Source organism: Rhodospirillaceae bacterium, from assembly GCA_018662005.1.
Taxonomy (GTDB): domain Bacteria; phylum Pseudomonadota; class Alphaproteobacteria; order Rhodospirillales; family JABHCV01; genus JACNJU01.
In genome coordinates, this window is sequence record JABJHA010000012.1 from 1 (window position 1) to 57,671 (window position 57,671).

Here is a 57,671-nt window from a genome sequence, read left to right on the forward strand (position 1 = left end):
CAATGAATTTTGCACCACTATGCTTGGCTTTTTGAAGGAAGACGTTCCCAAAAACTGGGGCGGTTTATGCGACGATGTATCAGATAATTTCCGCATCATATCGCCCAAGGGGTTTCGGGTTCTGACGTGAACGGGGTATAACTAAAAATTCCCGTGGATAACCTGTGGATGGTAATGCGCTGCGAAAAAATGCAGCCTCAATAATGGAAGAAAACTAACTATATCTTGTGTTTATTTTGTAAAAAGCTGGCCAGTTTAGTATGATTTTCAGAATCAGGCGGATTCGCAGGAACACGATGTCAAATGCAGGTGTATTTGTTCGATATTCCCTACAGTAACCCATCCGCTGGAGCCAAATTTTCATGAAGACGGTGCTTGCAGCGGCAATCCTTCTTTCCATCGTGCCCTGGGATTTTACGGGCATGACAACGGTTTCTGCCGAAGCCGCAACGGATGTCGTTTGCGTTGACCGGGATAAATTTATTGAGCGCCTGAAACGGACCTACGGCGAACGCCAGGTCTCAAGGGGCATTAATTTCAATGGTGTCATGGTTGAAGTCTTCGCGTCCCGGGAAGGGCATTTCACCATCCTGGCGACCCGGCCCGATGGCGTCAGTTGCCTGATCGCCAGCGGTGATGACTGGCAGGACATACCTCTCTTGAAAGCCGAGATCGGCATTTAATCTTTAACTTTTCCGTAGCCGCCACCACCGGGCGTTTCAATTACGAATACATCACCTATCTCGGCCTCCACTTGGCCGGTTTCCTTCAAAGCAACCTCGCCGCCCTGTGCTCGCTCAAGCCGGTTCACACCGCAAGCGCCAGCTTCGCCGCCAGCCATGCCATAGGGCGGAATACGTCGATGACCCGACAGGATTGCGGCCGTCATCGGTTCAAGGAAACGCAGTCGCCGAATAGTTCCGTCGCCACCCCGGTGGGCACCCTTGCCACCACTGTCCTTGCGAATGGTGAAATCTTCCAACAGCACAGGGAAACGCCATTCCAGTATTTCCGGATCGGTCAGGCGCGAATTTGTCATGTGGGTATGAACCGCGTCGGTGCCATCAAAATCAGGCCCCGCCCCAGCGCCCCCGCAAATGGTTTCGTAATACTGATGGCGGTCGTTGCCGAAAGTCAGGTTATTCATGGTTCCTTGCGCTGCGGCCATAACACCCAACGCCCCGTACAAGGTGTCGACGACGGCCTGACTGGTTTCCACATTACCGGCGACGACGGCCGCAGGATAACTGGGTTTAAGCATACAACCGTCAGGGACGATCAACTCGATGGGTTTCAGACAGCCCTCGTTCATGGGAATGTCATCGTCAACCAGGGTCCGGAAAACATATAGAACGGCGGCCCGGGTGACAGCCAGCGGGGCGTTGAAATTGGTCATCTGCTGGGCTGACGTTCCGCTAAAATCAACGCACGCACTACGGCCTTTATTATCGATGGAAATAGCCACCTTGATTTCAGCGCCGCTATCCATTTCATAAGTAAAGGAGCCGTCTTTCATGACATCAAGAACCCGGCGCACGGATTCTTCGGCATTATCCTGAACATGGCCCATATAGGCCTGGACGACGTCCAAACCAAAGTGCCCGACCATGCGCCCAAGTTCACTGACGCCTTTTTCATTGGCCGCGACCTGGGCCATCAGGTCGGCGATATTCTGATCGGGGTTACGGGCCGGATAAGGACCTGAACCCAAAAGATCACGCATTTCCTGTTCCCGGAAACGGCCTTGATCGACCAAAAGAAAGTTGTCGATAAGGACGCCTTCTTCTTCGACGCTGGTGCTATCGGGTGGCATGGAGCCGGGCGTCACACCACCGATATCGGCATGATGGCCACGCGAGGCGACATAGAACAGGACTTCCTCGCCGTTATCGTCGAACATCGGCGTCACCAAGGTGACATCGGGCAGGTGAGTGCCGCCGTTGTAGGGTGCATTGAGCACACAAACATCCCCGGCCTTCATTTCAGCACCGCGCTCACGGATCACCGTTGCCACACTTTCTCCCATAGAGCCCAGATGAACCGGCATGTGCGGTGCGTTGGCGACGAGGCCGCCACCTTTATCAAAAAGTGCGCACGAAAAATCCAGTCGCTCTTTGATATTGACCGAATAGGCCGTATTGGCCAGAACCGCGCCCATCTGTTCGGCGATTGACATAAACAGGTTGTTGAAAATTTCCAACATCACCGGGTCGGCACCCTCGCCCTCGCCAAGACCGGTGCCGATGGCATGGGCTGATTTGCGCGGCGTAACGCGACGCAGGATCAACTGACCCCGGGCTGCCGTTTCGGCGCTCCAGTCGGGTTCGACAATGGTCGTCCCGGTCTTCTCGATGATGATCGCGGGGCCATTGACCTGACTGCCCACTGACATGCTTTCGCGATCATAAACCGGTGCGGGATGGCTTTCCTGATCACTGACGAAAGCCGTCATTTCCAGTTGTGGCGGTGTGCTGGCTCTGGTTTGCTTATCTTCTGCCGCCTCGCTTGCTGCCGTCTCGGTGCTGCCGATGGCCTCAACGGAGAGGGTTTCAATTACCAGTGCGCGTCCCGGCATGACAAAACCAAAACGCTGCTTGTGAAGGGCTTCAAAGGCGGCGGCCATTTCCGCAGCACCCTGATAATCAACCATCAGGGCGGTGTCGGTGCCATCGTAACGAATATGGGCCTTGCGCACGACGCTTAAGCCATCACGGGCGACGCCCTGGCCTTCAATTTCCCGGACCGCTTCGGCTTCCAGATCGGCGAGAATTTGACTTTGACTGGCAAGACCTTCCTCACTTAGCGGTGTTTCAGCCGAACGCTCGCGCATCGCCCGCATTTCGGCAAGCCCCATGCCATAGGCGGACAGCACCCCGGCCAGCGGATGAACGAACACCGTGCTCATACCAAGGGCGTCAGCAACCAGACAGGCATGCTGACCACCGGCCCCGCCAAAGCAATTCAGGGCGTATTCGGTGATGTCATAACCACGTTGCACCGAAATCTGCTTGATGGCGTTGGCCATATTCTCAATGGCGATCATCAGGAAACCTTCGGCGACCTGTTTGGGTGTTCGCTTGTCGCCAGTCTTTGTTTCAATTTCAGCAGCCAGTGCGGCGAAGGCTTCAATGACGGCGTCCAGGTCGAGCGCTTCGTTGGCCTCCGGGCCAAATACATGGGGGAAAAACTTCGGCTGAATTTTCCCTAACATGACATTGCAGTCGGTAACGGCCAGCGGTCCGCCGCGCCGGTAACTGGCAGGTCCGGGCACCGCACCCGCGCTGTCAGGGCCAACCCGGTAGCGGGCCCCGTCAAAATGCAAAATGGAGCCACCACCGGCGGCAACCGTATGGATGCTCATCATCGGGGCGCGCATCCGAATACCGGCAACCTGTGTTTCAAAAGCGCGCTCATAAGCGCCGTCAAAATGCGAGACATCCGTTGAGGTGCCGCCCATATCGAAACCGATGACCTTGCCAAACCCGGCCTCTGCCGCCGTTCGGACCATGCCGACGACACCGCCTGCGGGGCCTGACAGAATGCTGTCCTTGCCCTGAAACAGCCGGGCGTCGGTCAGGCCACCGTTGGATTGCATGAACATCAGTCGGGTATCGCCCAGATCGGCAGCGACTCTGTCAACATAGCGGCGCAGGATCGGCGACAGATAAGCATCGACGACGGTGGTATCGCCCCTGGAGACAAGCTTGATCAGCGGTGAAACCTGGTGAGAGACGGAAACCTGGCTAAAACCGATTGCGCGAGCCATGGCGGCGACCTTCTTTTCATGATCGGCAAACCGGTAGCCATGCATGAAAACGATGGCGACAGAGCGCAAGCCGTCATCGAAGGCGCGTTGCAGGTCAGCCTTCGCGGACTCCTCATCCAGTGGCATCAGCAGGTCACCGCTGGCACCCGTTCTTTCATCGACTTCGATAACCCGGGTGTAGAGCATTTCAGGAAGCTGAATATGGCGGTCGAACAGGCGCGGCCGGTTCTGATAACCAATCCGCAAGGCGTCCCTGAAGCCTTTTGTAATGACCAGAACCGTCGGCTCGCCCTTACGTTCAAGCAAGGCGTTGGTGGCCACCGTGGTTCCCATCTTGACCGCCTCGATAGCCGTGCCCGGAATCGGATCCCCGGTCTTCAGGCCCAGCAGATTGCGTATTCCCTCAAGCGCCGCGTCAGGATAGCGTTCGGGGTTTTCCGACAACAATTTATGGGAAAGGATCGCGCCCTCAGGCGTCCGCCCGACGACGTCCGTAAACGTGCCACCACGATCAATCCAGAACTGCCAGCGATCCTTCGACATTTAATTGATGCTGCTGACGGCGATGCGCTTGATGATGTAATCGCCGCCCCGGTTGGAGATGGCGATGCCCTGGAAGGGGTCGCTGAAACTGCGATCTGTGCTCGTCAGGACAACTTTACCGTCGATGGAAACGCTCATCATGGCGCTACTGTCGCGGCTCCACAGGATGGTATGGGATTTTTGATCTTCCAGCGGCACCAGGCTTGTCGCCTGTTTGACGACGCTGGAACCGCGCGCGGAAACCCTGTGCAAGGCCAGCGCCCCGCCCGGCGCATAGGACAACCGGTATCCGGAGTTGGTATCTGTGCCCTGAAACGGGCCAATATCAAAACGGCCCTGGGGCTGCCAGGAACTCAGCTCGAACTCGATGGCGAAGGCGTTGGCGATGGCGGCGATGCTGTGAATGGTCGCGACTTGTGGTTTAGCCGCGGCGCTTTGGGTCGGTTCGCTCTTGCTTTTCGTCGCCTGTTTCAGGACAGCCCCGAAGATGGCGATGGCCAAATCCTTGCTGCTGGCCTTCTTTTCCTGTTCCGGGGCTGCCGTTGCTCCGGGCGTGATGGCGCTGCGCAAACCCCAGTCTTTTTCAATCCAGAAACGCCCTTCGCTGACGTTCCACACAGGATTGCTGTTGAAGTCACCATCGCTGAAGTCATCGCTGAGGACCGAAACATTTTGAGGGGCGACATTCTGCGGAACCGCAAAACCACTGGTCAGGGCGCGCAGATCGCGCAGGAAAACCGGATCGGCGGCGCGTGATTTCTCGGCTTCGTCAATAAGGGCGTTGAGCTTATCGACAAGCTCTTTGGTTGTTCCGCCGCCGCCATCGGGATTGGACCACGTCGAATATTTCTGCTCGGCGGCGACCGGCAGACTTAAAAAGACAAAGGCGCTAAAGATAAGGATAAAACGCATGACGTAACCTAAAATGACCCCGGACAGTTGATGTTGGGAAGCCTAACACCTACCTTATTGGCTATGAAAGTCCTTATGTTAATGCTCTCGGTCGTGGTCGCCGCCCTCTCGCTGGTCTGGATAAAAACGTCCTTGGCCCATGGAAGCGGTGGCGACTGGCGCACGGCGAGCCGGGAATCAGCCGGTATTGCGCCTGATCCCGCCGAAACCCGAGAGGCTGTCGTTCAGGTCTACGCCGCCCGCGCCTGGAGCTGGCGCGGCTTTTTCGGCGTCCATACCTGGATTTCCGTCAAGCCCACGGATGCCTCAGCGTTCAATGTTTACGAAGTCATCGGCTGGCGCAGCTACCGGGGTTTGCCGGTGGTCTCAATTTCCAACCGCCCGGCTGATGGTCGCTGGTTCGGGGCGACTCCGCAACTGCTTGCCGATATCCGTGGGGCGGGTGTTGATGATGTCATTGAGCGCATCGACGCGGCGGCAAAAACTTACCCCTATCCCAATCAATACCGGGTTTGGCCAGGTCCCAATTCCAATACCTTTACCGCCTACGTCGCGCGCGCCATCCCTGAACTGAAACTGGACTTGCCGCCAACGGCCATTGGCAAGGATTATCTGACAGAAAGCGGCTTCCTTGCCCCTGCCCCCAGCGGCACCGGTTATCAGTTTTCCCTGTTTGGGCTACTGGGCGTTCTTGCCGGAACCGAGGAAGGGCTGGAAATAAATGTGCTGGGGCTGACCTTCGGCATTGACCCTGCCGACCTGGCCATCAAACTGCCAGCCATCGGCCGCGTTGCGCCTTAACTAAACCCCCAGATGCTGAACATGAATGTCGGGATTGGCCGCAAGTTCATCCGAACTGCCGCTGAAAACGGCCTTGCCCTTAACCAAAATCAGGCACTTGTCAGAGACCGATAAAAGCGCGTCGACGTCCTTATCGACAAGGATTGTGGCGATACCGGTTTCCTTGATACGACGAACCACCGCCCAGATTTCCTTGCGGATAAGCGGTGCCAGGCCCTCTGTCGCTTCGTCAAGCACCAGCAAGTCCGGGTTGGTCATCAGGGCCCGACCGATGGCAAGCATCTGCTGTTCGCCGCCCGAAAGATGATTACCCATATTGCTTAAGCGTTCGGCAAGGCGCGGGAATGTTTCAAGCACCCGCTCCAGAGTCCAGCCGGTGGAGCCGTCACGACCCGGTCTGGCAGTCATCAGCAGGTTTTCCTCGACACTCAGATTGGCGAAAATTTCCCTTCCCTCGGGCACCAGCCCCAATCCCTGACGAGCGATAACATGGGGGGCGCTGCTGGTGACCACGTTGCCAAACACCCGGACTTCACCTTTGCTGGCAGGGGTCAGGCCAAAGATCGAACGGATGGTCGTCGTCTTGCCCATGCCGTTGCGACCCATCAGGCTCAAACATTCGCCGCGGGCGACAGAAAAATCGACGCCGTGCAGAATATGACTGGCCCCGTAATGGGTGTGCAGGTCGCTGACTTCAAGAATCGGGGCGTCGGCTTTCATGGCGCTTCCTCCTCTCCGGTTCCCAGATAGGCATCCTGAACCTGGCTGTTGGCGCGAATTTCCGAAGGGGTACCGGTAGCCAGAACCTTGCCGTTAACCATCACCGTCAGCACATCGGCAACGGCGAACACCGCGTCCATATCGTGCTCAATCAGAATAACCGTATGCTCCTCGGCCAGTCGCTTGATCAACGCCACCACTTGTCGGGATTCATCGGTTCCCATCCCGGCCAGCGGCTCATCAAGTAACAGCAGTTCGGGTTCTGTCGCCAACATCATGCCGATTTCAAGCTGGCGTTGTTCGCCGTAACTCATGGCCGAAGCAACCGTGTCTATACGCTCCGTCAAACCACACAGGTCAAGGGCCCGTTCGGCCCGTGCCCTGACCTCATTGTAAGTCTTGGCGGCCTTAAAAAAGCGCATGGATGTGCTCATCCGCGACTGCGCCCCAAGCCAGCAATTTTGCAGGCAGGTGAAGTCAGGGAAAATATTTGTCTTCTGGTAACTGCGCCCGATGCCCAGTTGGGATATGGCAAAGGCCTTCTTTGGCGTCAGGTCGTGTTCCTTGAAGGTGATGGCGCCGCCCGTTGGCGGCAAATCACCGGACAGCAAGTTGATCAACGTCGTTTTTCCCGCCCCGTTGGGGCCGATGATGGCGTGCACCTTTGCCACCTCAAAATCGATGCTGACATCATCAACGGCGACCAGGCCACCAAAGCTTTTTGTTAAAGCGCGGGTTGAAAGGAGCGGCTGGCTCATGGCGCGTCCCCCTTGCTGCGTCGCAACTGGGCGACCAGGCCGGCGATGCCGTTAGGCAGGAACAGCACCACGGCAATGACGAAAGCGCCCATCAACAACAACCAGTGATCGCTCCACAGTTCCTGGAAGTAATCCTGCAGGAAGCCCATAGCGAAAGCCCCCAGCACCGGCCCGTACAGGGTTCCCATACCACCCAGGATGACGATCATCATGGCAATCCCTGATTCATGCCAACCCAGATGGGCCGGGCTCATGATGCCGCCGTGACTGGCCTCAAGAAACCCCGCGAAACCGGCAAGCGTTCCGGCAATGACAAAGCTGACCAATTTGTATTTGCGGGTGTTGAAGCCAAGCGCCAGGGTTCGCGCCTCGTTCGCCTGAATGCCCCTGATCACCTGGCCAAATGGCGCCTTGAGGATATTGGACAACAACAGATAGGAAATGACCAGACTGACCAGAACAAAATAATAAAACGTATTGTGATTGCTTAAGTCGAGAAGCTGGAAATCGCCAATGGCGACGCTCGGCTTGAAGAAGATAAAGATTCCGTCCGATCCGCCCAGGTCCTGATTTTCATTGAAGTAGTAGTAGAACATCTGGGCGAAAGCGAGGGTGATCATAATGAAATAAATGCCCGATGTCCTGACCGAAAACCAACCGATAACCAGCGCCGCAAGGGCCGTGCCCGCAAGGCAGAACGGCAAGGCGATCCAGATGCTGACCGGGCCGTATTCAGGGGTGAGGATAGCCAGCAGATAACCCGACAGTCCGAAAAAGGCGGCATGGCCGAAGCTGACAAGTCCGGTAAAGCCGATCAACAGATCCAGGCTCATGGCGAAGATACCCATGATCATCAGGCGGATGACCAGACCCTGATAGAATTCCTCGCCAATCAGCGGAAAAGCCGCAAGGGCGGCCAGTGCCATAAGCAGGAAAATCAGTAAGGGGCGCGAGTGGGTCATCTCAGGTGGCTCTGCCAAAAAGGCCCTGTGGCCGCCACAACAAAACCAGCGCCATCAGGGCGTAAATCACCATGGATGAAAATTCCGGCACCAGTACCTTACCAAAGGTATCGGCCAGGCCGACCAGCATGGCCCCGACGAAGGCACCCTTTACCGAACCAATGCCGCCAATGACGATAACAACGAATGAAATAATGAGAATGTAATTTCCCATGCCCGGATAAACCGAGCTGAGCGGCGCGTCGATCATGCCCGAAAATCCGGCCAGCGCCGCACCCAGACTGAACACAACGGCGAAAACACGACTGATGTTGATTCCCAGCGCCTGCGCCATTTCCCGATTGCTGGCCCCGGCCCTGATCATCATGCCCAGCTTGGTCTTGCCGATAACCACATACATACCGGCGGCGACAACCATACAAACCAACGAAACAAACAGCCTGTAGACCGGGTATTCCTGATTGCCCATGGGAATGGAACCGGACAGGACTTCCGGGATCGGCACGCTGTAGAAATCACTTCCCCACAGGATTTTCTGCATTTCATTGAGGATCAAAATCAGGCCGTAAGTCATCAACACCTGATAAAGGTGATCACGTTTGTAGAGGACGGAAATCGCCAGCCGTTCGATTGCGTATCCGAAAACAAACATGATCGGGATTCCGGCCATAATGGCGATCAACAACGAGTCCGTAATGCCGAACAGCCAGAAACAGATGTAGGCGCCGATCATATAAAACGCGCCGTGGGCAAGATTGATAATGCCCATGATGCCAAAAATCAGAGTCAGGCCACTGGCGACGAGAAAAAGGGTAAATCCGTACTGGACCCCGTTTAAAACCTGAATAAGAAAAGTGACAAAATCCATCGTATCAGCGTGTTCAGTTTATTAAGAAAAAAAGAACCCCGGGCCCAGTCATAACAGACCGCGCACCGGGGTTCGCCTGTTTTTTCAGGCAAGGTCCTTAGGTCATTTTGCAACCAGCTGCAGGATCTTCCAGAGCTTCAGCGGCAATGCCGAGAAGTTTCTGCTGACCATCAGCAACCTGACGCAGATAGATGTTCTGGATCGGGTTATGAGCCTTCGACATGGCCCACGGACCACGCGGACTGTCAGGCACCTTCGATGTTTCCATCACACTAATGACATCGGCTGTTGCTTCGACGTCGCCACCAACAGCGGCAGCAGCCTGCAACAGAAGCGATCCGGTGTCATAACCCTGAACCGAGAACACGTTCGGGCCGGAGCCGAAAGCGGCTTCGTAATCGGCACGGAACTTGTGATTTTCCCGGTTGTCCAGGTTTGAGGCATAGTGAAGGGTGGTCTTGATACCATCCGCTGCGGAACCGGCGGCTTTTTCCACGCCTTCGGTCAGGAAGCCCGGACCATAGAGCGGAATTTTGTCTTTAAGCCCTGCTGCTTCGTAGTCTTTCAGGAACTTGGTAGCGCCACCGCCAGAGAAGAAGGCAAACACGCAATCAGGCTTCAGGGCGGCGATTTCAGACAAATGGGCCTGGAATTCAACGTTCGGGAACGGCAGCAGAATATCCTTTACGGATTTGCCGCCCGTTGTCGCAAAACCGTCACGACCGGCAGCCATCATCTGGATACCGGCGCCGTATTTCCATGAAATGGTGACGCAGGTCTTATGACCTTCCTTGCCCATCAACACGCCGCCCGGATAGGCCGGCTGCCAGTTGGAGAACGAGGTGCGGAAGATGTTGGGCGCGCAAAGCGGGCCGGTCACGGCGTTGGAACCGGCATTGGGCACGATCATGATCGGTGTTTTGCGTTGACCCATAATTTTAGCCATGGCCGCGGCAATACCCGAATGAACGGGGCCGACCAGGAAATCCACTTTTTCCTTCAGGATCAGCTTGTTGGTGTTTTGTGGTGCTTTGGGAACCGACATTTCGCTATCGACGGCAACATAGTCAATGGGACGTCCGCCCATTCTGCCACCCGCCTGCTCGATACGCATTTTCATGGCGTTGGTGATCGAATTACCAAGCATCGCGTATGTACCCGAATAGGGAAGCAGAATACCAATCTTGATCGGGGCCGTCGCACCAATGGCAAAACGGCTTGGAATAAAGCTGCTCGCCGCTACCAGACCGGTTGTCGCCGCTGCGCCGGCAATAAAATTGCGCCTTGATTTGTTATTTTTACTCATCGTTTTAGTCTCCCTTTTTTATTCTCCCAGTGGGTTTACGGTAACTTTTATTGTCTTTTCAGAACCCCACGACATGAACCTGGGTAAAATCCTATGCGAAGCGGGGGTTGCTGTCACCTTTTCCGACGAATTATCGCCAAAAACCTTCCTTATCAATTTCGTGAAGCGCCGCCATTTCTTCAGCGCTGGGCGGCGGTGTTTCGATCATTTTCGGCGAAACTTTCAAATCCCAGCCGGTTTTTTCCTGAACTTCCTCGACGCTGTGGCCCTGGTGGAGCGAGGCCAAATGCATCTCGTTATCCGGTCCGTAGGGCCTGAGAATGGCTAAATCCGTAATGATTGCCGATGGACCGCCCTGAAGACCTGCGCGGTCTCTACTGTCGCCGCCATCCAAATAACCCGGCGAGGTCACGTAATCGACCTTTTCGACCAGGCGGCGTTCTTCATGGTTGATAATAACCAGTAATCGCTTCGACATGGCTGCAATATCCGCTGCACCGCCAGAGCCCGGTAATTTGATCTTTGGATTGTTATAATCACCGATGTAGGACGTGTTCACATTGCCGAAGCGATCAACTTCCGCCCCGCCAATAAACCCGGCGTCGACCCGGCCACGCGTAAGCTGGCTCATCACCGGGATCAAGCCGGTGGTCCAGGCGGCGTTCAACTGGTTGGGCGGATCACCCATGGTATAGAGCATATCGGTAGCAGGGGCGTAGCGGGCAACGCCGCACTCAAACAGGCCGACGGCGTCCGGCGCATGGGTCAACCGCGCGACTCCGTAAGCGGTGATCGGCAGGCGCATACCGACAAAAACCAGCTCACCATCCTGAATTTCGCGGGCTGAAGCGATAATCATCAGTTCCTGAATGGAATAATCAGTCATTCCTTACCCCGCCGCGTAGTTTGTTGGAGCGGCCAGGTTTGAACCGGTGATGCGCAGGTCTTCCAGTTGGGAGCCCAGTTTTTGACAGTACGCGGCGTGATCTTCAACCCCGAAAATCCATTCCTGCAGCCACTTATCGAAGCCTTCAACAGTTCGGCTTTCGGCGTGATAGTCGCCAAAAAACGTATTATCGCGCTTCCAGCAACCGGTTTGCGGTGACGGATGGGAAGCGGCAGGCACATGGCACACGGCGCTAACCAGATAACCCGGCACCAGAACCCTGCTGGGGTCAGAAGCAATGACGGCGGGTTCGACAATTTCATTGGCCAGCACGATGACGTTTTCGGCAGCCAGGGCGGCTTCCTGAACGACCCCCCGGCTTCCCCAATGATGGTTATTGCCAAACACATCGGCGCGCTGAACCACGATAATGGCAACATCGGGCACCAACGGCGGCACCAGAATGATCGGTTCCTTGTCCTCAGAAAACGGGTTCTCAGTGATCATCATATCTGGATTTGATTTGCTGATGTCGGATCCCAAAATCGAACGCATGGGTGCGTAGGGCATACCGTAAGCCCCGGCCATCAAGGCCATGGCGATGGAAAAGTTTGAATGATCGTGCAGTTTGACCGTCGCTGTGTCGCTGGCCTCGAAGGCCCGTCGATAGTTATGACCCAGGCCACCCGAAACATTGCCGACCCAGGCTCCGGTCACCTCGTTACAGCATCCCGCACCGATCAGCATGTCCGTAGAAGCGTCTGAAATCGGTGCGATGACGTTTAAGCCCTTGATCCCCTGACGGATAATCTCGTGGGTTGCGGCAAACGGCACATCAGGTTCCAAAACCGCGCCCAGAACCACCGAACTGTCCGCGACAACAAAGCGGGCGATGGCATCTTTCAGGGGAAGGATTTTTTCCTTCATGAACGCAACTTGAAGCGCTGAATTTTGCCGGTCGCCGTTTTCGGCAGGTCTTCAACAAAATTAAACCAGCGCGGATATTTATATTTGGCAAGCCCCTCTTTGCAGTGTGCCAGTAATTCGGCGGACAAGGCGTCACCGGCGTCACCGGCGTCGTTGAGCACAACAAAGGCTTCCGGCTTGATCAGATTATCCGCATCAGCGCGACCGACCACGGCACTTTCCAGAACCTTGGGATGTTCGATCAATTTGGCCTCGATCTCGAAGGGCGAACACCAGATGCCACCGACTTTCAGCATGTCATCATTGCGACCGCAGTAGTGATAGTAGCCGTCTTCATCAAGAATGTACGTGTCACCCGTATCAAGCCATCCATCGACCATGGTCTCAGCGGATTTTTCCGGGTTGTTCCAGTAGTACTTGGCTGTCGAGCCACCGCGAATGATCAAACGGCCACTGTCGCCAACCGGTACATCTTCCCGGTTCTCATCAATAATTCTGGCCTCATAGCCGGGCACGACCCGGCCACTGGTTCCCGGATTGTAATCATCAAGAATGTTTGAGATAAAAATATGCAAAATCTCGGTCGAACCGATACCATCAAGAATGACAGTGCCGGTTTTTTCCTGCCAGCGGCGGAAAATATCGGCGGGCAAAGCCTCCCCGGCCGAGACACAGGCCCTGAGCGAGGACAAGTCCCTATCCTCTGTTTCAAGCGCCCTTAATTGCGCCGCGTACAAAGTCGGGACGCCATAATAAACCGTCGGTTTGAATTTTTCGATGACGTCGAAGGTACTGTCAGGTGTTGGCGGACCAGGTAGCAGAACCGTCGACGCGCCAAGCCACAGCGGGAATGTCATGCCATTGCCGAGACCGTAAGCAAAGAACAGTTTGGCCGCCGAGAAGCAAACATCATCTTCTTTCAGGCCCAGCATATTGGCGGCGTAGTGCTCGCTGGTTTCAACCATGTCCCTGTGCGCATGGACAGCCCCCTTGGGGGTGCCGGTGGTGCCTGATGAATAGAGCCAGAAACAATCATCATCAGCGCTGGCCGGTGCCGCCTCCAAAGCGTCCGAAGCATCCGCCATCAGTTCGGTTAATGCGTCCGTCAAAAAAGCCTGACCCGGCTTGCGCGATGCATTTTCCAGCGCCGGTTCGACCTCAGCGGCAAATTCCGGCGAATAGAGGAGCCCAACGCAACCGGAATCCTCGATCATGAACTGATAGTCCTTGGCCTTAAGCAGGGTGTTAATGGGAACCGGAACAATCCCTGCCTTAATAGCGCCCCAAAACCCGTAGAAGAATTCCGGGCAGTCCTTGACCATCATCAGCATCCGCTCACCCTTGCCAAGGCCAAGTCCCAACAAGGCGTTGCCGGCCCGATTGACGTTTTCGGCCAGGGCCGCGTAGGTGACCGTGTCACCTGCGGCGCTGCGGATCATAATTTTATCGGCGCGGCCTTCTTCAAGATGCCGGTCGATAAAGGACGGCGCCACATTGAACGTCGGCGCATACGTTATCGTCGCCGGTGTCGTTGATTTATCTATGGAGACTGTATGATCACGCATGTTGATGCTCCTTAGTTAAAGCGGACGTATTCGAAATCTCCCGGTTGACCGTTGATGCCCTTGGCAGGCGGGGCGATCCAGGGAGCGTACTTGCCGGGCTCGGTGACGGCCTTCATCAAGGATGTAACGTATTCCCGATCAGCATCGGTTGGCAGCCACTGATCGTGCTGGTGGTCCCAATCGGCTTCGGTAATGATGCGCCCGTCCGGCGTCGCCTTGACCGTGGCAAACGACCCAATGCCGCGATGGAAAGCGCGGCTGGGCAGGGTAATTTTAAAATCGATACCGGCCCCGGCAATAATCTTGTTCCACTTGTCAACACCGCGCTGGCAGTCATGGATATAATCATCGCGCAAACGCTCGTTGACCGCCGTCAGGGCGTTTTGATCTGTGAAAATGATCCCCTCGCCCCTGACTTCGGCAACCTGATAAGGATTGTCACCCAGCAAATGGTCGTCGTCGATCTTGGTTTCCTGGTAACGACCCTTAAGGCCCATGGTGTAGTAGTTGGCGGCGTTGGTGGAAATTTCCTGCCCGAACAGATCGACCGATACGCTGAAATGGAAATTGACGTATTTCTGAATCGTCTCAAGGTCGATGCCGCCATGTTTCCTGACGTCGTCGGTCTTGTTTTCGGTCATTAACTGGCAGGCCCGGGCGATAACCCGGCCGACGCCGGTTTCGCCGACAAACATATGATGGGCTTCTTCGGTCAACATAAAACGACAGGTTCTTGATAGGGGGTCAAAACCGGATTCCGCCAATGAGGCGAGTTGATACTTGCCGTCCCGGTCGGTGAAGTAGGTGAACATGAAGAACGACAGCCAATCGGGCGTCTTCTCGTTAAAGGCTTCAAGAATGCGCGGTTTGTCGGGATCACCGGAATGACGCTCCAACATGGCTTCCGCTTCCTCGCGACCATCGCGGCCAAAGTGGGCGTGCAGCAGGTAAACCATGGCCCACAGGTGACGGCCTTCTTCGACGTTGACCTGAAACAGGTTGCGCAGGTCATAAAGAGACGGACAGGTCAGGCCCAGATAGCGTTGCTGTTCGACCGAGGCCGGTTCCGTATCACCTTGCGTGACAATCAGGCGGCGCAGTTCAGAACGGTATTCGCCGGGAATTTCCTGCCAGGCCGCCTCCCCCTTGTGAGCGCCAAAGTTGATCAGGCGGCCTTCCTCAGGCGGCGCAAGGAAGATACCCCAACGGTATTCAGGCATTTTGACATGCCCGTAATTGGCCCAGCCGCCGGGCTCCACACTGATCGCCGTGCGCAGGAAGACATCCATGTTCTGGCTTCCCTCAGGACCCAATTCGGCCCACCACTGCTGGTAACCCGGTTGCCATTTCTCCAACGCCCGTTGCAGGCGGCGGTCATCATTCAGGTTGACGTTGTTCGGGATCTTTTCCTGATAATCAATACTCATCAATTTACTCTTTCAGCCTTGCTATACGCGCTTGTTGTCGTAGGACGCCTTCAACCCGGTTCCAAAACGCTTCAACGCGCCTTCTTCTCCTACCGCGTTTGGACGTTGGAATATCCAGTTCTGCCAGGCGCTCAAACGCCCAAAAATTTTCGTCTCAAGGGTTTCAGGACCGGCAAAACGCAGGCTTGCCTCCATACCGGTCAGGCAGTCAGGCGAGAAACTGGCCCGCTCTTCAATGGCGATGCGGACCTCGTCCTGCCAGTCGATATCGTCGGGGATAAACGTCACCAGACCTATCTCGTCAGCCGCCTCGGCGTCCAGATCGTTACCGCTTTCTGCACGCGCTGCGGCTAGCGCTTCCGCCTCGCCAAGGAAGCGGGTTTCAAGGCGGGTCAGGCCGTTGCACATGGGAAGGGGACCAAAGTTCATCGATCCCGGACGCACCGTTGCGGGTGCCCGGTTGTCGCCTTCAAAAACACCATCGAGCATAAAACTGCGATCGGCGACCAACAACAATTCCAGCAGGGTTCCGCTAAAGCAGCTTCCCGGCTCAACCAGTGAAATAAGACTGCGCGAAGTCACGTCAATGCGTTTGAACACCCGCTTCATATACAGCGTGATTTCACGAACCAGCCAGTCGTCTGCATGATCCAGAAGCGCCTTGTCGGCGGCATCAACCAGATCGGCCTCGCCACTGGTGGTGAAAACCCAGGTGCCGATTTCGGCCTCGTTGGTGCGCAAGTGCAGGATCGCGTCATCGAGTTCACGGGCCAACGCCAGTGGCCAGAATTCAACACCTTGAGCGTGAATGCCTTGCAGGTCCGAAGGGGGCGCAACCGGTGGCGCCGACACATTGATCATGGCAACCTGATCGTCCCGAATAATTTGAATGCTGACATTGTCATAGGTGATGGCGTCTGCATCGATCTTGCGGTTCGGGGCTGTCAGTTCAATGCCCTTGGCGTCTTCGGGACGATCCGATTTTTCAGCAAATTCCAGGGCCCGCTTGCGGGTCGTTTCCTCAAGGCTTGAGCGCGGGACGATTTCATCGACCAGCTTCCACTGAACCGAGCGCTTGCCCTTGATGCCTTCGGTCAGGGTGCAGAAGAAATCCGCATGATCCCGGCGCACCATGCGTTTATCGACAACCCGGGTCAGGCCGCCGGTTCCCGGCAACACCGCCAGCAACGGGACCTCGGGCAGGGAAACCGCGCTTGAACCGTCATCAATGAGAATAATATGATCCGCCGCCAGCGCCAGCTCGTAGCCGCCACCCGCCGCCGTCCCATTAATGGAGCAGATATAGCTTTGAGCGGAATTTTCCGTCGCGTCTTCGATGCCGTTGCGGGTTTCATTGGTAAATTTGCAAAAGTTGACTTTTTCGGCGTGGCTGGAGCTGCCTAGCATGGTGATATTGGCACCGGAGCAAAAAACCCGGTCCTTTGCCGACGTGATCACAACACAGCGCACTTCCGGGTGCTCAAACCGCAAACGCTGAACAGCGTCATACAGTTCAATGTCGACGCCCAGATCGTAAGAATTGAGTTTCAGTTTATAATCGGGTTTAAGGCCACAGTCTTCATCCACATCCATGGTAAGGGTCGCCACGGGGCCGTCGAAAGACAATTTCCAGTGCTTGTACATATCGGGATGGGTGGTGAAATCGATCATTGTCGTTTATGGCTCTTTCTGCAGTGATATTTTTGGAATAAAGCCGTAAGGCTCAAATAGGTACCAAATTTCCTATTTACATTTTGATTTAGCCCCTCCATCCTGTCAAGGACGTTTAGAGCGTGGTCGGAGGAGAAAAATGTCCACAGAGGCAGACCAAAATAATACCGCAGCTCACTATAGTATTCGCGGTGCCCGGGCGGCAGATATTGATGCGGTTACCGGCATCGACGCCAGCATCACAAATTTGAGCAAACCCGACTACTGGGCCGACATGTTTGCCCGCTATGGAGACCGCGAAAACCGGTTTTTCCTGATCGCCGAAGATGAAAACGCGAACCTCATCGGCTTTATTATCGGCGAGGTTCGGACCTGGGAATTCGGCTCCCAACCCAGTGGCTGGGTCTTCGCCATTGGGGTTGATCCGGCGACCCGCCTTAATAAAGTCGGCACCACCCTTTTCGGGGCAATCTGTGACTGCCTAACCAAGGCCGGTGTTGATACGGTCCGCACCATGTTGGCCCGTGACGATGAACTGAACATGACATTTTTCAGGTCCCAAGGCATGATGGGCGGGCCGTTCATCCAGTTGGAAATGCCGCTCGGCGATGGCGGGGGGACTTAAAGCCAATGCGATTGCAAAAAGCAACCCAATGCGCCCTGTTCGCTGTGCTTGAGCTGGCAAAAGATCCCGGGCATCAGATTTCCGCAGCCGACATTGCCGACAAATTCGGCATATCGGCCAACCATCTGGCCAAGGTGATGCGGGATCTTGCCCGGGCGCGTCTGGTAGAGTCCATGCGCGGCGCCGGGGGCGGCTACCGCTTCAGCGGCAACGCCAAGCGGGTCACCCTTTATGACATCGTCAACCTGTTTGAAGATATCGATACCCATGATGCAGGGTTCCCGCAAACCGGCGAGGAAGCCGACATCGGCCTCGCCCTGAACAGGGTGATGACAGAAATCGAGGAAATCGCCGTTTCCACCCTGAAATCGATCACCCTGACGACCCTGTTGAAGCAAATGGAACGGCCGTCCCTATAAGATTGACATACCTGACAGTTCTATTCTGTCGGCTGCTTCCGGGTTAGTATCTTTTCTTCGCAGAAAAAGATCGGCTGACAACGGATGAAATTACTGCTCGCCGCCGCCAATGAAGGCAATGCCAACGCCCAGAACGCGCTGGGTGATATCTTCGTCGGCACTGAACTGCAGGAAAGAGACGTCACCGAAGCCATCAAATGGTACGGGCTTGCCGCTGAACAGGGTCACCTTGAAGCGCAATATTCTCTGGCCCGCATCTTAGCCCACGATCCACAGGTTCTGGACGAGCAGGTGGCGTTGAAGTGGTTCCGTCAGGCAGCCGAGCAAGGCCACGCAGGTGCTCAGTACAGACTGGCCCAAATGCATGAAACCGCAAAGGATTTGCCCAAAGATTTTGAAGAGGCGATCAACTGGTATCGACTTTCGGCCAATCAGGGAAACGTTCAGGCCCAATACAAAACAGCCCTGATGTTGCGTCAGGGCCTTGGTGTCCAGCAAGACCTTGCCGAGGCAGCCGATTACTTTTATTTATCCGCCGAGCAGGGAAATGCCGAGGCCCGCTACCATCTGGGCCTGATGTTTTATGAAGGATCAGGGGTTAGCCAGGATTTTGAACGAGCAGCCCATTATTACTTGCTGGCGGCGCGTCAGGATCATGCCGGCGCGCAGTACAATCTCGCCCAGATGCACAGGCAGGGCGAAGGTGGCTTGCGACCAAATAGGGAAATGCGCAAATGGTACGAACTGGCCGCCCGGAAAGGGCTGGTTCAGGCGCAATTCAATCTTGGTATGATTTGTTACATGGAAGACCCGCAAGACGCGGCATCAGCCTTCATGTGGTGGGTCATCGCGGCTTCAGGGGGCGATGCAGTGGCCGCCAAAAACCTGGGCCTGCTGAAAAACGACATAAGCCCGGAAGATCGCGCCCGAGGCATGGAACGGGCTTCCGGATGGGTGGAAAAGTTTGGTGGCCACAGCGCGTTGGATGAATTTTCTAACCGCTTAGACTAGGCCAGTAAAATTCATCAATGGTTTCCTTTTGGGGTTCCTCGACGGGCGCACACGGCGTCTCGCCTTCACGCAATTCCCAAACCTGATTGAGTAAATCCTTGAGCGCCGCTTTATGTTCCTTGAGCTCGCGGGCCTGCTCCACCGTTTCACGTTGCAGGGACGTTTTCTGTTTTTTAAGGACCGCATTCTGTTCTTGCAGGGACATCCCCGTATCGTCGAAATGCTGGGCGACAATATCTTCAAATGACAGTCCCTGACGCAATAACAGTCGTTTCGCCGACTGAAAAGCAGCCAACGCCTCACCGGATTTGTCGGAGTTGGTCAGCGCCAATACCTTGCAGAGCTTGTCGAGTTCAGATTCGTTAAAGTTCAATGGATGTCCTCCTTATCAGGTCGCCACTGCTTTGCGACCAGCCTCAAACGCCTGCTCATTCAGGGCCACCAGTTCCGGCTTGCGGGTTTTGAAGCGGACCACCATCTGCTCCTGCAAATGCCTGGCTTCAAAGGGAAGATGGTCGGCGACCGCCCCCAGCATGACAGTGTTGCCAAGGCGCATATCGCCCAGGCTTTTGGCGATTTCGCCGGCATCGAAATCATGAACCTGGCAATTGGATTTGCGGATTTCACCAATAGGATCGTCCGGATAATCGAAAATACCAACCGACACAATGGGCGGCGTGATGCGCATGGTGTTGACCAGTGCGACGCCGCCGGGGCGAAGCTGGGCGATGGCCCGCATGGCCTCCGCCGGTTCAAAGCCAAGCAGGATATCGGCCTCGCCCGAGGGAATGGAAGGCGACATCACCTGTTCGCCGAAACGAACGTGGGAAGTGACCACACCGCCACGTTGCGACATCCCGGAAACCTCCGTCTTTTTGGTGTCAAAACCCAAGGAAATCGCCGTCTGGGCGAGAATTTCGGCGGCCGTCATGACGCCCTGTCCGCCGACCCCGCAGACCAGAATGTTGATGATGTCATTTCGATTGCCGGTCATGACATAGTACCCACTATCATAAAAGGACAATGGCGTCGGGCGCGCAGGTTTGCTGGCACAGGTCGCAGCCGGTACAGGCGGCGGTGTCAATCTGGACCCAGGCCTTGTCGACCGGGCGACCGGATTTGGACGTTTCAGTAGCCCGGCGGGTGACGCTGATGGCCGGGCAACCGAGCATCAGGCAGTTGGCGCAACCGGTGCACTTATCCTCGATAACCTTGAACGCCGGTTGACGCTCGAAGCGGTCAATCAGCACGCACGGCTGGTTGGTGATGATCACCGATGTTTCAGGTATGGCAATTTCCTGTTTTATCAGTTTGTACAGCGACGGCATTTCGTAGGGGTCGACCGTATGGATGCGCTTTGGATTGACTCCCAGCGCCTCGCACAATTTGCTGAAATCAACCTTGGGGGCGGCCTGGCCGTGAATGTCCTGGCCGGTGCCGGCGTGATTCTGGCCGCCGGTCATGCCGGTTGTCGAATTGTCGAGCAGCAGCACCGTCACGTTGCCCTGATTGTAATTCATCTCAAGCAAGCCCTGCATACCCATGTGCAGGAAGGTGGAATCACCGATCACCGACACAATGGCCTTGTTTTTGTCGGCCTCGACCCTGCCCAAATCCATGCCCAGGGCCATGCCCATGGAGGCCCCCATGGAGATGCAGGTATCCAGGGCCCGCCACGGGTGTCCGGCGCCCAGCGTGTAACAGCCGATATCCCCGACGATCGTCGCCTTCTTGGTTAGTTTGGACAGGCAATAATAAGGCGGCAGATGCGGACAGCCGACGCACATGGTTGGCGGGCGCGGGAAAACGCCTGGGTCTTCTCGCGTCTGCTGTGGTTGTTGGCCGCTTTGCAGGATGTCGACGCCTTTGCTTATGACATCGGGCTGCAACTCGCCGCAACGGGGCAGAATGTCCTTGCCATGGCAGTCTATGCCAGCCGCCTTCAAGGCGTTTTCGACCAGCGGTTCGGTTTCCTCGATAACCACCAGCTTTTCCACGGACGCGGCGAAGGCGCGGATTTTCTCCATGGGCAGGGGATGCGAGAAGCCGAGTTTGAGAACCGGGGCGTCGCCAAATACTTCGCGCACATGCATGAAGGCGGGCCCGGAAGCGACAAAGCCGAAGCGCCTGTCATCGCCCTCGATAACCCGGTTCCACGATGTTTGTTCACTGAATTCGCTCAGTTGATCATCGCGCGCGAATTGGAACTTCTGGCGTTCCTTGGCGTGAGCTGGGACCATCACCCAATGGGCCGGGTCACGCTCGAAAGCCGCGCCGTCGTGCTCTACACGTTCGCCCAGTTGGACCAGTCCCTTGACATGGCAGATGCGGGTCGTCATGCGCACGATCACCGGGGTGATGAATTGTTCCGACACATCGAAGGCGTCCTTGATTATGTCGTGGGCTTCCTGGCTGTCGGAAGGCTCGAAAATCGGCAGGTGGGCGAAACGGCCCCAGTAGCGGGTATCCTGCTCGTTTTGGGATGATGAAAAACCCACATCGTCGGCCACTGCGATCACCAGTCCGCCGCCGACACCGGCCAGGGTCAACGACATCAGGGCGTCGGCGGCGACGTTGACGCCGACATGCTTCATGGCGCAAAAGGCGCGGGAACCGGCGATGGAAGCGCCGATGGCGACCTCCAGCGAGGTCTTTTCGTTGACCGACCAGTGGCTGTGAATATCGTCGTAGGTAGCCAGATTTTCCAAAATCTCCGTCGAGGGCGTTCCCGGATAAGCGCAACCTACCCTGGCCCCGGCTTCCCAGACGCCGCGGGCGACGGCCTCGTTTCCCGACATCAGGACTTTTTGATCAGAAAGCGAATCGGGCATGATTTATCATAATTTCTCTAGAATTAAGGCAATTCCCTGGCCGACGCCAATGCACATGGTGCACAGGCCGTAGCGGTGATCATTTCGCTGCATTTCATAGGTTGCGCTCATCACCAGTCGGGCACCGCTCATACCCAGCGGATGACCAAGGGCAATAGCGCCGCCGTTGGGATTAACGTGGGCTGCGTCATCAGGCAATCCCAGATCACGGCAAACGGCAAGGGCTTGCGCGGCGAAGGCTTCATTTAATTCGATGACGCCCATGTCTGCGAACTTAAGGCCGCACTGGGCCAGTACCTTGCGAGTCGCCGGGGCCGGGCCCATGCCCATAATGCGCGGTTCAACCCCCGCACTGGCCATGCCGACGATCCGGGCCAGTGGTGTCAATTGATTGTCTGCAGCGGCTTTTTCCGAGGCGACAAGAAGTGCCCCGGCCCCGTCGTTGACGCCCGATGCATTACCCGCAGTGACCGTACCGCCATCCCGAAACGGCGTCCCCAGCTTGGCCAATTGCTCAAGTGTGGTATCACCGCGCGGATGTTCGTCTTCGCTGATCACAACAGGCTCGCCGCGCCGCTTAGGGATGCTGACGGGTATGATTTCACCGGCAAACACACCCGCAGCCTGGGCCGCCGCCGTCCGCTGTTGGGAGCGCAGGGCGAAGGCGTCCTGATCCTGGCGGCTGATGGCAAAATCGGCGGCAACATTTTCAGCAGTCTCAGGCATGGAATCCGTGCCGTACTGTTTGTCCATCAACTGGTTAACGAAACGCCAGCCGATTGTCGTGTCATAAATTTCCGCCTTACGGGAAAAAGCCGCGTCCGCCTTGGGCATCACCATCGGTGCCCGCGACATGCTTTCGACCCCACCGGCAATCATCAGGGCCGTCTCACCACTTTTGATGGCCCGCGCCGCCGTGCCGATGGCGTCCAGCCCTGATCCGCACAGCCGGTTGATGGTGGCGCCGGAAACTTCGGCAGGAAGACCCGACAGAAGCGACGCCATACGGGCGACGTTACGGTTGTCCTCGCCTGCCTGATTGGCGCAGCCCAGGATCACATCATCGACCTTATCCCAGTCAACGCCGGTATTTCTTTCCATCAGCGCGGTAATGGGGAGGGCGGCCAGATCATCAGTGCGCACCGACGACAAACCACCCGCGTAACGACCGATCGGGGTTCTGACCCCGTCACAGATAAAAGCTTCGTTCACCCTGTTCCTCCACTGCAAGCCGTCAATCAGGATGCCAGTGGCAAGGCTCCGATCTTGGCTAGCTTCTCATGCCGGAAAGCACCCCATATTGCCGCACCGATAGCACCGGCGTAAATAGAATCCTCATGGCTCAAAGCTTCAACGGAGACTTTCTGGCCTTCCATTTCCTCGTTCAGGGCGGCAAGCAAGCCGGTATCGAGCGCCAAACCGCCGGTCATCAGGACCGTACCTTCCTTCATTTTAATGGCCCGGAGCAACTTAACCAGCCGTCCCGCCATGGACAGGTGAATGCCTTTAAGAATATTTTGGGTCGAGACCTGACGCGAGACCATATTGATGACATCGGTTTCCGACAGAACCGCGCAGATTGAGGAGACTTTTTCCGGCGCGTCGGCAGCTTGCGAGAGGTCGCCGATTTCTTCCTGGGTGATGCCCAGATAACGGGCGATGTTTTCCAGAAACTGGCCGGAACCGGATGCACACTGCGAGGTCATACGGTAGTTCAGAACTTTGCCGCGCTCGTCAATAATAATGGCCCGACCGTGCAACGCCCCGACATCCAGAATGGCACCGGCGCGGGGTTCAAGATAGATGCCGCCGCGAGCGTGGGTGGTCATGGAATAGAAGTGGCCAGTGGTGAAATCAAGGCTTTCGGCTTCGCCTGTGGTCGCGATATAGGCGACATCTTCAAGCGCCGCCCCGGCTTCTTCAAGGGCATTATCGAAGGCTTCACGGGCCAGTCTGTGCGGGTCGCGCTGGCGGATTTTTTCGCATCGGCGGGAAAGCCATTTGATTTCGCCAGCACCACCATCCTGGACATCAAAAACGACCGCCTTAACGGCCCCTGTGCCAACATCGATTCCTGCGGTAATGGTCATGGTGCTAAATCTCCTTAATGAATGACGGCGCGACGGGCGAATTCCGCAGCCCCAAGCGCGCCTGTGTAAATGGAGGTCGGGTCAATATTAATGGTCACTTCGCCGTAGTTTTCATTGACCAGCTTCTTCAATTCCTTGACCGCAGCGCCGTTGTTGGCGACGCCACCTGTGAAGGTAAACTCCCCTTCGTTGATGCCGCCGGAACGGGAAATAATCGACATGGCGCGCAGAATGATAGCCCGGTGCAAACCGGCCAGAATGTCCTCGCGCTTCTCGCCAAGGGCCAGACGGTCCCGCAGTTCGGCCCCCGCAAACACCGTACAGGTTGAATTAATGCGCACGTTCTTGGTCGACTTCATGGCCATGGGCCCAAGTTCGTGCAGTCCCATATTCATTTCATCGGCGATGTAGCCAAGATAGCGGCCGCAACCGGCGGCACAGCGATCATTCATCTGAAAGTTTTCGACAATGCCCTCTGCGTCGACCTGAATGGCCTTGGTGTCCTGACCGCCGATATCCAGCACCGTGCGGGTATGCGGATACATCAAATGAGCACCCAGTCCGTGGCAGAGGATTTCAGAACGGATATGCTCTTTCGGAAACGGCAGTGTCACCCTACCGTATCCGGTGCCGACGACGTAGGTTTCCTCAAGTTCCACATCAAGCGCTTTTGAAAGGGCAGTCTGAGCCAACTCCTCATCAATTTGAAATTCCGGCGATCCCTCAAGAAGCCTGTGCAAACCGGCACGGAATTTCTCGCCGAGGCCACCCTGGGGGGGGCGGTTTTCAACATCGATGATGGATTTGTCATAAAGGTTGAGCAGCGTGTCGAAGCTGACGCCGCGTTTCTTTGCCACTTCCTCGCCCAATTTCATCACCCGCGAACCTGCTATATCCCGAAAGAAATCAGATTTTCGTTTGGCCTCGCGGGTAAACAGGGCCGGGCTTTCTTCCGCCAAACGGACGAACACTTCATCCAGCGCCTCTTTGATATCACTCGCGCCATCTTTTATATGTGAGGCGCAGGTGTCATGAAGATCCTGCAATTGCTCCATGAACTGTTCGCAGCGGATCGAGCGTTCCAAGTCGGCCATCAACACATCGATGCCTTCCAGTTCCGTCAATTCAGTGAGGCCCCGACGGAACAGCGTCAGCCTTGCCCCCAGTCGCGCTTCCTGCTTGGCGACGGCGGCAGCGGTTTCATAGTTGGAGCGGGAATTGGTGATGCCACGGCCCAGAATGTCGGCCCCTTCGTCCATTAACACCGCCTTGGTGGTGGTCGAGCCCAAATCAATTCCGATATAACATTTCATCGTTTTTGTCCTTTAAGCCGCCCGCGACGGAGAACCGCCAGCGCGCTTTTGATCGATCATCTGGAAATAACTTTCCAGCCGGTTCTTGACGTTGGCTGGCGAAAAATAGCGCGGGTCGACAAGATCCGTCTCGATGAAGGCGGCGGGCTTGCCGGTGCGGTTTTCAACCTCCCGCATCATCATCAACTGACCAGCCGAAAAACTGTTGCAGCTCTTGATCGAATTAATCAGGAAGCCGTCGGCCTGGTACTCTTCCATGGCCTGCTCGATCATGTCGACGCGCATGGGCAGGTTGCGATTGGTGTAGCAACCCAGGCAGTAGTCGGCCAAACTTTCCAGCGGGTTTGCCGGGTCGTGACGGAAGCCGTCATAATCGTAAACGCCGCCAACCTTGGTATAAGTGCTGGAAACCACCACAGCGCCTTCATCGTAGAACATCTTCCAGAACTCGCGGAAGCTGGTCCAGTTGGGCGGGCCTTCAACGACGAGACGGTATTTTTCTTCCTTCATTTCGCCTTCCGGCGTAATCGGGCCCTGACCATTGGCGATGCGTTGTTCGATTTCGCCGCGCAGAATTTTGTAATAATCAATAGCGTCCGTGGTGCCGCGGAAGGCGGTGAAGATGGGACCGACATAATAGACGCCGCCGAAATAGGCATCGATGGGGGAAGGTTTATTCTTGGCGCTTTCCAGTACCCAGACGAAATCATCTTCGGCCTTGGCCGAGTTCGCCAAATTCTCGCGCAGCCGGTCAATATCGAATTTAACGCCGCTGACTTCCTCGAACGTCGGAATCACATCTTCCTTCAACTGCTTGACCACGTAGTCACGCATATTCTTGGTGATGACGCCGTCACCTTCGTAAGGAACGTGCAGCATGGCGGTGCGACAACCGTACTGGTCGCGCAACAACTCGAACCATTTCAGGAACGTGAAACAACCCGTATAGGACAGCATCAGCAAGTCAGGCACCGGCATCGGTTTGCCGTTGGGCGCGATGGCGCCTTTGGCCATATTGCCGATGTCGGCTTTTACATAAGTGCAGACATCTTCGGAATGGCCCATCTTTTCGGCGTCCTGGATCATGCCTCCCGATTTCTTGCGCATACCGTTCTGAATAGCGTTGATTTCAGGCAGGTTGTTGAGCATGTCAAAGCACATGATCAGTTCGTTCAGGTTGCCCGGAACATAAGTCGAAGCGACTTTTTGCCCGGTCTCAGGCGCACTGGTCAGTTTTTCGTAATTGGCCGCGATCATCTCCTTCTGCTTCAGCATCGAGGATTCTTTGATCACGTCTTCTTGAATGTCTGCGGGGCTCATGATGCTTCACTCCATAGCTTGATGGTGTCGGCAAAAGTTCCGGCCTGTTCGCGAATCGGCTGCATCTGACCGGAATTTTCGGCGTACTTGAACGAAATGTAAGGGATCTCGGCGCGGCCCAGGGCGCCGGCCATCATCGGCCTGTCGAGCAAGGCCGGATCGCAGAAACTGGGGGCCGCAAAGATGACCCCTTCGGCCGCCTTGTTTCTGACCGCGTCAATCAGGAACCGGCCTTTTTCGGCTGCGTCGGGAACGTACTTGGCGGCGGTTTCGCCCGAATGCTTGATGAAGGCTTCTGACAAATTAACCAGTGGATCGCCATCGGTTGGCACGTCTTCGAGCAGCCATCTGGTCACCAGCATGTAGTCGTCATCGACGATATAACAGCCCGAAAGCTCAATCGATTTGATCAAGTTGAGCGGCGGTTGCTCACAAAACGAGCCTTGCAGGATAATGCGGCAATTATCGCGCATGGGTTTGTTTTCGGAAACCGCGGCGGCCAGATAATCGCTCATCAACTGCGAGTGTTCTTCAACAGGCAGAACCATACCGGCCCGCATCAGCAGGTAGACCTCCCACGACGGGGCCTTCCATGGTTCCTTGGCGCGGAAATCATAAACAGCATTCACCAACCGCCGGTTTTCGTTGTAAACGGCGATGGAGTCTCTGATTTGATCGTCGGTTATTTCACGACCGATGATGCCTTCCAGGCCTTCTTTCAACTCGCGCAGTTCATTGACGTAATAATCACCGCCAATGCCGCTTGTGAAATTTTGCGGGGTGTCGAAATAGCGCACGTACACATCGGGCATCATCAACTTCCACATGCCCGACAGGTTGCGAATAACATCGCAGATCGACGGGAACAACATGCCATCGACAAAATCCAGCCGCTTGGTTACCGCCAATTCAATGGTCGAACGGGGAATGCGGCAAATGTAGCTTTGGTAATAAGCATCACCGTGGATAACTTCCATGTTGTCGCCGCCACCAAGGATGCCCAGTGACAGAATGCCACCGGCGTGCATCAACTCACGCGGCACGTAAACCGGCATGTAGCCGACAACCTTGCGGGCAGGGTCGGCTTCTTTCCACTTGCGGGTGGCTGTGAAGTCGATGTCCTCGTAAAGTTCCTGACAATACTCAATGATGTCGCTGGTATTTTTCATGGCTTAACTGTGGCTCCACTGGGGACTGCGCTTTTCGACGAAAGCCTTGAGACCTTCGTGCGCATCGTCGCTTTTCATCAAACCTTCAAGATAAAGGGCTTCGACCCGGTCAAGATCGGCACTGACGGATTCGGCAAAATTCTGGCGGGCTGCGGTCAGCGCAAAGCGCAGGGTGCTGGCCGACAGTCCGGCCAAGTGCTCATCGAAATAGGCAAGTGCCGCAGTTTCCGGATCTTCGTCAGCCTTCAGGGCGATACCCAGACGGACCGCCTCGTCACCGGAAATACTGCGCCCTGACAGAAGCATGTCTTCGGCGGCTTGCTGACCGGCCAGGCGCGGCAACAAACAACTGGCCGCTGGCGCAAAGACCGCGAGCTTGACTTCCGGTTGGCCGAGACTGGCACCCGGGGCGACAAACATCATGTTACCGGCCATCGCCACTTCAAGGCCGCCACCAAGGCATTGACCACCAACCGCGACCATTATGGGGGCCGGGCAAACAAGCATTTTCTTGATCAGGGAATGCAGGGCCCGCAACATTTCTGCACATTGATCGGGCATATGTTCTTCAACGCTGGCCCCGAAGCTGAAATGCGGGCCTTCGTGATCAAGCAGTACAGCGTGGACGTCAGGGTTTTCGATGACATCGCTGATGGCTGTGTCCAGAGCCACGATCATTTCGGCGTCGATGATGTTGGCTTTGGCCCGGTTCAGGCGTAGGCGCAGCAGCCTGTCATCCTTTTCTCGCCAGACTTTGAGCGCGCCCTCAGTCATCCGAACCAGCCCCCGGCATCAGACTGTCGATCAGTTCAGGCGTCCACGGCACACCCTGGGCCAGTCCTTGACGCAGTTTGACGAAATCAATTTCACGTCCGGTTTCCTTTGTCCCTTCGTTGAAGGCACGGAATCCGGTGCGCGCCTCGTTCATCATGTTCAGGGCCAGCCAGGCGCGGGAGTTTTCCTTGTTGGCGTTCCAGGCGTTTAGCTTTGGTTTACGAAGTTCCTCAAGGCTTTTGGTCATGCATTCGGGGAATGTTTCAAGCAACTTGGCGCACAGGGCTTCGATTTCTGCATCGAGCAGGCTTAAATCCAGTTCACCTGACTTCATGAGTTCCTTGCCAGCCTTGAAATCATCGCCGGTTTTGAACTCGCCCAGAACGATGCGTCCGTATTCATCGACCATCTGGTTGGTGACGACCATGGGGTTGGCAACGAAGTCGCCATCGATTTTAAGAGATGGCACCACCTGCATGATGATGCCCAAGCGGTACGCCTTATGGGCGGAAAACGGTTCACACAACGTGCCCGACACCATCGCCTGCTCGCAGCCGATCATCAGCGGCAAGAAATCCGTCGCTCCGCCAATGGCCGCAGAACCATGTTTGGGTCCGGCTTGTCCGAAGTTGCACATGTCATGGGCAATAGAGAAATCACAAGCCATGCCGATTTCCTGGCCGCCGCCGATGCGCATCCCGTTGACCCGGCAAACAACCGGCTTGTCGCAGCCGAGAATAGCCGAGACGAAATCATTGAACAGGCGCATATATTGGCGATATTCCTGCGGGTTGCCTGCGTAGTATTCTGCATATTCCTTGGTGTTTCCGCCGGTGCAAAAAGCGCGGTCGCCGGTTCCGGTAAAGACCACGGCATTGACGGACCGATCAACGGAGGCGCGCCTGAAAGCAAGGATCGTCCCCTTAACCATATCGGTGGTGTAGGAATTGAACTGTTTTGGATTATCGAGTGTAATCCAAACGTTATACAAACCATCAACAACGCTGCCATTGGCCCGTTTGGCCGGGCGTTTGTCATAAAGAATGCCCTCAACCACGGTCTCCGCCTCGGGCACCAGATTGTGATCGTTGAGGGCTTCGGGTTTTGTATCGGCAATGATGGCGTCTGTGTCTGACATGGTAATAACTCGCTTTTTTCTAAGGCACCAGAATGGCGCGTCGCTTCATTTCATGGCTGTGAACGGCCTCGAAAACGGTGTTGATATCGGCCAAGGGATGTTGTTCGACAAACGGCAACACCTTGATTTTTCCATCGAGGACGAGATCGATTGCGCCCGGGTAAAGGTCAGGCGTACAGCCCCAGTTTCCCAGCGCCCGGGCGTGGAAAGCCATCAGGTTGGACAATCTGAGCTCGGATTTTTCCATGGTGAAGCCGACGACGCTTAACGTCGCGCCGTGCACCAAAAGCCCGTAGGCAGCTTGCTGACCGGCGGCGGAGCCGGAACATTCAAAGATGAACCATTCCGTTGAGCGCAATCCCTGTTCCTTGGCGAAAGCGCCAATGGCTTTCTTAAGATCGCGTCCGGAAATTTCTTTTGCGTTAAAGGTTTTAGCTGCACCGTAGGCAGATATTGCTTCCAGTTTTGCATCATCAACATCAATAGCGATAACCGTCGCACCCATGGCGGCAGCAACCTGAACCGCGTACCCGCCGACCCCGCCAATGCCGATGACGATAGCCAGATCACCCGCACCAATGCCCGACTGGATGGCTGCCTGATAGGGTGTGGTGACGGCGTCGGCGACGACCGAAAGATCAGCAAGCGCCATCCCTTGAGCCGCCATGCGCGTTTCATCGACTTCACAAAGACCGCGCGCCGGAACTGTAATGTGCGAGGCGAATCCGCCCTGTATGTCGTTTCCGGGCATTTGTTGAGAGCGGCAGATGGTGCCCTTACCGCGTTTACACAAATCGCAGGTTCCGCAAGGAATGACGGCGGAGATGATCACCGCCTTGTCCATCCAGTCTTCCGCGCCCGCGCCCGCAGCAACAACCCGGCCGCTGATTTCATGACCCAGCGCCAGGGGCAGTTCGTGGTTCAGGCGAACGCCGTCGTAAAGATAGCCCAAGTCCGTATGGCAGACGCCGCAGCCGGCGATTTCGATCAGGACATCGTCAGGGCCGGGGGGGGAGGCCTCGAACTGTTCCCTGATCAAAGGTTCACCGACTGCGGTCATCATCCAGCGATAGGCAGAAACGGTCATTAATTTAATAGCCCCCCTAAACTTGAGCAAAAAGAGCAGAAAACAGGAGATTTAAGCCTTAATCAGTAATTACGCACCGTAATACGTATTTATCATTGCGTCCATCCTTTTTTGCGGTTATTGCCTTAAGTGTTGTGGAAAACTGCTTTAGGATAATGTCCCATATGAAAAAGCCACAAAAATTTCCTTTCGACTTTACAGGTCAGGTCGCGCTCGTCACCGGGGCGACCAGAGGCATCGGCCGGGCTATTGCCGAAAGTCTTCTACAGTGCGGGGCCGATGTGCAGGGGCTGGACCTGGAAAGTGATCAGAACGCGCCCTTCCCCATTCATAACGTCGATATCGCCGATGCAAACGGCGTAAACGACGCCATCACCTCCCTGCCCCAAGCACCCGCGTTGTTGGTCAATAATGCAGGCATCACACGCGACCGCTCAATTGCTAAAATGAGCGCCGAGGAATGGCAACAGGTGATCGACATTAATCTGACCGGCGCGTTCAATGTGCTGAAAGTCTGCGCCCCGCTGATGGCGGCGGGCGGTTACGGGCGGATCGTCAACATCACCTCCATCAACGGATTGCGCGGTAAATTCGGTCAGGCTAATTACAGCGCCGCCAAAGCCGGGTTGATCGGCTTGACAAAAACCGCAGCCCGGGAATTTGGCCGCAAGGGCGTCACCATCAATGCCGTCGCCCCCGGCATGGTGATGACCGACATGGCCGAAAAATTACCGCCAGAGGTTCTCGAAAAGGCGCGCGCCGAAGGGGTCGTCGATAAACTGGCGACACCAGAGGATATCGCCTACGCCGTCCTGTTCCTGCTTTCAGAAGGCGCCGGCCTGATCACAGGCGACGTGCTGAAGGTTGATGGCGGCCAGTATATCTAGGGATATTTTTTGGTTGTCGTTTCGAGGAGACTGAAATACACTACAATTGTTCGGCACCCGAACAATTAACAGGAAACGGCGATGGCCAAATCAATCCTTGAGCTTACCCTAAACGGCCAGCCGCGTCAGGACGCGGTTACCGACAATACCTTACTTGTCGACTACCTGCGCGAGATCATCGGCCACACCGGGGCCAAGTTGGGCTGCGACGGTGGCGAGTGCGGGGCTTGTACAGTTCTGGTTGACGGCGAGCCTCGCCTGTCGTGCCTGTCGCTTGCGACATCGTGCCGGGGAAGCGCCATCGAAACCATCGAGGGATGTTCTGACGGCGGCCGCCTGTCGGCTTTACAAAAGGCTTTTAACGAACAACTTGGCAGCCAGTGCGGCTATTGCACACCGGGCATGATTATGGCCGCCGAAGGCTTGCTCAGGAAAAACCCCAATCCCGACGAGGCGGAAATCAGAAACGCCCTTGGCGGCAACATCTGTCGTTGCACAGGCTACGTCAAAATCATCGAAGCCGTTCAAACAGCAGCTGGCGGCAAAAACCCATGAGCGCCCGGAAGCCCATGATCGGCCGCCGCGCACCGCTTATCGACGGCATCGAGAAAGTGACCGGCAAGGCGGAATACACCGCCGATTTTATTCACCAAAATGCCTACGTGGGACGCCTATTCCGCAGTCCTTACGCGCACGCCGAGATTATCCATGTGGATGTATCAAAAGCCCGCGCCCTGCCCGGCGTCATCGCCGTTATCACCGGGGAAGATTGCGACAAACCTTTCGGAATTATTCCCATTGCCCAGAACGAATTCCCCCTGTCTCGCGACAAGGTGCGCTACTGCGGGGAACCGGTTGCCGCCATCGCCGCCATCGACGTCGCAACGGCTGAAAAAGCGTTAAAACTGATTGACTTCAAGGTCAACGAATTGCCGGGTTACTTCACCGCCGACGATGCCCGTGCCGAGGATGCGGTGCAGTTGCATGAAAACAAACCCGGCAATCTTGAGCGCGAAGTGCATAGCGAATTCGGCGACGTTGATGAAGGTTTCGAGACAGCCGACATTATCCGCGAGGAGACCTTTGACTGCGCCGAGGTCACTCATGTCCACATGGAACCCCATGCTTCCCTGGCTGAATATGATGTCGAGCGCGACCGGGTGACACTTCATTCGGTGACCCAGGTTCCGTTCTATGTTCACAAACGGGTCGCCCAGTGCATGGACATGGATGAATCCCGGGTCCGGGTTATCAAGCCGTTTATCGGTGGAGGTTTCGGGGCCCGCACCGAAGCGCTGAATTTTGAAATCATTGCCTGCCTGCTGGCCCGCGCCGCTGGTGGCATGGTTCGTTTGAAACTTAGTCGCGAGGAAACATTCCTGACCCACCGGGGCCGCCCGCGCACCCGCGTGAAGATGAAAATCGGCATGACCAGCGATGGCAAGATGACGGCCTGTGATTGTGTGGTCGAGCAGACCGGTGGCGCTTTCGCCGGATACGGCATCGTCACCATTTTGTATGCAGGCTCTTTGTTGAACGCCATCTACGACATACCTGCCGTCCGCTATAACGGTTTCAGGGTGTATACCAACACCCCGGCCTGCGGCGCCATGCGCGGCCACGGCACCGTCGATGTCCGCCATGCCTTTGAAAGTGTCACCGACATGATGGCCGAAGAGCTGGGACTGGACCCCTTCGCGCTGCGCCGCGCCAACCTGCTCAAAGCACCGATCCGCACCATCAACGACCTTGAAGTGACCTCTTACGGTTTGCCCGAGTGTCTGGACTGGGTGGAGAAGGCCTGCGGCTGGAAAAAACGGAGCGGCAAGATGCCCGCGGGCAAAGGCCTGGGCATGGCCTGTTCCCACTACGTTAGCGGCGCCGCAAAACCTGTTCACTGGACGGGAGAGCCGCACGCTGTGGTCAACCTGAAGCTCGATTTCGATGGCGGCATCACCATTTTGACCGGCGCTGCCGATATCGGTCAGGGCTCCTCCACGATCCTGGCGCAGGTCGTCGGCGAGGTCCTGAAGGTTGATTTCGACCGCCTCACCGTGATCGCCAATGACAGCCGCATAACCCCAAAAGATAACGGATCCTACTCATCACGCGTCACCTTCATGGTTGGCAATGCGGCCCTGGAGGCGGCGGAGAACCTGAAAGTGATCCTGATCAAGGCGGCGGCCCGTAAACTCGAGGTCGATCCCGAAGACGTCGAATGCCTGGGCGAGAGCTATCGCGTCACAGGTCAGCAGGGCTCTGACATTCCGTTTAAGGATGTCGTCATTGAGGCGTTGACGGAAAGCGGCACCATTACCGTCAAGGGTACCTTTACGGTGCCAAAAAAATTCCAGGGCGGCAAATACCACGGTGCCGGTGTCGGCCCATCCATGGCCTATTCTTATTCAACCCTGGCCGCTCAGGTCGACGTCGACGACGTCACCGGCCGGGTCACTGTCGAAAAAATCTGGGTCGCCCATGATGTTGGTTTTGCCCTAAACCCCCTGTCCGTCGAAGGACAAGTACAGGGCGGCGTCTGGATGGGCATGGGTCAGGCGATCAGCGAAGAAACCAATTATCACGAAGGTTTGCCGATAACCTCCAACATGCTCGATTACCGGGTTCCAACCATCGTCGAGTCCCCTGATATCGAAGTCAAAATTATCGAAAGCATCGATCCCAATGGACCCTTCGGCGCAAAAGAAGCCAGCGAAGGGTGCCTGTCCGGCATCATCCCGGCCATTGCCAACGCCGTTTACGACGCAACCGGGGTTCGGCTTTTTGAAACCCCGTTGACGCCTGAACGCATTATCGATGGCCAGATCAGGCTTCAACGACTGATCAAAAAACAAGCCACCGCAGGGGCAGACTGATGGAGTTCATGCCCGACTTTAGCGTCCTTCATCCGGCCAGCATAGAGGAGGCGGTTAATCTTTTTAGCCAAAATCCGGGTGCCCGCTATATCGCCGGTGGCACCGACCTTGTCGTCAATATTCGCCGCGGCATCGAGGCCCCGCAAACATTGATAGACTTGTCCCATATCGCCGAAATGAAGCAAATTGAAAGTGACGGGGCCGGTGGATATATCCTCGGAGCAGGCGTCACCTTAAAGACGATCATCGATCATCAGGATATTACCGATAATTTCGACGCCGTTTCCCAGGCCGCAGCCACCGTCGCCGCCGCCACCCATCGGCAGGTCGCCACACTGGGTGGCAATTTGTGCCTGGATACCCGCTGCATCTTTTATAATCAAAGCGAGTGGTGGCGCAGCGCCAATGACTATTGCCTGAAATCCCGTGGCGATGTGTGCCATGTGGCCCCTTCGGGAGATCATTGCTTCGCCGCCTTCAGCGGCGATCTGGCCCCGGCCTTGCTGGTGTTTGATGCGGACGTAACAATGATCGGGCCCGAAGGTTCAAGAACCGTACCCTTAAACGACATATACACTGATGACGGGGCAGCCCACCTGTTGCTGACCGAGGGCGAAATTCTAACCGCCGTGCACCTGCCATCAGCTCAGGATTATCGCTCCGGCTACGCCAAGGTGCGGGTTCGTGACAGCCTTGATTTTCCTTTAGCCGGCGCCGCCATCGCCATGAAAATGGGGCCTGAAGGACTTGAACAAATCAAGGTTGCCCTGACCGGCCTGAACTCCTGCCCTATTGTGTTGACGGGAACCGACGCCCTGGCAGGCCACCGCGTTGACGAGAAAGCCCTGAATATCCTGACAGCCCTGCTGCCCAAACAAATCCAGCCGATGACCAGCACCATGACGCCGCCGGGGTATCGGCGCAAAGTGGCGACAAATCTGATCCGTAAAGTAGCCCTTAGCTTGAATGACCGCTGATCTTTTTGAGCAAACCGAGCAAAACTTCTTGTTCACCATCATCAAGAGCAGCGGTAATTTTTTGCTCGTGATGTTTAACCTTGGTCTTGACCGAAGCCAGTATTTTCTTGCCTTGCCTGGTCAGCGACAGCACATAGGCGCGCCTGTCGGCAGTCGATTGCGTGCGCCTGACAAAATCCCGACCCTCCAGCACATTGATAACCGCGACCATGGTTGATCGCTCAATTCCCAAAGCAGCGGCCAGTCCCGATTGATTGAGGCCGGGATTTTCGGCGATCAAAATCAACACCCCGAACTGGCCGGGCGAGACTTTTTCCGCTTTCACACTATCCATGAATTTATCGAACACCACCGACTGGGCCCGGCGCAGGTGGAAACCGACCAGACCATCAAGCATTCCCCAATCGACAGGTGTTTTTTTCACGATACTGATTCCAGAAAATCGATAGCCAGCTGGCGTAATTTGAAACGTTGTATCTTGCCCGTGGAGGTGCGTGGCATTTCATCAATAAAGATGAACCGTCTGGGACATTTATAGATGGAAAGTCTGGCCGCCAGGGTTTCCAGTAATTCTTCTTCCAGGGCGGCGTGATCCGTCTTTCGCCCCTGCGGCACCAGACACAGCCCCAAACGAACCAAACCGCTGGCATCTTCGACCCCGACCACTGCCGCCTCAGAAACCTGGGGGTTGGCCAGAACATGGCTTTCAATTTCGGCCGGGCTGACCCACTGACCGGAAATTTTAAGCATGTCATCATCGCGACCCTGATAATGATAAAAACCGCCATCATCGACAAAAAAAACATCCCCGGTGATGTACCAGCCGTCTTTGAATGCAGCCTGCGTTTTTTCTTCCTGATTCCAGTATTCGCGCGCCAGTGAACCGCAGCGAACCCAAAGGACACCAGGAATTCCGGGCTCTTCGATCACATCACCATCTTCGCCAACCAGCCTGACATCCGTCCCCGGATAAGGTTTTCCCGTTGCCCCTGGCAAATAATCAGCCGGGCTGTTGCCAATAAACATGACCAGTGCTTCCGTTGCCCCGATCCCCTGCAAAATGGGATTACCGGTCACCGCCAGCCATTTTTCAAACAGGGTTCTGGGAAGGTGTTCACCCGCCGAAATAAAGTGACTGACGCCTTCAAACCCTTCGCCATTGGTAAGCCCGTCCTGTAACAAGACGCCATAAAGGGTCGGCACACTTAAGACAATCGTCGGCCGGTGACGTTCAATGACGGCGGCAATGGATTTACTCGACGGCCATCCGGCATGAAGGACAATACTCGCCCCTAAACGAAGACCGGCCAGCACGGTGTGGCCGATGGAAAAAGCGAAAAACAGTTTCGAGGTACAGAATATTTTGCTGCCCGGCCCGACCCCAAAAACCGGCCCCAGATATCGCTCAACACTGGAAATGCACCGTTGACAATGAACAACCGCCTTCGGCTTGCCAGTCGTCCCCGACGTGTACATCCAGAACGCCATATCATCGGGTTGCAGGTGCCGGGATTGGAAGGTATCCGATTGCCCAACCATCAGGGCCGGAAATTCCTTATCAAAAACGACCAGCGCGGGTGCGTTGTCGCCTTCTGTTGCCGGCTTGAAATTTTCCACAAATTCGGCATCGGCCAGGATCAGTTTGCAGGCGCTGTCGGCAACAATAAAAGTCAGGTTGGCAACCGAAAAACGTAAATTTAGAGCGACCGGAACAGCGCCGATTTTCATCGCCCCCAAATACGCATATAGAAATTCCGGCCGGTCATCGGCCATGATCAAAACCCGGTCGCCGACCTCCACCCCAAATGCGGCAATCGCATGGGCGGCCTGGCAAGCGGCGGCTTCTAGTTGATTATAGGAAACACTAACGTCGTCACTGAGGATTGCCGGATTTTCGCCAGCGGACGCGGCTCGTCCCGGAGCAAGCAGAAGATCGGCGGCGTTCATTTCCATATTAACCCGGTAAATTGTTAGGTTAGCGAACGATTTTCCGTCCCTGCCCCGCTTCTGTCAAGCAAGCCTACTTTTCATTTCCCGGGCGGTGACACCGTTGGCGCTGCCATCGGCGTAGCGGCTGTAATTTTTAATGTAAAACGGGGCCGGGTTTCCGGTATCCACAGCCGAAGACCGTTTCGACATCACTTCAATCCAGTTTATCAGGCGTTGGCATTCTTCAGGCATGGATATCCCCCGGTAATGGGTGAGGGCGGGGAAGCGTTCAAAAAACGGAAAAAAGGTAAAATCGACCAGACCGGGAGCATCACCCATCCAGTAATCACCATCACCCTGAAGTTTTTGCAAACCTTCGTTTTCAATAAAATGCAGGACGCCGATTAATTTTTCGGCCAGTTCCTTTTGCTCCACCGCATCCTGGGACAACAGCACCTTGTAGAAAAGAGAGCAAAACTGACTGTTGCAGTATTCAATCCATATTCTTGCAAGTGCCCGCCCGGCCGCATCGTCAGGCATCATCGGCGGGGACTGGAAAACCTCGTCCAGATATTCGTTGATGACCGCACTTTCATAAATGGTTCGCCCGTCGTGGCGCAGCACCGGAACCTTGCTGTAGGGTGAAACGTCATTAAACCAGTCGGGTTTGTTCTTAAGGTCGATTTCGACCACCTCGAAATCAAGTTCCTTTTCATGTAGCACCATGCGGGTGCGCTGGGCATAGGGACAAACGGTGGCGCTGATAATTTGCAATTCAGACATGAACGGGCTCCGGTAAATATCAATTTGCTAAGAAAGCGCTGCCATCCTAACATTATCTCGGGGTCAGTGAACGATGAAAAGCGGGCGTGAACGGGAACGACGATGCTGAAGTGGATTTTTGGAAAAAGCAAAGGCAAGCGCAAAGCCAAACCCGGCATCGGCAAGAAGCCCGCATATAAAAAAGCCCGCGATATCGCCGGTAAAGGCAGCGTAGAAGAACGCAGCAAACTCGCCGCCCATGAGAACATGGAGCCGGAAATTCTTTACTATCTGGCTTCCGACAAGGCCCCGGAGGTGCGCCGGGAAGTGGCGGAAAACGCAGGCACCCCTTTTCAGGCTGACGCTATTCTCGCCCGTGACCCCGAAGAAGACGTTCGCTGCGAACTGGCCCGAAAAATCAGTCGTCTGATCCCCAACCTGAAACCCGAACAGAATGAGAAACTGGCAACCATGGCGATGGGGGTTCTGACCACCCTGGCCCGTGACGAATTGCCGAGAGTCCGGGCTATTGTCTCAGAAGAGCTTAAACATACGAAAAATGCCCCCACCGAACTGATACGGGAACTGGCCGAAGATCTGGAAGACATCGTCGCCGCCCCGATCCTTGAATATTCACCCCTGCTCAGCGGCAAGGATATATTGCAGCTGATCGCCACCGGCATGAAAAGCAAAAAACTGGCGGCCGTCGCCAGACGCCCGAAAATCGACACCGAGGTGGTTAACGCCATTGTCGAAACCGGACAAACAGAAGCTATTCACGACATCGTTGGTAACCATACGGCACAGATCAGCGATGGGGCATTCGAGAAAATTTCCGATCACGCTGAAACCCAGGAAAGCTTGCAAAACCTGATGGTCAGCCGCGATGATTTGCCGGTCATGACGATCCAGCGCATCGGCCGTTTTGTCAATGGCAGCCTGATGGAACTGCTGATGAAACGCCACAGCGAGCGTAAGGAAGTGGTTGAAGATTTGCGGGCCACAGTCAAGGAACGCATTGACCGCGGTGAGACCATGGAAGGTGGTGTTGACGCCGCAGAAGACGTTTACGAACCGGCGTCCATCAGGGTCGAGAAAGATTTTGAAGCAGGTGTCTTAAACGAAGAGCGCATTGAGCAAGCTCTTGAAGAAGGCGACAACACATATATCCGCTTTGCGCTGGGCAAAATGTCCGGGTTCCCCTTCGAGGACGCATCCAAAATGCTCAGTACCGGCCTCGCCAAGGCCGTTGTTTCGTTAAGCTGGAAAGCCGGACTAAGCATGAAGATGGCTGAAAAACTGCAATCCCAGATCGGCCGGGTCAAGCGTGGCAGCATGTTACGGGCCGACGTCAGCGGCGCCTATCCGATCACCGCAGATGAAATGGACTGGTATCTGGAAAGTTTTCTTTAAAGCCGCTATTCCGCCGGTGTCGGATGATAAGCACCATCCAGTCCCAAATATTCCGATCCTTCTTTTTGATAAAATGTCGCTGCCCCGGCATCGGCCAGCACCTGTAGCATTTTTGGAATATGGCGACCTTCGGCCTTAAGACGCTCGGCCATTCGCTCAGCACCCAGGGCATCAATCATTTCAAACGGCCCCTTTTCCCAGGCAAAGCCCCAGCGCATGGCCCGATCAATGTTGACAATATCACCGGCGATGTCGCCGACAAGGTCGGCAGCGTAACTGAGCACGGAAGACGTCATCGCCCAGGCGAAGCGTCCTTCGGCGTCATCGACGAACAATCCTTCCATGGTCGCGTGAGCCTCATCCAGTTCGACTTTTTCAGCTTGCCGCCAGTCATTTGTTTTCAGATCATAGGTTTCCATGGTTTTAGAACCATCGTCATGCTTGACCATGCGGTAGAACCCGCCCCCGGCCTTGCGACCCAGTTGTCCGCGATCGAGAAGCGCCTGAACAGAAGCCGGAAACGCCGTGAAATCAACGCCCATGTCCCCTGCGGGAAGATTAATCGCCAAATTCTTGCCGACCAGGTCCATCACATCCAGGCCGATCAGATCGATCAGGCCATAAAGGCCGGTTGGCGGCAGACCGACGGGCTTAGACATCAAGGCGTCGATGGTTTCCATGGACAGACCTTCTTCAAGGGCCCGCTCAGCCTGATGAAGGCCGATCAGCATCCAGAAACAACCGATCCGGTTGCCAATGAAATTAACCGTGTCATTGGCGTAAACGACGCCCTTGCCGAGCACACCGCCACAAAATGCGGCCAGCCGCCTGGTCACTTCCGGGTCCGTTTGCGCGCCACCAACCAGTTCCATCAGGCGCATGATCTTAACAGGATTAAAAAAGTGGGTGACGGCAATGTCACGGGCCAGGCGTTCGGGCATCCCATGGGTTATGTCTTTTAGGGGAATGCCGGATGTATTGGTACTGACTACCGAACCTGCTTTACGCAATCCCTCAACACGGGTCAGCAAGTCCCGTTTGGTTTCAAGGTCCTCGATCACCGCCTCACAGATCCAGTCATAATCGGCAATCTTTTCAAGGTCATCAGCGAAGGTGCCAAGGGAAATATTGTCCGCTTTTTCCGGCTCATCAACGGCTGGGGGACGTCCGTTAATAATGCGCTCCAGCGACTTTTCAGCGGCCTCCATGGAGACATCAAGGAGCAGGACTTTCCGGTCATTCTGGGCGCAGAGCCCGGCAATGCCGCATCCCATGGTGCCGCCGCCGAGAACGGCAATGGAGTTGATGTCACTGGTCATGGTACGGGCTCTCCTTCATCAATAAATTTACGGCCTTGTTAGAGCATTTTTTTATAAAGCGCGTCTTGTTTTTTTTCTGCAATGGTTCAACATGGAGCGATGTCTGATCAGGATACCCAGGCCATTCGCGCCGCTGCCGTGCTCTACACCCCCGAAACGACGGAAAGGTCGGTTCTTGCCGCCTTTGCCGAAGAGCTGAAAACCAAGGGATTAAAAGTCGGCGGGTTGGTTCAGCAGGATCATCTTGATGATCAGGGGGTCAAGGACGGCATTGACGCTATCGCCGTTGATACGGGCGAACACATTCCCCTGAAACGACCAACCGAAAGCGATTTCGTCAACGGCGTTTGCTCACTTGATCATTCGGCCCTGACCGAATCCACCGGCGCCTTGCGTCGCGCCATTAACAACAAAGCTGATTTGATGATTGTCGAGAAATTCGGCGAGCAGGAACAAAAGGGAGCTGGGCTTGCCGACGAAATCCTGAGCGCCATGGCCGAGGGTATTCCGATCCTGATTCTGGTCCCCTCTTCGGCGCTGGATCAATGGAACCGGTTTTCAGGCGGTCTGGCTGATCTTCTGCCGTACACGCCAGAGGCTATTCGTCGCTGGTGGACCGGGATCAGGGCTGAATAACAACCAGAACAACCCCGGACACGACAAGAAGCACCGTCGCCACTGTCTGCCAGGTAATGGTCTCGCGCTTGAACACCAGATACCCCATGATAATGGTAAACACCGGCGAGCACGAAACAATCGGTGCGACAGTTAACAACTGGCCAAACTTGAGGGCCGTGTTGAGTGAATAGATCGAGATGCCGTTTAACACCCCGGCCACCGCAAACCAGCTGTAACCCCAGCTAAATTTATTAAATGTGCGCCCCTGAATGCGGAAGGCCATAGACGCCACCAGTAGCGAGACCGTATAGCTGACCAAACCGGCAAAATACGGTTCCGGCAATTCCTTAAGCCCAATCATGATAATCGGGTGTCCCGCAGCGCGGAAAAAAGCCGCCCCAAGCGGCAACAAAATTGCCCACAAAGGCCAGGCGCGGCTAACCCCGCCGGGCCGGAAAGCCGATACCGCAACCCCGGCAACAACCCCCGCCGTTCCCATTGCCAGCGGCCAGGTCAGGGTTTCATCGAGCAACAGGACGGCGAAGATGGCGGCAAAAATCGGCGCTGTTGCCGCCAGTCCACTGGTCAGGGTCGGCCCCATCATCTTGACCCCGGCAACAGCCAGGTTTGCCGACAGGGCGGGTCTGAAAAGTCCGACCAGCGCGAACAGGGCAGCAGCCGGTGTCAGCCAGAAAATCGTCTCAACAAAAAACGGCGCAAATAGCCAATAGACTGCTGCCGTCGCGCCAATGTTGACCAGCGCACCCGAACGCGGGTCGGCATGGCCAAGCCCCAGGTTCTGAACCTGAATGGAAAGCGCGAACAGGAATGCCGAGGCAAGGGCAAGTAGGGAAGGCAGATATGATGTCTCAGCCATTCAAGGGTTACTTGGCGGCGCGGACGGCAATGTCGTCCAAACCATCGGCAAGGGTCGGGCGGGGTTGCTCAAAATAACAACCAAGCGCTGGCTCGTCAGTTCGCTGCGCCTGTGCCATCGCTGCCATGACATCGCTGCTGTCGTGATCCTCTGGCAGCGGCCTCACCGACATGCCCAGGTTCTGATAGGTCTTTGAAGTTTTATCAAAGGTGACACACGGCGAGAGCACGTGCAGGTAGGAAAATCCCTTGAAAGCCAAAGCCTCCTCAATCATTCCGGCCATATGATGAGGGTGACCGGCGTAAGCCTGACCGACCCACGAAGCGCCGTAAGACAGCAACATCATCAGCGGGTTGAGTGGCATATCATGATTTTCAAACGGCGATGTTGATGTCTGGAACCCAAGCACCGATGTCGGTGATGTCTGTCCCTTGGTCAATCCGTAAATGCCGTTATCAAAAAGAATGTAGGTCACATCCACATTGCGCCGGGCCGCGTGGGGAATGTGGGCGCCGCCAATGGCAAAGGCGTCGCCATCACCGCCAACGACAACCACCGTCAAATCATCATTGGCGACCTTGATGCCGGTGGCCACCGGCAAGGCCCGGCCATGCAGCGTATGAAAACCATAAGTGTCGATGAAAAAAGGAAACCGTGAGGCACAGCCGATGCCCGAAACGACCACTGTTTCATCAGGATCGATCGACAGATTGTTGAGCGCCGCCGTCAAGCCTTCAACGATTGAGAAGTAACCACAACCGGGGCACCAGGTCGGCAAGGATTTGGAACGGTACTCAAGGCGACCGCTGGCTTGAATCTCTTCAAGCTTTTCTTCCAGATAGACCGGTTTTTCGATATTTGACATTTAAATTCTCACTCAGCCGCAATCCGTTTGCGACCCTTCCTTTTTGCCGCAAGGCGGCGGATTTCATCGACAATATCTTCAACATGCATCGGTGTGCCGGGCACCCGGTTAAGCCTGGTCACCGCCCGGCCTGTCGTTCCGGTTAATAAATTGGCGAACTGCCCCTCATAATTCAATTCAGGAACCAACACTTCTGTGGCGTCTGAAAGAAGCGCGTTGATCGGCTCCATTGGTAACGGTGAGAGCAAAACCACCTTCATGGCGGCGCAACGGATACCTTCGTCACGGGCGATAATCATCGCTTCCAGAATTTCGCCGAAAGTTGAACCCCATCCGATGATCGCGACATCGACCTTGCCCTTGTCACCAAAGCGTTTTGACATGGTGATACCGGGATGACGGACCACACTATTCAGCTTTTCATGGCGCTTCGCGCTCATCGCCTCGTGAGCATGATCGTTGGGACGCCCGTTTTCATCATGTTCCAGGCCGGTCACCGCATGGCGTCGCCCCTTGTCACCGGGGACGGCGCGCGGACTGATAAAGTCCCTGGTCAATGCGTAGCGATGATAGGGCTGGTTTTTACCTAATTTGCCAACCGGCTTTGAACAATTGGCCGCGAACGGATTCTTTGCCGGAAGCGCCACCGCCTCATAACGGTTGGAAAGATACAGGTCGAGTAACACGATAACCGGGGTCTGGTAGCGCTCGGCAATCTCAAAAGCCTTGCCGGCACACTTGTAACAACCTTCAACATTAGTTGGGGCGAGGACAATGCGCTGACCGTCTCCGGCTGCGCCGAAGACGGCGATATTAAGATCCGATTGTTCCGTCTTGGTCGGCATCCCGGTACTGGGACCGCCACGTTGGGAAACAAAAATCACCACCGGCACTTCCGCCATGGTTCCTAGGCCCATCATTTCGGACATCAGCGCAAAGCCCGGACCCGATGTCGCCGTTGCCGCCCGGACCCCCGTATAACCCGCACCGATAGCCGCTGAGATAGCCGAAATTTCATCTTCAGTTTGCAGCATCCGCTTGCCCTGTTTTGGCAAATCAACGGCGAGGCGTTCCATGATCGTCGTCGCCGGGGTAATCGGGTAACCGAAGAACGTATCCAGCCCTGCGTCCATGCAGCCCTTGGCGACAGCGCCATTGCCGCTCATCATCACGAGTTCGCCGTGCTTGGCCTTCTTCTGCGGCGGTTTTAGAACTCCTTCGTCCAAGCGGAAGGTGTTTTGACCAACCTCAAAAGCAGTGTCAAAAGTTTGAATGCTCATCTTGGTTAAGGCGGCGGGCTTGGTTTTGAATTTATCAGAAATAACGTTGTAGAAAACCTCCCGGGGCATCCCGTAAAGGCCAGCCAGATATCCAACGGCGGCGATATTGCGCGAACGCGCCGAACTGGTCACCCGCTCGGACAATTCACGAAACGGAACCCCGTAAGGCAAATGCGAAGATGATAGATGGCCCGAAATATGACCGCCTTCCGGGACCATGGAAACCGGCATGTCTTCATAGATAACGGCGCCGTAATCCTTGACCTCGCCAACATGGGGAATGGCGTGAGAATCATCCAGGGAAATCAATACATCGGACTGTGGCTTTAACGAGAACACTTGTTCCGAGGTCACTCTGACGCGCGAGATACACTTGCCAAAGCCCCTGATTTCCGGCGGATAAACGTCAAAAGCAATAACCTTGTAACCGGCCCGCGCCATCGCCCGCTTGACCATATCGCCGGCCGCGATGGTGCCGTCACCGGCGGAACCGCAAATGGCGATCTGAAGATCAGTCGCTTTTTTCCCGTTTCTTGGCATTACCTGTACATCCAGTAAGGCGAGTCAATTTCACCCTGCTTGTTGATATAAAGATGGTCGTCCTGATAGGTACTGATCTTCTTTTTACCGCCGGTCATATTAATGCCTGCAATATTTCCCATTTCCTTAATGTGGTGCCAGCCGTAGTAAAACAGATAGGAATTTTCTTCCGGCGACCAGATCTGACAAACGTCACCAGCCGCCCAGATGCTGTCGTTGGTGGTTTTCAATTCAGGGTTAACCAGCAAGCCACGTTCGATATCGACATTGGCGCCAATCATGAAGTTAAGCGAGGGCATCAAGCCACAGAAAGGCATCACCGCGTCGCCATCAATACCGCCGCCGCCGCCAAAAACAACCCGGCGGGCAGGCTTGCCCTTGGTTCCCTTCCTGATGGCCGTCACTTTTTTACCCAGCACAACATTAACGCCCATGGCTTCAAGAACGGCGACGAACTTGTCTTCCTTTTTCTCACCGACTTCATGGGGCCAGAACAATTGCTCGCCAGCGACCAGCGTGACCTCGTGACCGACAGCGACAAGGGTGCGTGCCAGATCAAGGCCGGTCATATCCCCGCCAAGCATGATAACGTGGCCTTTTCCGGGCAGCGCCTGACGCATCTTGACGGCGTCTTCGTAACTTCCAAGGCCGTTCATCAACGGGCGAAATTCTCTTAAACCCTCTGGCAAATATCCACCGCCGCCACTGGCCACCAGCAACTTGTCGTAGGACACCTCTTCTTTATGCCTGAGCAGAACTTTCTTGTTTTTTGCATCCACATGATCGACCCAGCTGTTGCGCCGAACAGTGATGGCGTTGTCGTCATAGAATTCCGGCGGATGGGCCAAAAGCTCACGCCAGCTATCAACGCCATCAAATACCCGCGGCAATTCATAACGACTGATGAAGGGCAGTTTGGAGCCGGTAATCTGGGTGATGGTGCATTTTGGATCGCGCTTTCGGATGGTCAGCGCTGCTTCGCTGCCCGCCCCGCCAGAACCGATGATGACGAAATGAGAATGGCTGCTCATGATTTCGCCTTCCCACCTGGGGATTTTTTCGTCTTACTGCTTTCAGAAACGTCCTGAAAATAAATTTCATTCTTGGTAATGGAAATACACTTGGTCGGACAGACCATGAAGCACGCGCCGCAGCGGATACATTCATTATTATCGACCCAGATCGCGCCGACCTTGTCCCATTCGTTGGCTTCCTGAAGGTCGCCGTATGTACCGTCCGTGTTGATATCGACGCCTTCGACCAGCTTGATGCAATCGCGTGGTGCGACTTCGATGCAGGCACGGCAATAGATGCAGTTATCAACATCGATTTCATACTTGTGGTAGCAAAGATAACAGCGCTTGGCTTCCTCAAAAGCTTCTTCAAGTTCCATGCCCTTTTCGACTTCCGACGTCAGGTCCTTGCCACGGTCTTGCAGTTTTGAGGTTGGCATTTCCTGCCTTGGAATGAAGTCATAGGCGCGTTCACGCAAAGGCTCATCAACACTTTCAATCTTGACGACTTCCTTGCGGCGCTCGTAGCCCATCAACCAGGCATCCATCTTCAAAGCAATTTCACGGCCGTGGCCAACGGCTTCGACAACTGTTGATGCGCCACCGACAAAATCACCGGCGGCAAACAAGCCATCGGCAGTGGTCATACCGTGCTCGTTGATTTTGACGTTGCCCCAGTCATCCAGGCCCAGTTTGACATCGATGTAATCGTTGACGGTCGTTTGGCCGATGGCGACCAGCAAGGTGTCGCAAGCCAATTCAAATTGTGAGCCTTCAATGGCGATCGCCTGTCGGCGACCGTTTTTGCGCCAACCGCCAAGCCTGTTCTGAACGAACCTGACACCGCGCAAGGAACCATCAGGATTAGTGATCAGGCCGGTGGGGGTGCGAAGACCATGGATTTCAACCCCTTCACGCTTGGCCTCAAAAATTTCCTCTTTGGCGACCGGGATATATTCTTCGGTCGTGCGCAAATGAATGGTCACCTCTTCGGCACCCAAACGGCGAGCAACCCGGGCGCAGTCCAAGGCCGTAAAACCGGCGCCAACAACAAACACCCGCTTGCCGACGGTTTTCTTCTGGCCGCGGTGCAGGTCCATCAGGAAATCAAGGCCGTACTCCACATTCGGGGTGGTCAGGACAGGGTCATCATCGCCTTTTTTCAGACCCTCAAGGGGTAGCGGGATCGCCGCCATGCAACCGGTCGCCAGCAGCACCGCGTCATGATGTTCTCGAAGCCAGGCAAGGGAGACATCTGTTTCACCATTGCCAACACCAATACCCGTCTGAATTTCCACACCCAGCCTGAGGGCGTTGCGCAGTTCGATATCCAACTCGTCGCGCGGCAATCTGAATTCGGGAATGCCGTATGACAACATGCCACCAGCCTTTTTCTCACGCTCGAATATCAGAATATCGTGACCAAGGGTCGACAGGTCATGGGCGGCGGCGATGCCCGCCGGGCCTGAACCAACAATGACGATACGCTTATGGGTCGGCGTAAACAGGCTTTCATTGATGCGATGCCCTGAAGACTTGAAGTCCGCGGCGACCCGCTTCAAATGACAAATTCCGACTGGCTCGCCGTTACCGGGCCAGCCATGACGGCAGGCATCTTCACAAGGCCTGGAACAAATGCGGCCAAGGGCACCGGGCAGAACATTGGCCATACGGTTTAGCTCGTAAGAGCGACCAAAGCGCTGTTCGGTAATCATCCGGATGTAGGCGGGAATATTTGTTCCGGCCGGGCAAGCCGTCTGACAGGGAACGTTTTCGCGGACCCATCCGACATCGCGCGGGTCCGTGGAAAAACGCACCGGGGTGACAACACGTTCACCGAAGGACTGGGATGAGGAAAAGGATTCCCCCTCTTCCAGGTAAACTTTACTGATCGGCTTATCGGGCACCGTTTAAGACTCTCCGTTCTTCCCACCCGCTTGCGACGCAATCTTAACCATAATTCCGATCAATTAGACATCACTATTTAGCATCAACCGCCTTATTTTCCCTCCAGTTCGCTTTTCAGCAATTCCAGCGTCAGCCATTGCTCTTCAATAGTGGCCAGTTCGCTTTCAGCATTTATCAACTTGTCCGCGCTGAGCTTGAAATTTTCCGGGTCAGTAGCAAAAAAAGACGGGTCCGCCATTTGCTGGTGCAATTTTTCAATTTCACCTTCAAGGGATTCGATTTGAGCCGGTAAATTTTCCAGCGCATATTTTTCCTTATAGGATAACTTGCGCTTTTGATCAGGATTGGAAGGCGTCACTTTTGATTTCGCGGACTTTGGCGATTGGGGCTGTTTTTCCACGCTGGGTTTAAATCCCTGCTGGATAATCATGTCACTGTAACCACCGGCATATTCCTGCCAGCGCCCCTGGCCTTCGGAAACGATCACCGAAGTGACAACCCGGTCGAGAAAATCTCGATCATGGCTAACCAACAGAACGGTCCCTGCATAATTGGCGAGCATTTCCTGCAACAGGTCGAGGGTTTCAAGATCAAGATCGTTGGTCGGTTCATCGAGCACCAGAAGATTCGATTCGCGGGCAAAGGCGCGGGCCAGCATCAGTCGTCCACGCTCACCGCCCGATAAGGCATTGATCGGTGTCTTCACCTGATTGGGGGTAAACAGGAAGTCCTTCATGTAGCTCACCACATGCCGGGGCTTGCCACCGACGATCACATTATCGCCACTACCGCCGGTCAGGGCGTCGCCCAGGGTCCACTCCGGATCAAGGCTTTCGCGACGCTGATCCAGCGTTACCATTTCAAGATTAACGCCTAGACGCATGGTTCCCTGATCGGGTTCCAGCACACCTGTCAGCATATTGAGCATCGTCGTCTTACCCGCCCCGTTGGGGCCGACCAGACCGATTCGGTCGCCGCGCTGAATTCGGGTCGAGAATTGATCAATAATCGTCACGCCATCATAAGATTTGGTCAGACCCTTTGCTTCGCCGACCAGCTTGCCCGAAACCTCGCCCTCGCTCACCGTCATTTTGACGGAGGCTGTAATCTGGCGCTGGTTGCGACGTTGCTCGCGAAGATCATGAAGGGCCCGAAGACGACCCTGGTTGCGTTTGCGGCGGGCCGAAACGCCGTGTACCAGCCAGTGGTTTTCAGCGACGAGCTTGCGATCAAGTTTATGGCGGTCCAATTTTTCCTGCTCGATGATATCATCCCGCCAGGATTCAAAATCAGCAAATCCCTTATCAAGCCTTTTGGCCCCGCCCTGGCTAAGCCACACCGTCGCCTTTGACAGGTTCTCAAGAAAGCGCCGGTCATGGCTGATCAAAACCAGCGCCGAGCGAATCGATTTGAGCTCGTTTTCAAGCCATTCAATGGCCGGAAGGTCCAGATGGTTGGTCGGTTCATCAAGCAGCAAAATATCGGGTTCGGGGGCGAGCACGCGGGCCAGGGCTGCACGGCGTGCCTCGCCGCCTGACAAGGTCTTTGGATCTTCGCTGCCGTCCAATCCCAGTTGTTCGAGCAGATAACGGCCCCGGTAGGGATCATCGTTGGGCCCCATCCCCGCTTCCACATATGCGCCGGTTGTTGCGAAACCCTGCAGGTCCGGCTCCTGAGGCAGGTAGCGAACGTGGGTGCCAGGCTGCTGAAAGACCTCACCGTGATCGGCTTCGATGAAGCCTGCGGCGATTTTAAGCAATGTCGATTTTCCCGAGCCATTGCGGCCGACCAGGCACAATCTGTCGCGGGCAGAAACAGACAATTCCGCCCCTTCCAGCAAGGGAATGCCGCCGAAGGTCAGGTCGATATCACGCAATATCAGGATCGGTGGGGCCATGGGGGCGCTTTTACAGGCGCATTCCGCTCAGGACAAGGGGGAGGGTCTATTTACCGGGGAAATGCAGGCACCATTAAGGGCGGATATTTGTTCGTGCTCTGGCAATAGGTTTCGCGGCCGTCAGTATATTTAATTCACTCTCACAACCATCTTGCCGAAGCTCTTGCCAAGAAGAACGTCATTGAGTGCAGCCGGTGCATTTTCCAAACCCTCGACCACCTGCTCCTTATAATGCACCTTGTCTTCAGCCAGCCACTCCGACATATCATCGACAAAATCGCTGTAGGTACTCTTCGGAAAACTGTCGAAGATGATGAACCCTTGCACCTTCACTTTCATACGCAAGATGGTGCCCATGATGGCAGGACCGAAATCCAGGCCTTCGGGCAGGCCTGTGAGATTGTACCAGGAGACAACACCGCAAACAGGCATCCGGGCAAAGGGGTTCAAAAGCGGCAGAACCGCATAAAGTACTTTGCCACCGACATTTTCGAAATAGACGTCAATGCCTTCAGGGCAGAAGGCTTTGAGTTGCTCTACGAAGTCGTCGGTTTTGTGATCAATACAGGCGTCGAATCCGAGATTTTTGACAACATGTGCACATTTTTCAGCGCCGCCTGCGATGCCGACCACACGGCAGCCTTTGATCTTAGCTATTTGTCCGACAGTGGCGCCAACCGGGCCAGAAGCCGCGGCAACAACTACGGTCTCGCCGGGTTTTGGCTCTCCGATTTGCAGCAAACCCGCGTAGGCCGTGTATCCAGGCATTCCCAGAATACCAAGAGACCATGATGGGTTTTTCGGATCTTTCCCGAGGTTCATGACCTCCGTTCCATCTGAAATCGCATAATCCTGCCAACCACTTCCCGATAAGACAAAATCACCCGGCTCAAAGCCATCAATGTTTGAGGATACGACCTCGGCGACGACCTGTCCTGTCATCACTTCACCGATCTTCACCGGTTCCGCATATGATTTAGCATCATTCATCCGACCGCGCATATAAGGGTCAATTGAAAGATAAACCGTGCGCAAGAGCATCTCGCCCGCACCAACCTGCGGTATGCTGGCCTCTTCAAGACGAAGCGTATTCTCGTTCGGTATACCTTTGGGGCGTTCCGCGAGGACTACCCGACGATTGGTATTTGATGATTGTGGCATGGCAAGCTCCGAGGGATTATTTATGAGAATGTAGTTCTCTTTGCCTGGATTAAAAAGTCTCAATGTGACGACGACGGCAACGCCGAACGATGACGAAACCGCAAAACGAACCTTTTCCTAGATCGTTTGGATCAAGCCAAGAGCCCATTGAACTTGACAAATTGACCCCAAAGATGTGGTGTGCGCCCCGAAACCGGATTTCACACAAGGCAGACTTGAGAGACCATGAACGCTTACCGAACACATACCTGCGAACAGCTGCGAAAAGACAACATCGGCGAGGAGGTCACCGTATCGGGGTGGGTGCATCGAAAACGCGATCACGGCAACCTGTTGTTCCTTGATCTGCGCGATCATTACGGCATCACCCAGTGCGTGCTGGAATCGGATTCGGGCGTCTTTCCCATGGTCGACAAGGTGTCCCAGGAAAGTGTCGTATCGGTCACCGGCAAGGTCACCGAAAGGACTGCCGAGACAATCAATACCGGCCTTCCGACCGGCGAGGTGGAAGTCTATATCAGTGAATTCAAGGTTCTCTCTGCGGCCGATGAATTACCCATGCCCGTCTTTGGCGAGCAGGATTATCCGGAAGATACCCGCCTTCGCTACCGTTTTCTGGACCTGCGCCGCACGACCCTGCACAACAACATGATGCTGCGTTCCAGGGTCATGTCATCTGTTCGCAAAAGCATGGAAAAGCTGGGCTTTTTCGAGCATCAAACACCAATCCTGACATCGTCCTCGCCGGAAGGTGCGCGCGACTTTCTGGTCCCCAGTCGCCTCAATCCGGGGCATTTCTACGCCCTGCCCCAGGCCCCGCAAATCTTTAAACAGCTGATTATGGTCGCTGGCTTCGATCGCTACTTCCAGATCGCACCCTGTTTTCGCGACGAAGACCCGCGCGCCGACCGCAGTCCCGGTGAGTTCTATCAGCTGGACGTAGAAATGTCGTTTGTCGAACAGGAAGATGTCTTAAGCGCCATCGAGCCTGTTAGTCATGCCCTGTTTGCCGACAATTCGGACAAGGCGGTAACCCCGATGCCGTTCCCGCGGCTGACATTCGCCGAAACCATGCTCAAATACGGCACCGATAAGCCGGATCTGCGAATCGACATCGAAATTTCGGAAGTCGGCGAGGTTTTTGCCGGTTCCGATTTTCAGGTGTTCTCATCGGTGGTCGAAAAAGGCGGCGTTGTGCGGGCCATTCCAGCCCCCGGTGCGGCGTCTCAACCGCGCAGCTTCTTCGACAAGATGAACGGCTGGGCCCAGGACGAGGGCGCACCCGGCATGGGCTGGATTTCCTTCACCGAAGAGGGCGAAGCAAAAGGGCCGATCGCCAAGCGCCTTGGTGAGGAACGTTTGGGTAAATTGAAAGAACTGGCGGGTTTAAGCGATGGCGACGGTGTTTTCTTCGCCAGCGGACCTGCTGGTGAGGCCGCCGCTCTGGCTGGCAAAGCCCGCGTCCACGTTGGCGAAAAACTGGACATGGTCGATGACAGTCGTTTCGAGATGGTCTGGGTCATCGATTACCCGATGTACGAATGGGACGAGATCGAAGACCGGCTCGATTTCTCACACAATCCGTTCTCAATGCCGCAGGGGGGTCTCACGTCCCTGGACAACGAGGACAAGCTGGAAATTCTCGGCTACCAGTATGATCTGGTCTGCAACGGTATCGAACTTGGCAGCGGCGCGATCCGTAACCACGAACCTGAAACCATGTTCAAGGCATTCGAGTTGGTCGGCTATTCGCGGCAGGAAGTGGAAACCAAATTCGGCGGCTTGCTCAGGGCCTTCCATTTTGGCGCACCGCCACATGGTGGCATCGCCCTTGGCCTGGATCGCATCGTCATGTTGCTTCTTGATGAAGCCAACATTCGTGAAGTCATTATGTTCCCGCTTAATCAGCAAGCCCAAGACCCCTTGCTTGGTGCCCCTTCATTGATAGATGATGCGCGCTATAAAGAACTGCACTTAAGTTTCAAGGCGCCAAAAAAGATTAAGTCATAAGTGGTGAGACTCTAGGCCATGACATCCGCTTCCAAAGATAGTGACCCAACCGACCCGAGCCCGCGCATTGGCATTATCGGTGTCGGCGGTGCTGGCGGCAACGCCATCAACAACATGATCCGGGCTGATCTGGCCGGGGTCAATTACCTTGCCGCCAATACGGACGCCCAGGCGTTGGCGGCTTCCCTTGCCAGTCATTCCCTGCAATTAGGGGCAGGACTGACCAGTGGCTTAGGCTCGGGCGCGCAAGTCGAAATCGGCCGTGCCGCAGCTGAGGAATCCGTCGAGGACATCAAAAAATGGGTCTCACAATGTGACCTGTTATTCATTGCCGCAGGCATGGGCGGCGGCACCGGAACCGGCGCCGCCCCGGTTATTGCCGACATCGCCCGCGACCAGCAAGCCTTGAGCGTTGGCGTTGTCACCCTGCCCTTTGACTTTGAAGGCCCACAGCGTATGCGGACCGCTACCCAAGGTATGATCGAGCTTGAAAAACTGGTCGACACCCTGATCGTGATCCCCAATCAGAACCTGTTTGCCATCGCCAATGCATCGACCACATTCGCGAACGCTTTCGTTATGGCCGACGAAGTTCTGCACGACGCCATTCGCGGCATTACCGACCTGATTGTCCTGCCCGGCCTGATTAATCTTGATTTTGCCGATGTCCGCTCTGTCATTACCAAGACCGGACGCGCCATGATGGGAACAGGCGAGGCATCAGGCGAAGGCCGCGCCATCAACGCAGCCGAGGCCGCCATTGCCAATCCGCTGCTCGATATCGTTTCCATCAAAGGAGCCGAAGGCCTTTTGATCAACGTGACCGGCGGCACCGATATGACGCTTTTTGAAATTGACGAGGCGGCGAACCGCATTCGCAGCGAAGTCGGCGGTGATAGCTTAATTATCTTCGGCAGCGCTTTCGACCCCGCCCTTGATGGCAAATTGCGGGTTTCCGTCGTCGCCACCGGACTTCAGGGGCCGCAAAGCAACAGTCGCCCGGTATCGCCCGAACCCGAACCCGAGCCTGAGCCCGAACCAACTCCGGAACCGCAGCCCGAAGCCTTCGCACCACCAGCCATCGAACCGGCCATGGCGGCAGTCATGGAAGCGGTCATGGAACACGCCAGTGAAGAGCCGGAACAGGAAACGACGGTCGCTCCTGAAGCTGAGGGGAATTCCGACTCTCATCCGATACCGGCACCGACCGTGCCGCGGCCCGAAAACGAACCTGCCGCCGCCGCACCCGCCATCAATGAGACGGAAAGCCCAACCCCGGAGCCAAAACCCGAACCTGAAGAAGTGCCCGCAATGACAGACGAGCCTTCTAAAAAGGAAAAAACCAAATTCGGCTGGGCCGGAAGAATCTTCCGCTCTTAAAACACCCCGGCATGGGTGATGGTTAGCAAACCCAGTCCGGTTGTGAAAAGTCCCAAGACAGCACTGAGGCCGTTATAGGCCCAGGTCATTGAACCGGCGACGTAACGCATGGGAACGGCGATAACCGCGCTCAAGACAGCCATGCCGATCATCGACCCAGCCCCGAACAGGACGATGTAGACAATCCTTGTCGATACCGGTTCCAGGGTTTGCATGGTCAACAACACCAATGCTGCCGATCCGGCCAGGCCGTGCATCATGCCGACGGCCAGGGCGCGCGCCGGCATACCCTTAAAGTGCTCGTGGCGGTGGCGTGCCGGATCATGGATTTTCTCACCCTGATGGGAATGGGCATGGATGTGGGCGTTGCCGTCTTCATGCCTGTGGACATGAAAATGAATGCGTTTGCGGATCAGTCGGTAGAGCACATCAGCGCCCAAACCGACCAGCATGAGCCCGACCAGGGCTTCCAGAATTTGGGCATAGGCCTGGGGTATGCTGGTGTTGAGCACGACAATCACAGCACCGAAAGCAAGCAGGGTCAGGGTATGGCCCAGCCCCCACATAACCCCCAGCGGCACCGCTTGACGGAAAGTTTTGACCCGCGTCGCCAGAACGGCTACGGCGGCAACATGGTCGGCCTCCAGCGCATGACGCATGCCGAGCAGAAAACCAAGAAACAAAATGCCGCTCATAAAATTACCGACCCTGAGAAGGAATTGATTGAAGCGTCCGTCGATATCACGAACGTGAAGGCACTGCAATGGACTCTAGTAATCAGGCAAAACCTTATGAATAACCCCTGCGCTGAGAAGTTCTTCGCTCGTCGGAAACCAGATATCGGCGTGATCGGTTGTGAAGACCTTGTTCAGGAACTCGGGGGCGATATTTTGCTGCCTGTAGAATTCCAGATCGGTTTTTTGTTCCGCCTTGCGGTCGATGTAGGCGGCCCTGAACTTGCTGTCCAGATAGAATTGATGGAATCCCAACTTGCCCTGGGCACCAAGGTTCCGCACCACCCCGGCAATAAAGGACGTCGTGCAGGCGGATTTGCATTCCTTGAACACATAAGTATTGAGGCCGTGTTTCCTGATCAATCGGGCGACACCCCGCCCCTCGGTAACGCGGCCGCCGTTGCTGCTGAGCACAACACCCTCAACCTCCGGATTTTGTTCCAGAAGCAGGTCCAGTTGCTGGGTGATGCCAATTTTGAAATCCCCTTGCAAATGAATGCGGCGCTTGTCAGCGCTTAACTCCAGGGTGAAGTCGTCAAGATCGATGGTGTCCTGGAGTTTGGGATTAAGGGGTGGCCCATTCGGGTCCGTAAACAGCGACTGAAAGGCACCGAAAATATAAAGAACGCTGATAAACAGACTGACGGCAATGCCCAACTGGGCCAACAGCACCATCATGTATGATCCCCGCTCGCTTACGAAACGTTCACCGGCCCGGATCACCCCGATGATTTGCCAGGCATAAACGATCAGCTGGAAAACAATAAAAAAGAGGATGGTGGCGATGGCCGAAGCGGTCGATTGTTCGGTAAACGGCGGGTGGGTGAAACCTTCAAGATAGGTAATGAGGATTCTTAGGCCCACCAGGTTGACCCAGAAAGACCACGCCAGTGATTGTTTACCCTGCCAATGGGAGCGGATGTATTGCATCTGTTTCTTATAGCAAGAGTATTTGTTCTTCGGGTCAGTTTTCTATAGGTTCCCGCCTCATGAAAGTTGATGACTTCGATTTTGAACTGCCGCCACAGTTTATCGCCCAAAGACCGGTAAGCCCGCGTCACCGGGCGCGGCTTCTTGTCGCCGAAAATCTGGTCGACAATATTATGGCCGAACTGCCGGCATTTCTGGAAAAAGGTGATCTTCTGGTTTTCAACGACACGCGTGTTATCCCGGCCCGTCTGAAGGGCAAGCGCGGCGACGGCGGTGTGGAAGTTACCCTGCACATGCAGATGAGCGCCGACAGTTGGAAGGTTTTCGCAAAACCGGCAAAAAAGTTACAGCTTGATAACATCATTGAGTTTGCCGAAGGATTTACAGCCCAGGTCGTTGGTAAAGGCCCAGGCGGAGAGGTGACGCTACACTTCAGTCTTTCCGGCGCGCACCTGATGTCCGCACTCGAAGCCCATGGCGGAATGCCGCTTCCACCATATATCAAACGGGAAAACATGGCTGATGAGCGCGACAAAGTGGATTATCAGACCTTGTTCGCCAACCACAAGGGCGCTGTCGCCGCCCCCACTGCAGGCCTGCATTTCACCCCACAATTGATGCAAACACTTGCTGACAAAGGCATCAACCATACCAAAGTCACCTTGCATGTGGGGGCAGGAACATTTCTGCCGGTCAAAGTCGATGACACCGAAGACCACGTCATGCACGCCGAATGGGGCGAAATCAGTGAGCAAGCCGCCGCGACCATTAACGCCGCCAAAGCCGGTGGAGGCAAAGTTGTCGCCATCGGCACGACCTCACTGAGATTGCTGGAATCCGCAACTGGCGAGGACGGCACCGTGCGTCCATTCAGCGACAAAACCGATATCTTCATCACCCCCGGTTATCGCTTTCGACTGGTCGATACATTGCTGACAAACTTCCATTTGCCACGCTCGACACTGTTTATGCTGGTTTCGGCTTTCGCTGGACTGCAAACAATGAAAAATATTTATAAAGTGGCCATGGACCGGGGCTACCGTTTCTATTCTTATGGCGATGGCTGCCTGCTTAAAAAGGACGATCAAGCGTGAACGGTACGGAATTCAAGATTCTGGGGAAAGACGGCAAGGCCCGACTGGGCCGCGTCGAAACCGCCCATGGTGGTTTCGATACCCCGGCCTTTATGCCGGTCGGCACGGCGGCGACGGTCAAGGCCATGCGTCCGGAATCTGTGGCCGAAACCGGGGCTCAGATCATCCTCGCCAACACCTATCATCTGATGCTCAGGCCGGGCGCCGAGCGCATCGAAAAACTTGGCGGCCTTCATGAATTTATGAACTGGCAGGGGCCGATCCTGACTGATTCGGGCGGCTTTCAGGTGATGTCATTGGCAGACCTTCGCAAGA

51 protein-coding genes (1 of these 51 running past the window's edge) are annotated in these 57,671 nt (G+C 55.5%); 15 read left to right on the forward strand and 36 right to left on the reverse strand.

Annotated elements, in window-relative coordinates:
* The first annotated feature begins 362 nt into the window (after window positions 1-362).
* Window positions 363-683, forward strand: a complete 321-nt coding sequence (locus HOL66_06255) for a hypothetical protein (GenBank protein ID MBT5243826.1) — start codon at window positions 363-365, stop codon at window positions 681-683.
* Here the strand turns inward: HOL66_06255 and HOL66_06260 are convergent.
* Both HOL66_06260 and HOL66_06265 read right to left on the reverse strand, forming a co-directional pair.
* The gene (locus HOL66_06260; protein ID MBT5243827.1) at window positions 680-4,309 is read right to left on the reverse strand and encodes a 5-oxoprolinase; all 3,630 of its coding nucleotides are present in this window, start codon (window positions 4,307-4,309) and stop codon (window positions 680-682) included. The genes HOL66_06255 and HOL66_06260 overlap by 4 nt on opposite strands.
* Window positions 4,310-5,221: a hypothetical protein gene (locus HOL66_06265; protein ID MBT5243828.1), complete on the reverse strand. Its 912-nt coding sequence runs from the start codon at window positions 5,219-5,221 to the stop codon at window positions 4,310-4,312.
* A 63-nt stretch (window positions 5,222-5,284) separates the two neighbouring features.
* On the opposite strand from HOL66_06265, the gene HOL66_06270 reads away from it, so the two are divergent.
* Window positions 5,285-6,022 (forward strand): DUF3750 domain-containing protein, encoded by a 738-nt coding sequence (locus HOL66_06270; protein MBT5243829.1) that lies wholly within the window; start codon window positions 5,285-5,287, stop codon window positions 6,020-6,022.
* On the opposite strand, the gene HOL66_06275 is transcribed toward HOL66_06270, so the two are convergent.
* From HOL66_06275 to HOL66_06320, 10 genes are all read right to left on the reverse strand, one after another.
* The gene (locus HOL66_06275) at window positions 6,023-6,742 is read right to left on the reverse strand and encodes an ABC transporter ATP-binding protein (protein MBT5243830.1); all 720 of its coding nucleotides are present in this window, start codon (window positions 6,740-6,742) and stop codon (window positions 6,023-6,025) included.
* On the reverse strand, window positions 6,739-7,500 hold the full coding sequence (locus tag HOL66_06280; protein ID MBT5243831.1) for an ABC transporter ATP-binding protein: 762 nt from the start codon (window positions 7,498-7,500) through the stop codon (window positions 6,739-6,741). The genes HOL66_06275 and HOL66_06280 overlap by 4 nt, the downstream gene beginning before the upstream one ends.
* On the reverse strand, window positions 7,497-8,462 hold the full coding sequence (locus HOL66_06285; protein ID MBT5243832.1) for a branched-chain amino acid ABC transporter permease: 966 nt from the start codon (window positions 8,460-8,462) through the stop codon (window positions 7,497-7,499). Before HOL66_06285 ends, HOL66_06280 begins: the two co-directional genes overlap by 4 nt.
* Window position 8,463: 1 nt before the next feature.
* Window positions 8,464-9,330: a branched-chain amino acid ABC transporter permease gene (locus tag HOL66_06290; GenBank protein ID MBT5243833.1), complete on the reverse strand. Its 867-nt coding sequence runs from the start codon at window positions 9,328-9,330 to the stop codon at window positions 8,464-8,466.
* Window positions 9,331-9,427: 97 nt separating this feature from the next.
* Window positions 9,428-10,636, reverse strand: a complete 1,209-nt coding sequence (locus HOL66_06295) for an ABC transporter substrate-binding protein (GenBank protein MBT5243834.1) — start codon at window positions 10,634-10,636, stop codon at window positions 9,428-9,430.
* Between the two features lie 130 nt (window positions 10,637-10,766).
* Window positions 10,767-11,522 (reverse strand): CoA-transferase, encoded by a 756-nt coding sequence (locus HOL66_06300; protein ID MBT5243835.1) that lies wholly within the window; start codon window positions 11,520-11,522, stop codon window positions 10,767-10,769.
* A gap of 3 nt (window positions 11,523-11,525) precedes the next feature.
* Window positions 11,526-12,449 (reverse strand): CoA transferase subunit A, encoded by a 924-nt coding sequence (locus HOL66_06305; GenBank protein ID MBT5243836.1) that lies wholly within the window; start codon window positions 12,447-12,449, stop codon window positions 11,526-11,528.
* On the reverse strand, window positions 12,446-14,014 hold the full coding sequence (locus HOL66_06310; protein MBT5243837.1) for a benzoate-CoA ligase family protein: 1,569 nt from the start codon (window positions 14,012-14,014) through the stop codon (window positions 12,446-12,448). Before HOL66_06310 ends, HOL66_06305 begins: the two co-directional genes overlap by 4 nt.
* Before the next feature lie 11 nt (window positions 14,015-14,025).
* Complete coding sequence (boxB, locus tag HOL66_06315) at window positions 14,026-15,444, reverse strand: benzoyl-CoA 2,3-epoxidase subunit BoxB (protein ID MBT5243838.1); 1,419 nt, start codon at window positions 15,442-15,444, stop codon at window positions 14,026-14,028.
* Between the two features lie 18 nt (window positions 15,445-15,462).
* Window positions 15,463-17,112: a benzoyl-CoA-dihydrodiol lyase gene (locus HOL66_06320; GenBank protein MBT5243839.1), complete on the reverse strand. Its 1,650-nt coding sequence runs from the start codon at window positions 17,110-17,112 to the stop codon at window positions 15,463-15,465.
* Window positions 17,113-17,251: 139 nt separating this feature from the next.
* Between HOL66_06320 and HOL66_06325 the strand changes: the two genes are divergently transcribed.
* The 3 genes from HOL66_06325 to HOL66_06335 all read left to right on the forward strand — a co-directional run bounded on the left by HOL66_06325 (window position 17,252) and on the right by HOL66_06335 (window position 19,167).
* Complete coding sequence (locus HOL66_06325; GenBank protein MBT5243840.1) at window positions 17,252-17,737, forward strand: GNAT family N-acetyltransferase; 486 nt, start codon at window positions 17,252-17,254, stop codon at window positions 17,735-17,737.
* A 5-nt stretch (window positions 17,738-17,742) separates the two neighbouring features.
* Window positions 17,743-18,156: an Rrf2 family transcriptional regulator gene (locus tag HOL66_06330; GenBank protein MBT5243841.1), complete on the forward strand. Its 414-nt coding sequence runs from the start codon at window positions 17,743-17,745 to the stop codon at window positions 18,154-18,156.
* Window positions 18,157-18,240: 84 nt separating this feature from the next.
* The gene (locus HOL66_06335) at window positions 18,241-19,167 is read left to right on the forward strand and encodes a sel1 repeat family protein (GenBank protein MBT5243842.1); all 927 of its coding nucleotides are present in this window, start codon (window positions 18,241-18,243) and stop codon (window positions 19,165-19,167) included.
* Here HOL66_06335 and HOL66_06340 read toward each other — a convergent pair.
* Genes HOL66_06340 through had form a run of 11 tightly spaced genes read right to left on the reverse strand, consistent with a single transcriptional unit; the run spans window position 19,151 to window position 30,889 of the window.
* Window positions 19,151-19,540 carry a hypothetical protein gene (locus HOL66_06340; GenBank protein ID MBT5243843.1) on the reverse strand — a complete coding sequence of 130 codons (390 nt, stop codon included), beginning with the start codon at window positions 19,538-19,540 and terminating at the stop codon, window positions 19,151-19,153. The genes HOL66_06335 and HOL66_06340 overlap by 17 nt on opposite strands.
* A 15-nt stretch (window positions 19,541-19,555) precedes the next feature.
* Window positions 19,556-20,161, reverse strand: a complete 606-nt coding sequence (locus tag HOL66_06345) for an indolepyruvate oxidoreductase subunit beta (protein ID MBT5243844.1) — start codon at window positions 20,159-20,161, stop codon at window positions 19,556-19,558.
* Between the two features lie 16 nt (window positions 20,162-20,177).
* The gene (locus HOL66_06350) at window positions 20,178-21,998 is read right to left on the reverse strand and encodes an indolepyruvate ferredoxin oxidoreductase (GenBank protein ID MBT5243845.1); all 1,821 of its coding nucleotides are present in this window, start codon (window positions 21,996-21,998) and stop codon (window positions 20,178-20,180) included.
* 6 nt (window positions 21,999-22,004) lie between these two features.
* Window positions 22,005-23,210, reverse strand: coding sequence for a 3-oxoadipyl-CoA thiolase (gene pcaF, locus HOL66_06355; GenBank protein MBT5243846.1), 1,206 nt, complete (start codon window positions 23,208-23,210; stop codon window positions 22,005-22,007).
* 26 nt (window positions 23,211-23,236) lie between these two features.
* Window positions 23,237-24,088, reverse strand: a complete 852-nt coding sequence (bcrD, locus tag HOL66_06360; protein MBT5243847.1) for a benzoyl-CoA reductase subunit D — start codon at window positions 24,086-24,088, stop codon at window positions 23,237-23,239.
* A gap of 14 nt (window positions 24,089-24,102) precedes the next feature.
* Complete coding sequence (bcrA, locus tag HOL66_06365; protein ID MBT5243848.1) at window positions 24,103-25,401, reverse strand: benzoyl-CoA reductase subunit A; 1,299 nt, start codon at window positions 25,399-25,401, stop codon at window positions 24,103-24,105.
* A 12-nt stretch (window positions 25,402-25,413) separates the two neighbouring features.
* Window positions 25,414-26,721: a benzoyl-CoA reductase subunit B gene (bcrB, locus tag HOL66_06370; GenBank protein ID MBT5243849.1), complete on the reverse strand. Its 1,308-nt coding sequence runs from the start codon at window positions 26,719-26,721 to the stop codon at window positions 25,414-25,416.
* Window positions 26,718-27,890, reverse strand: coding sequence for a benzoyl-CoA reductase subunit C (bcrC, locus tag HOL66_06375; protein MBT5243850.1), 1,173 nt, complete (start codon window positions 27,888-27,890; stop codon window positions 26,718-26,720). Before bcrC ends, bcrB begins: the two co-directional genes overlap by 4 nt.
* Window positions 27,891-27,893: 3 nt before the next feature.
* Window positions 27,894-28,664: a cyclohexa-1,5-dienecarbonyl-CoA hydratase gene (locus HOL66_06380; GenBank protein ID MBT5243851.1), complete on the reverse strand. Its 771-nt coding sequence runs from the start codon at window positions 28,662-28,664 to the stop codon at window positions 27,894-27,896.
* Window positions 28,657-29,802, reverse strand: coding sequence for a 6-oxocyclohex-1-ene-1-carbonyl-CoA hydratase (gene oah / locus HOL66_06385; protein ID MBT5243852.1), 1,146 nt, complete (start codon window positions 29,800-29,802; stop codon window positions 28,657-28,659). The genes HOL66_06380 and oah overlap by 8 nt, the downstream gene beginning before the upstream one ends.
* Window positions 29,803-29,821: 19 nt before the next feature.
* Window positions 29,822-30,889 carry a 6-hydroxycyclohex-1-ene-1-carbonyl-CoA dehydrogenase gene (gene had / locus HOL66_06390; protein MBT5243853.1) on the reverse strand — a complete coding sequence of 356 codons (1,068 nt, stop codon included), beginning with the start codon at window positions 30,887-30,889 and terminating at the stop codon, window positions 29,822-29,824.
* Between the two features lie 164 nt (window positions 30,890-31,053).
* On the opposite strand from had, the gene HOL66_06395 reads away from it, so the two are divergent.
* The 4 genes from HOL66_06395 (at window position 31,054) to hcrB (ending at window position 35,626) form a co-directional block, all read left to right on the forward strand.
* Window positions 31,054-31,776 carry an SDR family oxidoreductase gene (locus HOL66_06395; GenBank protein ID MBT5243854.1) on the forward strand — a complete coding sequence of 241 codons (723 nt, stop codon included), beginning with the start codon at window positions 31,054-31,056 and terminating at the stop codon, window positions 31,774-31,776.
* 81 nt (window positions 31,777-31,857) lie between these two features.
* The gene (locus HOL66_06400; GenBank protein ID MBT5243855.1) at window positions 31,858-32,331 is read left to right on the forward strand and encodes a 2Fe-2S iron-sulfur cluster binding domain-containing protein; all 474 of its coding nucleotides are present in this window, start codon (window positions 31,858-31,860) and stop codon (window positions 32,329-32,331) included.
* The gene (hcrA, locus tag HOL66_06405) at window positions 32,328-34,649 is read left to right on the forward strand and encodes a 4-hydroxybenzoyl-CoA reductase subunit alpha (protein MBT5243856.1); all 2,322 of its coding nucleotides are present in this window, start codon (window positions 32,328-32,330) and stop codon (window positions 34,647-34,649) included. The genes HOL66_06400 and hcrA overlap by 4 nt, the downstream gene beginning before the upstream one ends.
* Window positions 34,649-35,626: a 4-hydroxybenzoyl-CoA reductase subunit beta gene (hcrB, locus tag HOL66_06410; protein ID MBT5243857.1), complete on the forward strand. Its 978-nt coding sequence runs from the start codon at window positions 34,649-34,651 to the stop codon at window positions 35,624-35,626. The genes hcrA and hcrB overlap by 1 nt, the downstream gene beginning before the upstream one ends.
* Here the strand turns inward: hcrB and HOL66_06415 are convergent.
* The 3 genes from HOL66_06415 to HOL66_06425 all read right to left on the reverse strand — a co-directional run bounded on the left by HOL66_06415 (window position 35,607) and on the right by HOL66_06425 (window position 38,338).
* Window positions 35,607-36,050 (reverse strand): MarR family transcriptional regulator, encoded by a 444-nt coding sequence (locus HOL66_06415; GenBank protein ID MBT5243858.1) that lies wholly within the window; start codon window positions 36,048-36,050, stop codon window positions 35,607-35,609. The two genes, hcrB and HOL66_06415, sit on opposite strands and share 20 nt — an antisense overlap.
* Window positions 36,047-37,573, reverse strand: a complete 1,527-nt coding sequence (locus tag HOL66_06420; protein MBT5243859.1) for a benzoate-CoA ligase family protein — start codon at window positions 37,571-37,573, stop codon at window positions 36,047-36,049. The genes HOL66_06415 and HOL66_06420 overlap by 4 nt, the downstream gene beginning before the upstream one ends.
* Before the next feature lie 63 nt (window positions 37,574-37,636).
* Window positions 37,637-38,338, reverse strand: a complete 702-nt coding sequence (locus HOL66_06425) for a glutathione S-transferase family protein (protein ID MBT5243860.1) — start codon at window positions 38,336-38,338, stop codon at window positions 37,637-37,639.
* Window positions 38,339-38,440: 102 nt separating this feature from the next.
* Here HOL66_06425 and HOL66_06430 point away from each other — a divergent pair, with 102 nt between their 5' ends.
* Complete coding sequence (locus tag HOL66_06430; GenBank protein MBT5243861.1) at window positions 38,441-39,730, forward strand: DUF2336 domain-containing protein; 1,290 nt, start codon at window positions 38,441-38,443, stop codon at window positions 39,728-39,730.
* A gap of 5 nt (window positions 39,731-39,735) precedes the next feature.
* Here HOL66_06430 and HOL66_06435 read toward each other — a convergent pair whose 3' ends face one another.
* On the reverse strand, window positions 39,736-41,049 hold the full coding sequence (locus HOL66_06435; GenBank protein MBT5243862.1) for a hypothetical protein: 1,314 nt from the start codon (window positions 41,047-41,049) through the stop codon (window positions 39,736-39,738).
* A 99-nt stretch (window positions 41,050-41,148) separates the two neighbouring features.
* Between HOL66_06435 and HOL66_06440 the strand changes: the two genes are divergently transcribed.
* A complete protein-coding gene (locus HOL66_06440) occupies window positions 41,149-41,685 on the forward strand; it encodes a DUF2478 domain-containing protein (GenBank protein ID MBT5243863.1) in 537 nt (178 codons plus the stop codon).
* Here HOL66_06440 and HOL66_06445 read toward each other — a convergent pair.
* The 7 genes from HOL66_06445 to HOL66_06475 form a co-directional block, all read right to left on the reverse strand.
* Window positions 41,672-42,544 (reverse strand): DMT family transporter, encoded by an 873-nt coding sequence (locus tag HOL66_06445; protein MBT5243864.1) that lies wholly within the window; start codon window positions 42,542-42,544, stop codon window positions 41,672-41,674. The genes HOL66_06440 and HOL66_06445 overlap by 14 nt on opposite strands.
* Before the next feature lie 7 nt (window positions 42,545-42,551).
* The gene (locus HOL66_06450) at window positions 42,552-43,409 is read right to left on the reverse strand and encodes a 2-oxoacid:ferredoxin oxidoreductase subunit beta (protein ID MBT5243865.1); all 858 of its coding nucleotides are present in this window, start codon (window positions 43,407-43,409) and stop codon (window positions 42,552-42,554) included.
* Window positions 43,410-43,417: 8 nt separating this feature from the next.
* Entirely contained in the window at window positions 43,418-45,229 is a 1,812-nt protein-coding gene (locus tag HOL66_06455) for a 2-oxoacid:acceptor oxidoreductase subunit alpha (GenBank protein ID MBT5243866.1), read from the reverse strand.
* Window positions 45,229-46,260 (reverse strand): NAD(P)/FAD-dependent oxidoreductase, encoded by a 1,032-nt coding sequence (locus HOL66_06460; GenBank protein ID MBT5243867.1) that lies wholly within the window; start codon window positions 46,258-46,260, stop codon window positions 45,229-45,231. Before HOL66_06460 ends, HOL66_06455 begins: the two co-directional genes overlap by 1 nt.
* Complete coding sequence (locus HOL66_06465; GenBank protein ID MBT5243868.1) at window positions 46,257-48,119, reverse strand: FAD-dependent oxidoreductase; 1,863 nt, start codon at window positions 48,117-48,119, stop codon at window positions 46,257-46,259. The genes HOL66_06460 and HOL66_06465 overlap by 4 nt, the downstream gene beginning before the upstream one ends.
* A gap of 122 nt (window positions 48,120-48,241) precedes the next feature.
* Window positions 48,242-50,047 (reverse strand): ATP-binding cassette domain-containing protein, encoded by a 1,806-nt coding sequence (locus HOL66_06470; GenBank protein ID MBT5243869.1) that lies wholly within the window; start codon window positions 50,045-50,047, stop codon window positions 48,242-48,244.
* Between the two features lie 129 nt (window positions 50,048-50,176).
* Window positions 50,177-51,208, reverse strand: coding sequence for an NADP-dependent oxidoreductase (locus HOL66_06475; GenBank protein ID MBT5243870.1), 1,032 nt, complete (start codon window positions 51,206-51,208; stop codon window positions 50,177-50,179).
* A gap of 225 nt (window positions 51,209-51,433) precedes the next feature.
* Between HOL66_06475 and aspS the strand changes: the two genes are divergently transcribed.
* Both aspS and ftsZ read left to right on the forward strand, forming a co-directional pair.
* Complete coding sequence (gene aspS / locus HOL66_06480; GenBank protein ID MBT5243871.1) at window positions 51,434-53,218, forward strand: aspartate--tRNA ligase; 1,785 nt, start codon at window positions 51,434-51,436, stop codon at window positions 53,216-53,218.
* An 18-nt stretch (window positions 53,219-53,236) separates the two neighbouring features.
* A complete protein-coding gene (ftsZ, locus tag HOL66_06485; GenBank protein ID MBT5243872.1) occupies window positions 53,237-54,598 on the forward strand; it encodes a cell division protein FtsZ in 1,362 nt (453 codons plus the stop codon).
* On the opposite strand, the gene HOL66_06490 is transcribed toward ftsZ, so the two are convergent.
* Window positions 54,595-55,293, reverse strand: coding sequence for an urease accessory protein (locus HOL66_06490; GenBank protein ID MBT5243873.1), 699 nt, complete (start codon window positions 55,291-55,293; stop codon window positions 54,595-54,597). The two genes, ftsZ and HOL66_06490, sit on opposite strands and share 4 nt — an antisense overlap.
* 75 nt (window positions 55,294-55,368) lie before the next feature.
* Complete coding sequence (locus HOL66_06495) at window positions 55,369-56,262, reverse strand: hypothetical protein (protein MBT5243874.1); 894 nt, start codon at window positions 56,260-56,262, stop codon at window positions 55,369-55,371.
* A gap of 59 nt (window positions 56,263-56,321) precedes the next feature.
* Here HOL66_06495 and queA point away from each other — a divergent pair, with 59 nt between their 5' ends.
* Window positions 56,322-57,356 (forward strand): tRNA preQ1(34) S-adenosylmethionine ribosyltransferase-isomerase QueA, encoded by a 1,035-nt coding sequence (gene queA, locus HOL66_06500; GenBank protein ID MBT5243875.1) that lies wholly within the window; start codon window positions 56,322-56,324, stop codon window positions 57,354-57,356.
* Window positions 57,353-57,671 carry the beginning of a tRNA guanosine(34) transglycosylase Tgt gene (tgt, locus tag HOL66_06505; protein MBT5243876.1) on the forward strand. 809 nt of this gene lie beyond the right edge of the window, so 319 of the gene's 1,128 nt are visible here — the first part of the coding sequence; the start codon lies at window positions 57,353-57,355; its stop codon lies beyond the right edge, outside the window. Before queA ends, tgt begins: the two co-directional genes overlap by 4 nt.

Bases quoted from the DNA above. Each gene is read 5' to 3' on its own strand.
- HOL66_06270 (MBT5243829.1), top strand. From the start codon at position 5,285: ATGAAAGTCCTTATGTTAATGCTCTCGGTCGTGGTCGCCGCCCTCTCG.
- HOL66_06300 (MBT5243835.1), bottom strand. From the start codon at position 11,522: ATGACTGATTATTCCATTCAGGAACTGATGATTATCGCTTCAGCCCGC.
- HOL66_06495 (MBT5243874.1), bottom strand. From the start codon at position 56,262: ATGCAATACATCCGCTCCCATTGGCAGGGTAAACAATCACTGGCGTGG.
- HOL66_06435 (MBT5243862.1), bottom strand. From the start codon at position 41,049: ATGACCAGTGACATCAACTCCATTGCCGTTCTCGGCGGCGGCACCATG.
- hcrA (MBT5243856.1), top strand. From the start codon at position 32,328: ATGAGCGCCCGGAAGCCCATGATCGGCCGCCGCGCACCGCTTATCGAC.
- HOL66_06255 (MBT5243826.1), top strand. From the start codon at position 363: ATGAAGACGGTGCTTGCAGCGGCAATCCTTCTTTCCATCGTGCCCTGG.
- had (MBT5243853.1), bottom strand. From the start codon at position 30,889: ATGACCGTTTCTGCCTATCGCTGGATGATGACCGCAGTCGGTGAACCT.
- HOL66_06475 (MBT5243870.1), bottom strand. From the start codon at position 51,208: ATGCCACAATCATCAAATACCAATCGTCGGGTAGTCCTCGCGGAACGC.
- HOL66_06450 (MBT5243865.1), bottom strand. From the start codon at position 43,409: ATGTCAAATATCGAAAAACCGGTCTATCTGGAAGAAAAGCTTGAAGAG.
- queA (MBT5243875.1), top strand. From the start codon at position 56,322: ATGAAAGTTGATGACTTCGATTTTGAACTGCCGCCACAGTTTATCGCC.
- HOL66_06325 (MBT5243840.1), top strand. From the start codon at position 17,252: ATGTCCACAGAGGCAGACCAAAATAATACCGCAGCTCACTATAGTATT.
- HOL66_06290 (MBT5243833.1), bottom strand. From the start codon at position 9,330: ATGGATTTTGTCACTTTTCTTATTCAGGTTTTAAACGGGGTCCAGTAC.
- HOL66_06295 (MBT5243834.1), bottom strand. From the start codon at position 10,636: ATGAGTAAAAATAACAAATCAAGGCGCAATTTTATTGCCGGCGCAGCG.
- hcrB (MBT5243857.1), top strand. From the start codon at position 34,649: ATGGAGTTCATGCCCGACTTTAGCGTCCTTCATCCGGCCAGCATAGAG.
- HOL66_06345 (MBT5243844.1), bottom strand. From the start codon at position 20,161: ATGACCGGCAATCGAAATGACATCATCAACATTCTGGTCTGCGGGGTC.
- HOL66_06265 (MBT5243828.1), bottom strand. From the start codon at position 5,221: ATGCGTTTTATCCTTATCTTTAGCGCCTTTGTCTTTTTAAGTCTGCCG.
- ftsZ (MBT5243872.1), top strand. From the start codon at position 53,237: ATGACATCCGCTTCCAAAGATAGTGACCCAACCGACCCGAGCCCGCGC.
- bcrC (MBT5243850.1), bottom strand. From the start codon at position 27,890: ATGAAAAATACCAGCGACATCATTGAGTATTGTCAGGAACTTTACGAG.
- HOL66_06460 (MBT5243867.1), bottom strand. From the start codon at position 46,260: ATGAGCAGCCATTCTCATTTCGTCATCATCGGTTCTGGCGGGGCGGGC.
- HOL66_06490 (MBT5243873.1), bottom strand. From the start codon at position 55,293: ATGAGCGGCATTTTGTTTCTTGGTTTTCTGCTCGGCATGCGTCATGCG.
- HOL66_06275 (MBT5243830.1), bottom strand. From the start codon at position 6,742: ATGAAAGCCGACGCCCCGATTCTTGAAGTCAGCGACCTGCACACCCAT.
- HOL66_06430 (MBT5243861.1), top strand. From the start codon at position 38,441: ATGCTGAAGTGGATTTTTGGAAAAAGCAAAGGCAAGCGCAAAGCCAAA.
- bcrD (MBT5243847.1), bottom strand. From the start codon at position 24,088: ATGACCATTACCGCAGGAATCGATGTTGGCACAGGGGCCGTTAAGGCG.
- aspS (MBT5243871.1), top strand. From the start codon at position 51,434: ATGAACGCTTACCGAACACATACCTGCGAACAGCTGCGAAAAGACAAC.
- HOL66_06330 (MBT5243841.1), top strand. From the start codon at position 17,743: ATGCGATTGCAAAAAGCAACCCAATGCGCCCTGTTCGCTGTGCTTGAG.
- bcrA (MBT5243848.1), bottom strand. From the start codon at position 25,401: ATGAAATGTTATATCGGAATTGATTTGGGCTCGACCACCACCAAGGCG.
- HOL66_06395 (MBT5243854.1), top strand. From the start codon at position 31,054: ATGAAAAAGCCACAAAAATTTCCTTTCGACTTTACAGGTCAGGTCGCG.
- HOL66_06445 (MBT5243864.1), bottom strand. From the start codon at position 42,544: ATGGCTGAGACATCATATCTGCCTTCCCTACTTGCCCTTGCCTCGGCA.
- HOL66_06425 (MBT5243860.1), bottom strand. From the start codon at position 38,338: ATGTCTGAATTGCAAATTATCAGCGCCACCGTTTGTCCCTATGCCCAG.
- HOL66_06280 (MBT5243831.1), bottom strand. From the start codon at position 7,500: ATGAGCCAGCCGCTCCTTTCAACCCGCGCTTTAACAAAAAGCTTTGGT.
- HOL66_06310 (MBT5243837.1), bottom strand. From the start codon at position 14,014: ATGCGTGATCATACAGTCTCCATAGATAAATCAACGACACCGGCGACG.
- HOL66_06305 (MBT5243836.1), bottom strand. From the start codon at position 12,449: ATGAAGGAAAAAATCCTTCCCCTGAAAGATGCCATCGCCCGCTTTGTT.
- HOL66_06260 (MBT5243827.1), bottom strand. From the start codon at position 4,309: ATGTCGAAGGATCGCTGGCAGTTCTGGATTGATCGTGGTGGCACGTTT.
- HOL66_06420 (MBT5243859.1), bottom strand. From the start codon at position 37,573: ATGAACGCCGCCGATCTTCTGCTTGCTCCGGGACGAGCCGCGTCCGCT.
- HOL66_06285 (MBT5243832.1), bottom strand. From the start codon at position 8,462: ATGACCCACTCGCGCCCCTTACTGATTTTCCTGCTTATGGCACTGGCC.
- HOL66_06320 (MBT5243839.1), bottom strand. From the start codon at position 17,112: ATGATCGATTTCACCACCCATCCCGATATGTACAAGCACTGGAAATTG.
- HOL66_06400 (MBT5243855.1), top strand. From the start codon at position 31,858: ATGGCCAAATCAATCCTTGAGCTTACCCTAAACGGCCAGCCGCGTCAG.
- HOL66_06470 (MBT5243869.1), bottom strand. From the start codon at position 50,047: ATGGCCCCACCGATCCTGATATTGCGTGATATCGACCTGACCTTCGGC.
- oah (MBT5243852.1), bottom strand. From the start codon at position 29,802: ATGTCAGACACAGACGCCATCATTGCCGATACAAAACCCGAAGCCCTC.
- bcrB (MBT5243849.1), bottom strand. From the start codon at position 26,721: ATGAGCCCCGCAGACATTCAAGAAGACGTGATCAAAGAATCCTCGATG.
- HOL66_06380 (MBT5243851.1), bottom strand. From the start codon at position 28,664: ATGACTGAGGGCGCGCTCAAAGTCTGGCGAGAAAAGGATGACAGGCTG.
- HOL66_06455 (MBT5243866.1), bottom strand. From the start codon at position 45,229: ATGCCAAGAAACGGGAAAAAAGCGACTGATCTTCAGATCGCCATTTGC.
- HOL66_06335 (MBT5243842.1), top strand. From the start codon at position 18,241: ATGAAATTACTGCTCGCCGCCGCCAATGAAGGCAATGCCAACGCCCAG.
- HOL66_06440 (MBT5243863.1), top strand. From the start codon at position 41,149: ATGTCTGATCAGGATACCCAGGCCATTCGCGCCGCTGCCGTGCTCTAC.
- HOL66_06350 (MBT5243845.1), bottom strand. From the start codon at position 21,998: ATGCCCGATTCGCTTTCTGATCAAAAAGTCCTGATGTCGGGAAACGAG.